The organism is Pseudoxanthomonas sp. GW835-FHT14C01, assembly GCF_058793715.1.
Window position 1 is genome coordinate 165,910 of sequence record NZ_JBXAGB010000003.1, and the last position, 55,825, is coordinate 221,734.

The 55,825-nt window shown below is 66.4% G+C and carries 54 protein-coding genes and 3 tRNA genes (2 of these 57 running past the window's edge); 38 read left to right on the top strand and 19 right to left on the bottom strand.

The features are described 5' to 3' along the window. Positions 1–970, top strand: partial view of a DUF819 family protein gene (locus AC1Q5B_RS14100; RefSeq protein ID WP_492632237.1) — the 3' portion only. 290 nt of this gene lie to the left of the window's left edge; 970 of the gene's 1,260 nt are visible here — the last part of the coding sequence; its start codon lies beyond the left edge, outside the window; it ends in the stop codon at positions 968–970. Between the two features lie 142 nt (positions 971–1,112). Here AC1Q5B_RS14100 and AC1Q5B_RS14105 read toward each other — a convergent pair whose 3' ends face one another. The 10 genes from AC1Q5B_RS14105 to AC1Q5B_RS14150 form a co-directional block, all read right to left on the bottom strand. Beyond that, on the bottom strand, positions 1,113–1,337 hold the full coding sequence (locus AC1Q5B_RS14105) for a YbdD/YjiX family protein (RefSeq protein ID WP_492632238.1): 225 nt from the start codon (positions 1,335–1,337) through the stop codon (positions 1,113–1,115). A 3-nt stretch (positions 1,338–1,340) separates the two neighbouring features. Continuing rightward, positions 1,341–3,428, bottom strand: a complete 2,088-nt coding sequence (locus AC1Q5B_RS14110) for a carbon starvation CstA family protein (RefSeq protein WP_492632239.1) — start codon at positions 3,426–3,428, stop codon at positions 1,341–1,343. Between the two features lie 112 nt (positions 3,429–3,540). Continuing rightward, a complete protein-coding gene (gene corA / locus AC1Q5B_RS14115; protein WP_492632240.1) occupies positions 3,541–4,554 on the bottom strand; it encodes a magnesium/cobalt transporter CorA in 1,014 nt (337 codons plus the stop codon). A gap of 220 nt (positions 4,555–4,774) precedes the next feature. Then, complete coding sequence (locus tag AC1Q5B_RS14120; RefSeq protein WP_492632241.1) at positions 4,775–6,811, bottom strand: glycoside hydrolase family 97 protein; 2,037 nt, start codon at positions 6,809–6,811, stop codon at positions 4,775–4,777. 45 nt (positions 6,812–6,856) lie between these two features. Next, a complete protein-coding gene (locus tag AC1Q5B_RS14125) occupies positions 6,857–8,035 on the bottom strand; it encodes a lipoprotein N-acyltransferase Lnb domain-containing protein (RefSeq protein WP_492632242.1) in 1,179 nt (392 codons plus the stop codon). After that, positions 8,028–8,903, bottom strand: a complete 876-nt coding sequence (locus tag AC1Q5B_RS14130; RefSeq protein ID WP_192270016.1) for a CorC family transporter — start codon at positions 8,901–8,903, stop codon at positions 8,028–8,030. The genes AC1Q5B_RS14125 and AC1Q5B_RS14130 overlap by 8 nt, the downstream gene beginning before the upstream one ends. A 39-nt stretch (positions 8,904–8,942) precedes the next feature. After that, a complete protein-coding gene (locus tag AC1Q5B_RS14135; RefSeq protein WP_492632243.1) occupies positions 8,943–9,527 on the bottom strand; it encodes a hypothetical protein in 585 nt (194 codons plus the stop codon). 4 nt (positions 9,528–9,531) lie between these two features. Continuing rightward, complete coding sequence (gene ybeY, locus AC1Q5B_RS14140) at positions 9,532–10,020, bottom strand: rRNA maturation RNase YbeY (protein ID WP_492632244.1); 489 nt, start codon at positions 10,018–10,020, stop codon at positions 9,532–9,534. A 90-nt stretch (positions 10,021–10,110) separates the two neighbouring features. Beyond that, a complete protein-coding gene (locus tag AC1Q5B_RS14145) occupies positions 10,111–11,097 on the bottom strand; it encodes a PhoH family protein (RefSeq protein WP_492632245.1) in 987 nt (328 codons plus the stop codon). Positions 11,098–11,128: 31 nt separating this feature from the next. Continuing rightward, the gene (locus tag AC1Q5B_RS14150) at positions 11,129–11,473 is read right to left on the bottom strand and encodes a hypothetical protein (protein ID WP_492632246.1); all 345 of its coding nucleotides are present in this window, start codon (positions 11,471–11,473) and stop codon (positions 11,129–11,131) included. 144 nt (positions 11,474–11,617) lie between these two features. Between AC1Q5B_RS14150 and AC1Q5B_RS14155 the strand changes: the two genes are divergently transcribed. The 5 genes from AC1Q5B_RS14155 to AC1Q5B_RS14175 are packed head-to-tail and all read left to right on the top strand — an operon-like array spanning position 11,618 to position 15,716. Further along, a complete protein-coding gene (locus tag AC1Q5B_RS14155) occupies positions 11,618–12,280 on the top strand; it encodes a TetR/AcrR family transcriptional regulator (protein ID WP_492632247.1) in 663 nt (220 codons plus the stop codon). After that, positions 12,270–13,229 (top strand): HlyD family secretion protein, encoded by a 960-nt coding sequence (locus tag AC1Q5B_RS14160; protein ID WP_492632248.1) that lies wholly within the window; start codon positions 12,270–12,272, stop codon positions 13,227–13,229. Before AC1Q5B_RS14155 ends, AC1Q5B_RS14160 begins: the two co-directional genes overlap by 11 nt. 13 nt (positions 13,230–13,242) lie before the next feature. Beyond that, positions 13,243–14,169, top strand: coding sequence for an ABC transporter ATP-binding protein (locus AC1Q5B_RS14165; protein WP_492632801.1), 927 nt, complete (start codon positions 13,243–13,245; stop codon positions 14,167–14,169). Next, positions 14,166–15,251 carry an ABC transporter permease gene (locus AC1Q5B_RS14170; RefSeq protein WP_492632249.1) on the top strand — a complete coding sequence of 362 codons (1,086 nt, stop codon included), beginning with the start codon at positions 14,166–14,168 and terminating at the stop codon, positions 15,249–15,251. Before AC1Q5B_RS14165 ends, AC1Q5B_RS14170 begins: the two co-directional genes overlap by 4 nt. A 33-nt stretch (positions 15,252–15,284) precedes the next feature. Continuing rightward, positions 15,285–15,716, top strand: coding sequence for a hypothetical protein (locus AC1Q5B_RS14175; RefSeq protein WP_492632250.1), 432 nt, complete (start codon positions 15,285–15,287; stop codon positions 15,714–15,716). A gap of 6 nt (positions 15,717–15,722) precedes the next feature. Here the strand turns inward: AC1Q5B_RS14175 and miaB are convergent, their stop codons facing one another. Beyond that, on the bottom strand, positions 15,723–17,159 hold the full coding sequence (gene miaB / locus AC1Q5B_RS14180; protein ID WP_492632251.1) for a tRNA (N6-isopentenyl adenosine(37)-C2)-methylthiotransferase MiaB: 1,437 nt from the start codon (positions 17,157–17,159) through the stop codon (positions 15,723–15,725). Between the two features lie 220 nt (positions 17,160–17,379). Here miaB and AC1Q5B_RS14185 point away from each other — a divergent pair, with 220 nt between their 5' ends. The 6 genes from AC1Q5B_RS14185 to AC1Q5B_RS14210 all read left to right on the top strand — a co-directional run bounded on the left by AC1Q5B_RS14185 (position 17,380) and on the right by AC1Q5B_RS14210 (position 22,393). Beyond that, complete coding sequence (locus AC1Q5B_RS14185) at positions 17,380–18,276, top strand: lytic transglycosylase domain-containing protein (protein WP_492632252.1); 897 nt, start codon at positions 17,380–17,382, stop codon at positions 18,274–18,276. Between the two features lie 165 nt (positions 18,277–18,441). Then, positions 18,442–19,053 (top strand): ubiquinol-cytochrome c reductase iron-sulfur subunit, encoded by a 612-nt coding sequence (gene petA / locus AC1Q5B_RS14190; protein ID WP_162339299.1) that lies wholly within the window; start codon positions 18,442–18,444, stop codon positions 19,051–19,053. A 3-nt stretch (positions 19,054–19,056) separates the two neighbouring features. After that, positions 19,057–20,316 (top strand): cytochrome b, encoded by a 1,260-nt coding sequence (locus tag AC1Q5B_RS14195; protein WP_492632253.1) that lies wholly within the window; start codon positions 19,057–19,059, stop codon positions 20,314–20,316. Next, on the top strand, positions 20,309–21,055 hold the full coding sequence (locus AC1Q5B_RS14200; protein WP_492632254.1) for a cytochrome c1: 747 nt from the start codon (positions 20,309–20,311) through the stop codon (positions 21,053–21,055). The genes AC1Q5B_RS14195 and AC1Q5B_RS14200 overlap by 8 nt, the downstream gene beginning before the upstream one ends. Before the next feature lie 181 nt (positions 21,056–21,236). After that, positions 21,237–21,872 carry a glutathione S-transferase N-terminal domain-containing protein gene (locus AC1Q5B_RS14205; protein ID WP_162339302.1) on the top strand — a complete coding sequence of 212 codons (636 nt, stop codon included), beginning with the start codon at positions 21,237–21,239 and terminating at the stop codon, positions 21,870–21,872. A gap of 65 nt (positions 21,873–21,937) precedes the next feature. Beyond that, entirely contained in the window at positions 21,938–22,393 is a 456-nt protein-coding gene (locus tag AC1Q5B_RS14210) for a ClpXP protease specificity-enhancing factor (RefSeq protein ID WP_492632255.1), read from the top strand. 53 nt (positions 22,394–22,446) lie between these two features. On the opposite strand, the gene AC1Q5B_RS14215 is transcribed toward AC1Q5B_RS14210, so the two are convergent. From AC1Q5B_RS14215 to AC1Q5B_RS14225, 3 genes are read right to left on the bottom strand one after another with little or no spacing between them, the layout of a single operon-like run. After that, on the bottom strand, positions 22,447–22,782 hold the full coding sequence (locus AC1Q5B_RS14215; protein WP_492632256.1) for a DUF3301 domain-containing protein: 336 nt from the start codon (positions 22,780–22,782) through the stop codon (positions 22,447–22,449). Between the two features lie 7 nt (positions 22,783–22,789). Next, positions 22,790–23,656 carry a carboxylating nicotinate-nucleotide diphosphorylase gene (gene nadC / locus AC1Q5B_RS14220; protein WP_492632257.1) on the bottom strand — a complete coding sequence of 289 codons (867 nt, stop codon included), beginning with the start codon at positions 23,654–23,656 and terminating at the stop codon, positions 22,790–22,792. Further along, the gene (locus AC1Q5B_RS14225) at positions 23,653–23,922 is read right to left on the bottom strand and encodes a Trm112 family protein (RefSeq protein WP_492632258.1); all 270 of its coding nucleotides are present in this window, start codon (positions 23,920–23,922) and stop codon (positions 23,653–23,655) included. The genes nadC and AC1Q5B_RS14225 overlap by 4 nt, the downstream gene beginning before the upstream one ends. 63 nt (positions 23,923–23,985) lie before the next feature. Here AC1Q5B_RS14225 and purE point away from each other — a divergent pair, with 63 nt between their 5' ends. After that, positions 23,986–24,495 carry a 5-(carboxyamino)imidazole ribonucleotide mutase gene (gene purE / locus AC1Q5B_RS14230; protein WP_492632259.1) on the top strand — a complete coding sequence of 170 codons (510 nt, stop codon included), beginning with the start codon at positions 23,986–23,988 and terminating at the stop codon, positions 24,493–24,495. Continuing rightward, a complete protein-coding gene (locus AC1Q5B_RS14235; RefSeq protein WP_492632260.1) occupies positions 24,492–25,634 on the top strand; it encodes a 5-(carboxyamino)imidazole ribonucleotide synthase in 1,143 nt (380 codons plus the stop codon). The genes purE and AC1Q5B_RS14235 overlap by 4 nt, the downstream gene beginning before the upstream one ends. Positions 25,635–25,709: 75 nt before the next feature. Here AC1Q5B_RS14235 and AC1Q5B_RS14240 read toward each other — a convergent pair whose 3' ends face one another. Beyond that, complete coding sequence (locus AC1Q5B_RS14240; protein WP_492632261.1) at positions 25,710–26,288, bottom strand: superoxide dismutase; 579 nt, start codon at positions 26,286–26,288, stop codon at positions 25,710–25,712. A gap of 156 nt (positions 26,289–26,444) precedes the next feature. On the opposite strand from AC1Q5B_RS14240, the gene grxD reads away from it, so the two are divergent. The 5 genes from grxD (at position 26,445) to ppnN (ending at position 33,303) form a co-directional block, all read left to right on the top strand. Beyond that, entirely contained in the window at positions 26,445–26,765 is a 321-nt protein-coding gene (gene grxD, locus AC1Q5B_RS14245) for a Grx4 family monothiol glutaredoxin (RefSeq protein WP_327483512.1), read from the top strand. Beyond that, the gene (locus tag AC1Q5B_RS14250; RefSeq protein WP_492632262.1) at positions 26,762–27,508 is read left to right on the top strand and encodes an SDR family NAD(P)-dependent oxidoreductase; all 747 of its coding nucleotides are present in this window, start codon (positions 26,762–26,764) and stop codon (positions 27,506–27,508) included. Before grxD ends, AC1Q5B_RS14250 begins: the two co-directional genes overlap by 4 nt. Further along, complete coding sequence (locus tag AC1Q5B_RS14255; protein WP_492632263.1) at positions 27,505–28,107, top strand: YhgN family NAAT transporter; 603 nt, start codon at positions 27,505–27,507, stop codon at positions 28,105–28,107. The genes AC1Q5B_RS14250 and AC1Q5B_RS14255 overlap by 4 nt, the downstream gene beginning before the upstream one ends. Before the next feature lie 263 nt (positions 28,108–28,370). Then, a complete protein-coding gene (locus AC1Q5B_RS14260) occupies positions 28,371–31,790 on the top strand; it encodes a TonB-dependent receptor (RefSeq protein WP_492632264.1) in 3,420 nt (1,139 codons plus the stop codon). A 124-nt stretch (positions 31,791–31,914) separates the two neighbouring features. Then, positions 31,915–33,303 carry a nucleotide 5'-monophosphate nucleosidase PpnN gene (gene ppnN, locus AC1Q5B_RS14265; protein ID WP_492632802.1) on the top strand — a complete coding sequence of 463 codons (1,389 nt, stop codon included), beginning with the start codon at positions 31,915–31,917 and terminating at the stop codon, positions 33,301–33,303. A 9-nt stretch (positions 33,304–33,312) separates the two neighbouring features. On the opposite strand, the gene AC1Q5B_RS14270 is transcribed toward ppnN, so the two are convergent. Continuing rightward, the gene (locus AC1Q5B_RS14270) at positions 33,313–34,344 is read right to left on the bottom strand and encodes a sensor histidine kinase (protein ID WP_492632265.1); all 1,032 of its coding nucleotides are present in this window, start codon (positions 34,342–34,344) and stop codon (positions 33,313–33,315) included. Between the two features lie 162 nt (positions 34,345–34,506). On the opposite strand from AC1Q5B_RS14270, the gene AC1Q5B_RS14275 reads away from it, so the two are divergent. Genes AC1Q5B_RS14275 through AC1Q5B_RS14300 form a run of 6 tightly spaced genes read left to right on the top strand, consistent with a single transcriptional unit; the run spans position 34,507 to position 40,946 of the window. After that, complete coding sequence (locus tag AC1Q5B_RS14275; protein WP_492632266.1) at positions 34,507–35,064, top strand: GspH/FimT family pseudopilin; 558 nt, start codon at positions 34,507–34,509, stop codon at positions 35,062–35,064. Beyond that, positions 35,061–35,546, top strand: a complete 486-nt coding sequence (locus tag AC1Q5B_RS14280; RefSeq protein WP_492632267.1) for a type IV pilus modification PilV family protein — start codon at positions 35,061–35,063, stop codon at positions 35,544–35,546. Before AC1Q5B_RS14275 ends, AC1Q5B_RS14280 begins: the two co-directional genes overlap by 4 nt. Next, entirely contained in the window at positions 35,543–36,370 is an 828-nt protein-coding gene (locus AC1Q5B_RS14285; protein ID WP_492632268.1) for a PilW family protein, read from the top strand. Before AC1Q5B_RS14280 ends, AC1Q5B_RS14285 begins: the two co-directional genes overlap by 4 nt. After that, a complete protein-coding gene (locus AC1Q5B_RS14290; protein ID WP_492632269.1) occupies positions 36,367–36,906 on the top strand; it encodes a pilus assembly PilX family protein in 540 nt (179 codons plus the stop codon). Before AC1Q5B_RS14285 ends, AC1Q5B_RS14290 begins: the two co-directional genes overlap by 4 nt. Next, positions 36,903–40,511, top strand: coding sequence for a PilC/PilY family type IV pilus protein (locus tag AC1Q5B_RS14295; protein ID WP_492632270.1), 3,609 nt, complete (start codon positions 36,903–36,905; stop codon positions 40,509–40,511). The genes AC1Q5B_RS14290 and AC1Q5B_RS14295 overlap by 4 nt, the downstream gene beginning before the upstream one ends. 3 nt (positions 40,512–40,514) lie before the next feature. Beyond that, complete coding sequence (locus AC1Q5B_RS14300) at positions 40,515–40,946, top strand: type IV pilin protein (RefSeq protein ID WP_492632271.1); 432 nt, start codon at positions 40,515–40,517, stop codon at positions 40,944–40,946. 158 nt (positions 40,947–41,104) lie between these two features. Here AC1Q5B_RS14300 and AC1Q5B_RS14305 read toward each other — a convergent pair. Next, a tRNA-Asn gene (locus AC1Q5B_RS14305) sits at positions 41,105–41,181 on the bottom strand. Between the two features lie 97 nt (positions 41,182–41,278). Further along, positions 41,279–41,845 carry a GspH/FimT family pseudopilin gene (locus tag AC1Q5B_RS14310; RefSeq protein ID WP_492632272.1) on the bottom strand — a complete coding sequence of 189 codons (567 nt, stop codon included), beginning with the start codon at positions 41,843–41,845 and terminating at the stop codon, positions 41,279–41,281. 151 nt (positions 41,846–41,996) lie between these two features. Here AC1Q5B_RS14310 and uvrB point away from each other — a divergent pair, with 151 nt between their 5' ends. The 13 genes from uvrB to AC1Q5B_RS14375 all read left to right on the top strand — a co-directional run bounded on the left by uvrB (position 41,997) and on the right by AC1Q5B_RS14375 (position 54,019). After that, on the top strand, positions 41,997–44,018 hold the full coding sequence (gene uvrB, locus AC1Q5B_RS14315; protein ID WP_492632273.1) for an excinuclease ABC subunit UvrB: 2,022 nt from the start codon (positions 41,997–41,999) through the stop codon (positions 44,016–44,018). Between the two features lie 75 nt (positions 44,019–44,093). Continuing rightward, positions 44,094–44,168 (top strand) — tRNA-Val (locus AC1Q5B_RS14320). A 268-nt stretch (positions 44,169–44,436) separates the two neighbouring features. Then, the gene (thrS, locus tag AC1Q5B_RS14325; RefSeq protein ID WP_492632274.1) at positions 44,437–46,344 is read left to right on the top strand and encodes a threonine--tRNA ligase; all 1,908 of its coding nucleotides are present in this window, start codon (positions 44,437–44,439) and stop codon (positions 46,342–46,344) included. 48 nt (positions 46,345–46,392) lie between these two features. Then, positions 46,393–46,917 carry a translation initiation factor IF-3 gene (gene infC, locus AC1Q5B_RS14330; RefSeq protein ID WP_299343815.1) on the top strand — a complete coding sequence of 175 codons (525 nt, stop codon included), beginning with the start codon at positions 46,393–46,395 and terminating at the stop codon, positions 46,915–46,917. A gap of 357 nt (positions 46,918–47,274) precedes the next feature. Further along, on the top strand, positions 47,275–47,472 hold the full coding sequence (rpmI, locus tag AC1Q5B_RS14335; protein WP_162110557.1) for a 50S ribosomal protein L35: 198 nt from the start codon (positions 47,275–47,277) through the stop codon (positions 47,470–47,472). A 10-nt stretch (positions 47,473–47,482) separates the two neighbouring features. Next, positions 47,483–47,842: a 50S ribosomal protein L20 gene (gene rplT / locus AC1Q5B_RS14340; protein WP_162339116.1), complete on the top strand. Its 360-nt coding sequence runs from the start codon at positions 47,483–47,485 to the stop codon at positions 47,840–47,842. A 139-nt stretch (positions 47,843–47,981) separates the two neighbouring features. After that, entirely contained in the window at positions 47,982–48,977 is a 996-nt protein-coding gene (gene pheS, locus AC1Q5B_RS14345; RefSeq protein ID WP_492632275.1) for a phenylalanine--tRNA ligase subunit alpha, read from the top strand. Positions 48,978–49,065: 88 nt separating this feature from the next. Then, on the top strand, positions 49,066–51,459 hold the full coding sequence (gene pheT, locus AC1Q5B_RS14350; protein WP_492632276.1) for a phenylalanine--tRNA ligase subunit beta: 2,394 nt from the start codon (positions 49,066–49,068) through the stop codon (positions 51,457–51,459). Between the two features lie 56 nt (positions 51,460–51,515). Further along, the gene (locus AC1Q5B_RS14355) at positions 51,516–51,815 is read left to right on the top strand and encodes an integration host factor subunit alpha (RefSeq protein WP_055936063.1); all 300 of its coding nucleotides are present in this window, start codon (positions 51,516–51,518) and stop codon (positions 51,813–51,815) included. Then, a complete protein-coding gene (locus AC1Q5B_RS14360) occupies positions 51,796–52,152 on the top strand; it encodes a MerR family transcriptional regulator (RefSeq protein ID WP_055936060.1) in 357 nt (118 codons plus the stop codon). Before AC1Q5B_RS14355 ends, AC1Q5B_RS14360 begins: the two co-directional genes overlap by 20 nt. Positions 52,153–52,238: 86 nt before the next feature. After that, positions 52,239–52,315 (top strand) — tRNA-Pro (locus tag AC1Q5B_RS14365). A 108-nt stretch (positions 52,316–52,423) separates the two neighbouring features. Further along, positions 52,424–52,894: a cupin domain-containing protein gene (locus AC1Q5B_RS14370; RefSeq protein WP_492632277.1), complete on the top strand. Its 471-nt coding sequence runs from the start codon at positions 52,424–52,426 to the stop codon at positions 52,892–52,894. A gap of 87 nt (positions 52,895–52,981) precedes the next feature. Continuing rightward, positions 52,982–54,019: a TraB/GumN family protein gene (locus tag AC1Q5B_RS14375; RefSeq protein WP_492632278.1), complete on the top strand. Its 1,038-nt coding sequence runs from the start codon at positions 52,982–52,984 to the stop codon at positions 54,017–54,019. Between the two features lie 21 nt (positions 54,020–54,040). Here the strand turns inward: AC1Q5B_RS14375 and dxs are convergent, their stop codons facing one another. Next, positions 54,041–55,825, bottom strand: partial view of a 1-deoxy-D-xylulose-5-phosphate synthase gene (gene dxs, locus AC1Q5B_RS14380; protein ID WP_492632279.1) — the 3' portion only. Its footprint extends 123 nt past the window's final position; the window shows 1,785 of its 1,908 coding nt (coding positions 124–1,908); its start codon lies off the right edge, out of view — the gene reads right to left on this strand; its stop codon occupies positions 54,041–54,043.

Below are 55,825 nucleotides of genomic sequence, written 5' to 3' on the forward strand. Positions count from 1 at the left end.
GGGCGTATTGAAACTGGGGCCGAAGCTGCTGGCGATGTATGCCGGGGCCTCGATCAGCATCATGGTCGGTGCATGGGTAGCCTTCTGGCTGATGGGATTCATCCATCCGGAAACCGTGGCCGGCGACACGTGGGGCGGCATGGCGGCACTGGCGGGCAGCTGGATCGGCGGCGGCGCCAACATGCTGGCGATGAAGGAGGTGTTCGCGGTCGACGAAACCACGTTCGGGCAGTTCGTCGTCGTCGATGTCAGTGTGGGTTACGTATGGATGGCCGTGCTGATCTTCCTGGCCAACCGCGCGCAGGCGATCGATGCGCGCAGCGGCGCGGATACGCGTGCGATCGAGGAGCTGAAGGAGCGCCTCGCCAGTTACCAGAAGCAGCACGAGCGGGTAACGACGCTACCCGACCTGATGGTCATCCTCGGCATCGCGTTCGGCTCGGTCGGCCTGTCGCATGCCATTGCCGGGCCCGCGTCGTCGTGGTTCGCACAGAACGTGTCGTGGGCGAAGCAAGTCAGCCTGCACGAACCCTTCGTCTGGGTCGTCGTGCTGTCGACGTTCGTCGGCCTCGGCCTGAGCCTGACCCGCGCGCGCACGCTGGATGGCGCCGGTGCGTCGAAGATCGGCGCCCTGTTCCTGTACATCCTGATCGCCTGCATCGGCATGCAGATGGACATCGGTTCGCTGGCCGACAAGCCCTGGCTGCTGGCGCTGGGCCTGATCTGGATCCTCGTCCACATCGTGCTGCTGGCCTTGCTGGCGAAACTGCTCAAGGTGCCGTTCTTCTATTTCGCGATGGGCTCGCAGAGCAACATCGGTGGCCCGGCCTCGGCGCCGGTGGTGGCCACGGTGTTCCACCCCTCGTTGGCACCGGTGGGCGCACTGCTCGGGGCGCTGGGATACGCGACGGGCACCGTCGCCGCCTACGTGGTCGGCGTGGTGCTGCGAGGGATGGCAGGGCAGGGCTGACGAAGGAAACCCTGTAGGAGCGACGTAAGTCGCGACCGGAAACATCAACGTCGCGACTCACGTCGCTCCTGCAGGAAAGCCGGAACGAAAAAGGGCGAAGCCACCGGCTTCGCCCTTCTTGTTTCTCCCGGGGCCCGCGGCCTCAGCAGCAGCGGAACCCGCTCTTGCCGCCGAACCGGGCCTCCTGCCGCTCGCGGAAGAAGGTCTTGTAGTCCATCGGTTCGCGGTCGGGATGCTTCTCCAGCACGTGCCGGACGTAGTTGTCGTAGTCCGGCACGCCGCAGCACAGCCGCGCCGTCTGCACCAGCCTCCGCCACACACGCTTGTGCGTGGCGAAGTGCGAGAGCGGAACGAGTTCGGTGCCCATGGCTTACAGCCACACCTTCTGCTGCTCTTCCGTCAGCGCGACATACGGCGACTCCCGATCGGTGCGCTCGCTGCTGGCGCGGGCCTTCAGGATCGCCTTGACCGCGTACAGCAGCACGCTGAACACCACGAACAGGAACAGCACGGTCAGTGCGGTGTTGACGTAGCTGTTGATCACCACCTGGTGCATCTGGCTCATGCTCTTGGCGGCACCGAGCAACTGGCCGTCGGCGATGGAGGCCTGGTACTTCTTGGCCTGGGCGACGAAACCGACCGCCGGGTTGCTGTCGAAGATCTTGATCAGGCCTGCGTACGTCGTGCAGATCAGCAGCCACACCGCCGGCACGATGGTCACCCAGGCGTAGCGGTCGCGCTTCATCTTGAACAGCACCACAGTGCACAGCATCAACGCGATGCCGGCGAGCATCTGGTTGGCGATGCCGAACAGCGGCCACAGGGTGTTGATGCCACCCAGCGGATCCACCACGCCCTGATACAAGAAGTAACCCCACAGGGCGACGCAGCCGGCGGTGCCGATGACGTTCGCGCCCCAGGAATCCGTCCTGCGCAGCGGCGGGATGAAGTTGCCGAGCAGGTCCTGCAGCATGAAGCGGCCGGCACGCGTGCCCGCGTCCACGGCGGTCAGGATGAACAGCGCCTCGAACAGGATGGCGAAGTGGTACCAGAACGCCATCATCGCGTCGCCGCCAGGCAGCGCGTCGTGCAGGATCACCGCGATGCCGACGGCCAGCGTCGGAGCGCCACCGGCGCGCGAGATGATGGTGCTCTCGCCGATGTTGTGCGCCGTCTGCTCCAGCATTTCCGGCGTCACCACGAAACCCCAGCTGCTGACCTTGGCGGCCACGTCGACCGCGGTGGTGCCGATCGCGGCGGCGGGGCTGTTCATGGCGAAGTACACGCCCGGCTCGATGATCGAGGCCGCGACCAGCGCCATGATGGCGACGAAGGATTCCATCAGCATGCCGCCGTAGCCGATGTAGCGGGTGTGGGTCTCGTTGGCCAGCAGCTTGGGCGAGGTGCCCGAGCTGATCAGCGCGTGGAAGCCCGACACCGCGCCGCAGGCGATGGTGATGAACAGGAACGGGAACAGGCCACCCTTCCAGACCGGGCCGTCGCCGGTGCTGGCGAACTGCGTCAGCGCCGGCATCTTCAGCGAGGTCACTTCCGGGCTGGCGATGACGATGCCGATGGCCAGCGCGACGATCACGCCGATCTTCAGGAAGGTCGACAGGTAGTCGCGCGGGGCCAGCAGCAGCCACACCGGCAGCACGGCGGCGACGAAACCGTAGCCGATCAGCATCCAGGTGATCTGGGTGCCGGTGAAGGTGAACGCCGGACCCCAGGTGGGATGCGCGCCGACCTTGCCGCCGAACCAGATGGCCAGCAACAGCAGGATGATGCCGACCACCGAGATCTCGCCGATCTTGCCGGGGCGGATGTAGCGCATGTAGATGCCCATGAAGATCGCGATGGGCATCGTGGCGATCACCGTGAACATGCCCCACGGGCTTTCCGCCAGCGCCTTCACCACGATCATCGCCAGCACCGCCAGGATGATGATCATGATCAGGAAGGCACCGAACAGCGCGATCGTGCCGGCCACCTGGCCCATTTCCTCACGGACGAGGTCACCCAGCGAGCGGCCGTTGCGGCGGCTGGAGATGAACAGGACCATGAAGTCCTGCACCGCACCCGCCAGCACGACGCCGGCGATCAGCCACAGCATGCCGGGCAGGTAACCCATTTGCGCGGCCAGCACGGGGCCGACCAGCGGACCGGCGCCCGCGATCGCGGCGAAGTGGTGGCCGAACAGCACGTGCTTGTTGGTGGGCACGTAGTCCAGGCCATCGTTGTTGATGTGCGCCGGCGTGGCCCGGGTCGGGTCCAGCTGCATCACGTTCTTGGCGATGTACAGGCTGTAGTAGCGGTAGGCGACCAGGTAGATGGAGACCGCCGCCACGACGATCCACAGCGCACTGATCTGTTCGCCCTGGCGCAGCGCCACCACGCCCAGACACACCGCGCCGAGCAGCGCGAGCGCCGCCCAGCCGATCTTGGAAAAACCATTCATTCGGGAACCCTCCTGCGAGTCCGCACAAGGGTCACCCCATGCGGGAAACCGGTCAATCCGTAATGTCCGATTCAGGCTTCGACTTTGGTCGCAGTCCGCCGGCGTAGGGGCATCAGAGCCAGCGCGAGCGCTTGAACAGGCGGTACAGGCCGTAGCAGGTCAGCGCCACGCCGGCGATCAGCAGGGGGTAGGCGAAGCGGCCACCCAGTTCGGGCATGTGCTTGAAGTTCATGCCGTACCAGCTGGTGATCAGCGTGGGCGCGGCGAGCAGCGCCGCCCAGGCGCCGAGCCGCTTGACGATCTCGCCCTGCGCCAGCGTCACCAGCGACAGGTTGACGCTGAGCGCGGTGGTCAGCATCTCGCGCTGCGTGTCGGTGTACTCGTTGACCCGCAGCACGTGGTCCTGCACGTCGCGGAAGTACAGCCGCACTTCCTCGGGGATCAGCGCGCTCTGCGAGCGCGTCAGCTGCGCCAGCACGTCCTGCAGCGGCGCCACCGCCAGCCGCATCTGGGTCAGTTCGCGCTTCAGCTCGTACAGTTTCACCACCGTCACCCGGCGATAGGTGTCGGCGAAGATGTCCTTCTCCAGCGCGTCCAGTGTCCGCTTGAACTGGTCGATGATCGGCCGGTAGTTGTCGACGATGTAGTCCAGCACCGCATACAGCCCGTACGATGGACCGAGCGCGAGCAGCTCCGGTTCGCGCTGCACGCGCTCGCGCACCGGCGCGTACGACAGCGACGCGCCATGGCGCACCGTCACCAGGTAGCGCGGGCCGAGGAAGGCATGGGTCTCGCCGAACTTGATGCGGTCGTCCACCACCTGTGCGGTATGCACCGCGACGAACAGTGAATTGCCGTAGGCCTCGAGCTTCGGACGCTGGTGCGCGTTCTGCGCGTCCTCCACCGCGAGGTCGTGCAGGCAGAACTCCTCCTGCAGCTTCTCGAGGATCGTGTCGGCCGGTTCGTACAGGCCCACCCAGATGAAACTGCCGTCGTCGACGGCCAGCACGTCGCTGATCTCGTCCAGGCCGATGTCGCGCCGCTTGCCGCCCTTGTCGTAGACCACGCAGTTGATCACGCACTGGGGGAGGGCGGGTTTGGATTCGATGTGGGCGACGTCATTCATGGCGTGAATCGTGCGCCACGCCGCCGCTTCCGACAAGCCTGAGTGCCCCTGTAGGAGCGACGTGAGTCGCGACCGCGGCAATGAAGGTCCTTGGAATTGCCATGCACGGATCCAGCGGAAGGCGTGTCAATGCCTCCGCAGGATCCGTGTACCGTCCGCGTCCTCGGACGCCGCGCCTCCGCGGTCGCGACTCGCGTCACTCCTACAGAAAGCTACATCGCTACTGCGCCACGAAGCGGATCGCCTGCCCGCCACCCGGTGCGAGCTTCAGCGTCAGCGTGTCGCCACGCGTCACGCTGCGTTCCTCGATCACGATGTCCTGCGGCGCGGTCTTCCAGTTCGCCTGGTCGCCGTCGCGGTAGATCTGCGCGGTGTAACGGCGGCCGTCGTCGAGGAAGGAGAGCGGCACGGTCAGCGTGCGACCATCTTCGTCGGTCAGCGAGCCCAGGTACCAGTTGTCGCCGCCGCGCTCCTTGCGCGCGATGGTGACGTAGTCGCCCACTTCGCCGTTCAGCACGCGGGTGTCGTCCCAGTCCACCGGCACGTCCTTGATGAACTGGAACGGCGCCGGGTTCTTCTCGTAGTTCTCCAGCAGGTCGGCCGCCATCTGCAACGGGCTGTAGATCACCACGTACAGCGACAGCTGCTTGGCCCAGGTGGTCGCGATGCCATCGGTGGAGCGGGTCTTCATGCCGAAGATGCCCGGCGTGTAGTCCATCGGCCCGGCCAGCAGGCGGGTGAACACCAGGTTGGCCTCGTGTTCCGGCGGATTGCCGGGCTGGCCCCACGCGCTGAACTCCATGCCACGCGCGCCCTCGCGGGTGATCCAGTTCGGATAGGTGCGGCGCAGGCCGCTGTCCTTGATCGGTTCGTGCGGATTGACGGCGATATGGCGCTTGGCGGCTTCGGTCACGACCTTCAGGTGGTGGCGCGCCATGTCCTGCCCTTCATGCCACGCGTAGTGGCGCTTGCCGTCGGTGCCGGTGACCTTGGCCTGGCTGGCGTCGGCCACGTAGCCGGTCTTCACGGCCGGCACGCCGACACGCTGATACAGGTCGAAGGCGTCGCTCATCTGCTCTTCGTAGTGCGCGGCGTTGCCGGAGGTTTCGTGGTGGCCGATCAGCACCACGTTCTTCGAACGCGCATACGCGCTCAGCGCTTCCAGGTCGAAGTCCGGATACGACCGGGTGAAGCTGAAGTCTTCGCCGTTGCCGAACCAGTCCCCATCCCAACCCACGTTCCAGCCTTCCACCAGCACGCCGCCGAAGCCGTGCCTGGCGGCGAAGTCGATGTGCTTGCGGACGTTCTCGTTGGTAGCGCCGTGTTTCGGTCCGGACGCCCAGCTCTTCAGCTCCAGGTGCATTTCCCACCACACACCGACGTACTTCATCGGCTTCACCCACGACACGTCGCCGAGCGCGTTGGGCTCGTTGAGGTTGAGGGTCAGGCTGGACATCGCCAGGCCGGCTGCATCATCGCTCAGCAGCAGCGTGCGCCAGGGCGTGTCGAACGGTGCCGCGCGAACCACCTTGCCTTCGCCGATGCCCGGCGTCAGGTCGGCCTTCAGGCGGCGGTCTTCGACGCGGGTGAGGTTCATGCCGCTGTAGTCGACCAGCGCGGCCTCGTGGATCGACAGATGGGTACCGTCGTCGAACTTGAAGGTGATCGGCGTCTGCGCGTCGCCGACCTGCTGCACCGGCGTGCGGTGGTACAGGTACTCCTCGCGGTTCCATTCCCCGGCCGGGATCCACCACGCCGTCGCGTCGCGGGCCAGCGAGAACTCGGTCAGTTCCTCGCCGATCTTCACCTGCTCCAGTCCGGCCTGCTTCGGGAACCGGTAGCGGAAGCCGACGCCATCGTCGAACACGCGGAACACCACGTCGAAGCGGCGGAAGGGCTTCGCCTTCTCCTTCAGCGTGACCGTCAATTCGTTGTAATGGTTGCGGATGAAGCGGCGCTCGCCCCAGGGCTGTTCCCAGGTCTCGTCGAAGCTGCGCGTGCGCGGCTGCACGATCTCGATGTTGCGCTCGAACTTGGGCGCATCGAGCAACAGGAAGCCCAGGCGCGACGGCGTGATGACCGGTTGGCCCTTGCGCGAGACCGCGTACGCCGGACGGCCGTCGTTGTCGGTGGACAACTCGACGACGATGGAGCCGTCGGGCGAGGCGATGCGTGGGCCGGGTCCGGCGTGCGCGGAGGCAGCGACGGCGAACAAGACTGTCAGGGGCACGACAAGCGTGGAGAGGAAACGGGGCATGCGACCCTCGCGATAGGCAGAGGGCCGCATCGTGCGTGGCGTGGCTCAGTGCGACAAGCGTCGGGGCATGAATACGTATGCAAGCGCCAGGTGCACGGGCAGCAGCAGGGCGATCCAGGTCTGGTTGTATTGCAGCCGCAACGGCAGCCAGTGCAGGAACCACGCGACCAGCGCACCCATCGCGATGGCGGTCGCCAGCCAGCCGAACCACACCGGCGGCGTGCGGCGGCGCAACACGGCGATTGCGCCGGGCACCAGCAGCACGCACAGCGGATTCAGCAGCAGCAGATTGCGGTTGGCCCATGCCGCCCAGTGCTCGGTGAAGCCCCACAGATAGACCAGCAGGGCGCCGCCGATGAAACACAGCAGCCAGAACGGCACCGCGATGCCGGCCACGGCACGCGGCCAGCGCCGGCCGGCGACGGCGAGAACGATCGCGATCAGCACGCCCGCGCCCAGCCACGGCAGCCAGCGGCGCGGCGTTTCCGCGGGTTCGGCGGCGATGCGGTGCGGCAGCAACTGCATTTCGGACTGCACCAGCGGGCGTCCGGCCGCATTCTTCGCTTCGCGCAGGCTATCGGCCAGGCGCATCGGCACGTAGGCCTCTTCCCAGCGCGACATCGGCTTGTCGGCATTCGGGCCAAGGCCCAGGTCGAAGCCCAGCCACATCCACGTCGCCGGCGAGGCCAGGCGCACCGCCTCGCTGCGGAAGGTGTTGCCGCGCGAGCGGCCCGCCAGCTGCGACTTCAGCCTGCCGCCGAGCGCGGCATCCAGCGCGTCGCGCACCTGCGTCGAACAGTTGGAGGTGAAGTAGTCGTAGCGGTAGCGCGCGTTCTCGGGCCTGGCCCGCTCGGCCAACGCGTCCGCGAGGGCCTGTGCCTGTGCCGGCTCGATGTCCAGCCACTGCAGCGACACGCCACGCCCGCTGGCGCGGTACTGCATCAGGTCCTGTTCGAACGGCAGCGCGACCAGGTAATACATCATATGGCCACGGGCGAAGTTACCGACGAAGTCGGCTTCGCCCGGATCGAAGAAGCCGAAGTTGTACGAGATCGCATCGCCGCTGGCGGGGTCGACCACCACGATGGCGTTGTGGCCGAAGCGCTCGAAGAACACCTCGCCCGGCGCCATCGTCGCCACGCCGATCCGCGGCGCCGCCCAGGCGGCGGACGCCAGCAGCCACAGCACGCCCAGCAGCGCCAGGCGCGCGGCTGCGTTACGCATCGGCCAGCACTCCGACGTGGAAGGCATGCACGCGGCGGGCATCGGCGCGGGCCACGCGGAACATGAAGCGTCCCAGCGTCAGTTCCTCGCCGGTCTCCGGCAGGTGGCCGATGGCCGCGGTGATCAGGCCGCCGACGGTGTCGTACTCGTCGTCTAGGAAGTCGGCGCCGAAGCGCTCGTTGAAGTCGGCGATCGGTGTCAGCGCATCGACCACGAACTGGCCATCGGCCTGCGCCGCGATCAGCGCCGCGCCGTCCTCGGCTTCGTCGTGCTCGTCGTCGATCTCGCCGACGATCTGCTCCAGCACGTCCTCGATGGTGACCAGGCCGGCTACACCGCCGTACTCGTCCACGACGATCGCCATGTGGTTGCGCGACAGCCGGAATTCCTTCAGCAGCAGGTTGAGCTTCTTCGATTCCGGTATCAGCACCGCCGGCCGCAGCAGTTCGCGCACGCTGCCCGGCCCGTTGTCGGCCACGACGCCGCGCAGCAGGTCCTTGGCCAGCAAGATGCCGAGGATCTCGTCCTTGTTCTCGCCGTGCACCGGAAAGCGGGAGTGGCCGGATTCCACCACGTCCTTCATCAGGTCGAGGAAGCGCGCTTCCACCGGCAGCGAGACCATTTGCGCGCGCGGCACCATGACGTCGCCCACGGTGAGGTCGGCGACCGCGATGGCGCCTTCCATCATCTTGAGGGTGTCGCCTGCGATCAGGCCGTCGGACTGCGCGTCGCGCAGGATGGCCACCAGGTCGTCTCGTGTGCTCGGTTCGCCGGAGAACGCCGAACTGAGGCGGTCCAGCCAAGTGCGCCGTTTCTCCGACGGCTTGTCGGAGCCTTCCGGCGCGAGGGTACTGTCGTCTTCTGACATCTCGGGGGAATATGCGCCCCACGGGGCGTGGCGGCCAGTCTAACCCGGTTGGATGGCCGGCGCAGGCGGCGATGCCCCGTCCCCGCCGTCTTCTTCGGCGTCGTCCTCGGGCAGGTCCATGCTGTAGCTGCAGCCGGCCAGCGTCTTGCCCGGGTGCGAGGACACGTTGCTGACGTTCAGTACGGCGGAGTCGATCCACACCTTGCCCGTCGCCGGATCGCGGACTTCCTCGCTGCGGACCTCCTTGCCGAACATGGCCTTGGCAGGGGTGTCGATGGCGGTTTCCAGCGCCAGTTGACGGGCAAGCGGGCGCGGATCGGGCAGATCGAGCACGGCGATGATGCCGCTGCCGGAAAAGGCGACGTGGTCCGTGTCGTGCCCGAAGACGCGCACCGCGTTGAGCAGGCGATACTCGCTCATGAACATGTTCGCCTGCGGCAACGGCTCCCAACCCATCGCGACCGCCTTGAGCGGATCCTCGAGCAGGGGCGCCAGCGCGCCGAGCTGGCCCAGGTCGCCGCGGCACTCGATCAGGGCGGCGAGGTCGGGCCTCTCGGCCTGCGCGGCGGCGGACGGCGGAAGGCAGAGCGCCAGCAGCGGCGCGAGCATCAGGCGTCGCGTCATGCGCTCAGTCTTCCGCATACGGATCGGCGATGCCGAGTTCGGCCAGGATCTCGCGCTCGAGCTGTTCCATGCATTCGGCTTCCTTGTCGTCCTCGTGGTCCCAGCCCAGCAGGTGCAGGGTGCCGTGCACGGTCATGTGCGCGTAGTGGGACGCCAGTGGCTTCTTCTGTTCCTTCGCCTCGCGCGCGACCACCGGCGCGCAGATCACCAGGTCGCCGAGCAACGGCATCTTCACGCCCTTCGGTAGCTTGACGCCCTCGGCCATTTCGGCCGGGAAGCTGAGCACGTTGGTCGCGTAGTCCCGGCCCCGGTAATGCCGGTTGAGCGCGCGGCCTTCCTTGCTGTCGACGATACGGATGGCCAGGTCGGCCTCGCGGATGCGGCCCTTCAACGCGGCTGCCACCCACTTGCGGAAGCTCACGGCGGACGGGATACCCGCGCGCGGCAACGCGTAGTTGACGGAGACTTCGAGGCGGACGGGGCCTTGGGTCATGGGTATGCCTTTGTAGCGTCGAGCGTGCTCGACGGCCTTTTGCCGGATGCCGATCTCATGAGCGGTCGAGCAAGCTCGACGCTACGGGAATCAGGCGGCGGGACCCGTTTCGGAATCCTTGCCATCCCGCGCATCGTAAGCCCGCACGATCTTCGCCACCAGCGGATGCCGCACGACGTCGCGGCTGGTGAAGAAGTTGAACGAAATGCCGTCCACGCCGCGCAGTACGTCCAGGGCGTCCTTCAAACCGGATTTCTGGTGTTTGGGCAGGTCGATCTGGGTCAGGTCGCCCGTGACGACGGCGGTGCTGCCGTAGCCGATGCGCGTCAGGAACATCTTCATCTGCTCGATGGTGGTGTTCTGCGCCTCGTCGAGGATGACGAACGCGTCGTTGAGCGTGCGGCCGCGCATGTAGGCCAGCGGTGCGATCTCGATGACGTTCTTCTCCAGCAGCTTGACCACCTTCTCCACGCCGAGCATCTCGTAGAGCGCGTCGTACAGCGGTCGCAGGTAGGGATCGACCTTCTGGGTCAGGTCGCCGGGCAGGAAGCCGAGCTTCTCGCCGGCCTCGACCGCCGGACGCACCAGGATCAGCCGCTGCACGCGCGATTCGTTCAATGCCTCGACCGCACTGGCCACGGCCAGGAAGGTCTTGCCGGTACCGGCCGGGCCGATGCCGAAATTGATGTCGTGGGTGGCGATGGCGTGCAGGTACCTGGCCTGGTTGGCGCCGCGACCGCGCACGGTGCCGCGCTTGACCTTGATGGCCACGTCCTGCGGGGCGTAGTCGGCCTCGGCGACACGGTCGACATTGGCTGCATTCAGGCGCAGGTGGATGGCCTCGCTGTCGAAGGTCTCGCTGGCGGTCTCGTCGTACAGCGCGTGCAGCAGCTTCTCGGCGGCGGCGGCGGACTTCTCCGGCCCGGTGACGCGGAAGATGGCGCCGCGGTTGGCGATCTCCACACCCAGGCGCAGTTCGATCTGGCGCAGGTGCGCGTCGAACGGCCCGGCCAGGTTGGCGAGGCGCTCGACGTTCTCGGGCTGCAGGGTGAATTCGTGTTGGCTGGGAGCAGTCATGGGGCGGGAGCAGGGATCTCGTGGCGTGGAATCAGTGGCGGGTCTGGTCGTCCGCGTCGTCGACCGGCCACTGGTGGAAAACGTAGACCTCATCATCGACGAGGGCCTGGTCGAAATGGTCGCCTTCGGGTGCCTCGTGGCGCGCGATCTGCAGCGGCTCGTCCTCCACCGCGATCACTTCCCACCCCTGCGCACGGACGAATTCGATCGCGCGATGCATGGGGTCCGGGACGAAGCCGGGTCGGAGGTAGCAGGTGATGAAGGCGCCACCGGCCTCGGCGAAATCGGGGCTGTCGTGCAGCGGACGGGCTTCCAGGGTGAATACCCACAGGCGCGGGCTGTCGGGGGAAATGGCGGCGATTCCTGGCGATTGCAAGACGGGCCGGCAGGGTAACCCGCAGCCCGGGAAAGCCGCATCAACGCCGTCCGTCAGACGGGGGTTGAGATTTAATTAAATTGAAAATTAAATAAAGCCATGAAGACATCCCCACCGCCAGCCCCTCCGTGCGCATCGCGCCCCGTGCCGGATCCCGTTCCCCGCAAGCGCGCACGCGGGCGCCGTCCCACGGCCGAGTCGGCCGACCTGCGCGCGACGCTGCTCGACGCCGCGCTGGCCTGTTTCGCCAGGAAGGGCATTGCCGCCAGCTCGCTGCGCGACATCGCCAGCGAGGCCAATGTGACCCCGGCACTGGTGCACTACTACTTCGGCGACAAGGCGCAACTGCAGCAGGCCGTGGTGGCGGAGCGGCTGTTGCCGGTGGTGGCGCAGATGCGCGCTCCGGTGATGCAGGCCGGCGATGGCGATGTGGCGGCGCTGGTCGCCGGCTTCGTGCACGGCATCGCCGGTGTGGTGCAGCAGCATCCGTGGCTGCCGACGCTGTGGGTACGCGAAATCCTCTGCGAGGGCGGCGCGTTGCGCGACATGATGATCCACCAGGTCGGTCCACTGCTGCCGAAGATGATGGCGGGCCGCTTCGCCGCCGCCCAGCAGGCGGGGCAACTCAATCCCGACCTCGACCCGCGCCTGCTGATGGTGTCGCTGATCGGGCTGACCATGTTCCCGATGGCGAGCGCACCGATCTGGCGCCAGCTGTTCGGCGCCGACGACATCGACTTCGACGACCTGCGCCGGCACACGCTGGTACTGCTGGATCGCGGACTGGAGCTGGACCATGCGAAATGAACCCATCCGCGCCGCACTGGCGACCGCGCTGATCGTGCTGGCGGGCTGCAAGGCGGACGCACCCCAGGCGCTGGGCACGCTGGAATGGGACCGGGTGACGCTGCCGTCGCCGGTGGCCGAGAAGATCGTGCGCATCGATGTACGTGAAGGCCAGCAGGTCGCCGCCGGCGCGCCCTTGCTGCAACTCGAGCTCACGCGCACGCGGTCGCAACTGGCCGCCGCGCAGGCGCAGGCGGCGCAGAGCCGCGAAGCCCTGGCGGAACTGCGCGCCGGTCCGCGCCCCGAGGACATCGCGCAGGCGCGCGCCAGCCTCGCCGCCGCCCAGGCACAGGCACGCGATGCCGATGCCTACTACGCACGCCTGCAGCCGCTCGGGCGACAGCAACTGGTGGCCGCGTCCGAGGTGGACCGCGCGCGCGCGGCGTCGCAGAGCGCGCAGGCGCAGGTACGGCTGGCCCACGCGGCGTTGCTGGAACTGGAGCGCGGCACGCGCAGCGAGCAGGTCGCGCAGGGCGCGGCGGCCGTCGCGTCCGCCGAGGCGCAGGCCAGCGTGCAGGCGGTGACGCTGGACAAGCTCAACGTCGTCGCGCCGCGTGCCGGCCGCATCGACAGCCTGCCGTACAAGCTGGGCGACCAGGCACCGGTGGGCGCTCCGCTCGCGGTACTGCTGGTCGGCGAGGCGCCGCATGCGCGCGTCTACCTGCCGCAGGCGCTGCGCAACCGGCTCAAGATCGGCGATACGGTGCAGGTCCGGCTCGATGGACAGGAAAAAGCCTACCTGGGCCGGGTGCGGATGATCCGGAGCGAACCCAGCTTCACCCCGTACTTCGCGCTGACCGGCCAGGACGCGGCGCGGCTCAGCTATCTGGCCGAGATCAGCCTTGGCAAGGAGGCGGCCGACCTGCCGGTCGGCGCGCCGCTGCAGGTGGTGTCCGATGGCGGCCCGTGACGACAGCCTGGCGATCCGCGTGCGTGGGCTGACCAAGCGCTTCGGCGCGCTGGTCGCTGTCGACGACGTCGACCTCGATGTTCCCAAGCGAAACGTCTACGGCTTCCTCGGCCCGAACGGCTCCGGCAAGTCCACGACCATCCGCATGCTGTGCGGCCTGCTGACGCCGACGGCGGGCGAGATCGATGTGCTGGGTCTGCCCATACCCGAGCAGGCCGAGCAGCTGCGTGCGCGCATCGGCTACATGACGCAGAAGTTCTCGTTGTTCGAAGACCTCACCGCGCGCGAGAACCTGGAGTTCCTCGCCGCCGTACAGGACATTCCGCGCGCCAAGGCAACGCGGCGCATCGACGACCTGGTCGAGCAGTACCACTTCAAGGACCGTCAGAAGCAACTGGCCGGCACCATGAGCGGCGGCCAGAAGCAGCGGCTCGCCCTGGCCGGCGCGGTCATCCATGCACCGGAACTGCTGTTGCTCGACGAGCCGACCAGCGCGGTCGATCCGGAATCGCGCCGCGACTTCTGGGAGAAACTGTTCGAACTCGCCGATGCCGGCACTACGCTGCTGGTCTCCACGCACTACATGGACGAGGCCGAGCGCTGCCATCGCATCGCGATCCTCGACCGTGGGGTGCTGGTGGCGGACGGAACTCCCGCCGCACTGACCGGCGAGCTGGCAGGGCGCACGCTGGTCGTCGAGGCCGCACAACCGCGTCGGGCGCAGAAGGTGCTGGTGGGCCTGCCCGGCGTGCTCAGCGTGGCGCAGATCGGCAATGTGCTGCGCGTGCTGCTGGCCGAAAACGGCGATGCCGCCGCGCGCATCGCCCAGGGCCTGCGGGGCGCAGGCATCGAAGCGGGCGTGTCGGCATCGCAGGCCAATCTCGAAGATGTCTTCGTCTCCGCCACGCGCGGCCAACCGGCACGCGAGGAGGCCGCATGAACCTGCGCCGCCTGATGGCCGTGATGGTCAAGGAACTGCGGCAGATGCGCCGCGACCGCATCACGCTGGCGATGATCGTCGGTATCCCGGTGATGCAGCTGCTGCTGTTCGGCTACGCGATCAACACCAATCTGCGCGACCTGTCGGCCGGCATTGCCGATCAGGCACGCACATCGGCGTCGCGCGCGCTGGTGATGGACATCGTCGCGACCGGCGTGGTCAGGCCGGAACGGGAAGCGGCGACGCCGCAGGAGCTGGTCGAGGCAATGCGGCGGGGCGAGATCAGCATCGGGATCGTGATCCCGCCCGATTACGAACGCCGCCGCGCGGAAGGTCGCGAGGCCGTGCAGATCTTCGTCGACGGCAGCGACAACGCGGTGCAGAGCGCCGCCGCACAGCTGGCGCAGATGCCGCTGGACGGCAGCAGCAGCCCGCTGGCGACCCGGACCATCAGCGTGGTCGGCTTCTACAATCCGCAACGCCGCTCGGCGGTGAACATCGTGCCGGGCCTGATCGGCGTGATCCTGACGATGACGATGGTGCTGTTCACCGGCGTGGCCATCGTGCGCGAACGCGAGCGCGGCAACATGGAGCTGCTGATCGCCACGCCGGTCAGCAGCGCCGAACTGATGATCGGCAAGGTCCTGCCTTACGTGGCCATCGGCCTGGTGCAGACGACGGTGGTACTGGCGCTGGGCATGTGGCTGTTCCAGGTGCCGCTGGGCGGCAGCCTGCTGCATGCCTATATCGCCGCGTGCCTGCTGATCGTGGCCAACCTGACGCTGGGCCTGCTGATCTCCACGCGCGCGCAGTCCCAGTTCCAGGCCATGCAGATGACGTTCTTCATCTTCCTGCCGTCGATCCTGCTGTCCGGCTTCATGTTCCCGTTCGCCGGCATGCCCAGGGTCGTGCAGTGGATCGCCGAGGCGCTGCCGCTGACGCATTTCCTGCGCCTGATCCGGGGTGTGATGCTGCGTGGCGCCAGCCTCTGGGAACTGTGGGCCGATGTGCTGGCATTGCTGGGCTTCACCGCGGTGATGATGTCGGCGGCGATCCTGCGCTTCCGCAAGCGGCTGGACTGATAGGCTGGCGATTCATCCGGAGTGGAGTCGGCAATGGACGAGGCGGAGATCGGCACGGTGGTGGACGCGATGTACGCGATGATCTCGGGTCGGGCCGGTCCGCGCGACTGGTCCACGCAGGACGTGGTCTTCCATGCGGATTGCCGGCAGATCCGCACCGGGGTGGATGCGCAAGGCAAGCCGTGGCGCTTGTCGTTCTCACTGACGGAGTACCGCGCAAACGCGGACGAACTGCTGGCGAACGTCGACTTCTTCGAAGTCGAGACCGGGCGCGAGATCCGCGTGTTCGGCAACATCGCCCACGTCTGGAGCGCGTACGAAGCGCGCCATGCGCCGGACGATGCCGTGCCGGAGCGGCGGGGCATCAACAGCATCCAGCTCTACAAGGGCGAGGACGGCTGGAAGATCATCCACATGATCTGGGACAACGAGCGCGACGGCGTGCCTTTGCCCGCCGTCGGCTAGGGATCCTCAATCTGCCCCGACGATCCGGCCGCGCAACGAGTTAGACAGGGCTTCGGTGATCGTCACGTCGACGAACTGCCCGATCAGGCGCGGATGCGCGGGGAAGTTCACCGAGCGCATGTTCTCGGTCTTGCCGGTCAGCTCGTTCGGATTCTTCTTCGAAGGGCCTTCCACCAGCACCGACTGCACCGTGCCGACCATGCGCTGCGAGATGCCGGCCGCATGGGCGTTGATGTGCTGCTGCAGGCGCTCCAGGCGCGCATGCTTCACCGCGTCCGGCGTGTCGTCTTCGAGGTCGGCGGCCGGTGTTCCGGGGCGGCGCGAGTAGATGAAGCTGAAGCTCTGGTCGAAGCCGACGTCCTCGATCAGCTTCATCGTCTTCTCGAAATCGGCATCGGTCTCGCCGGGGAAGCCGACGATGAAGTCCGAGCTGATCGAGATGTCGGGGCGAACGGCGCGCAGCTTGCGGATCTTCTGCTTGAACTCCAGCGCCGTGTAGCCGCGCTTCATCGCCGATAGCACGCGGTCGCTGCCCGCCTGTACCGGCAGGTGCAGGAAGTTCGCGAGCTGCGGCACGTCGCGGTAGGCGTCGACCAGCGAATCGCTGAATTCCAGCGGGTGCGACGTGGTGAAGCGGATGCGGCCGACACCGTCGATCTCGGCGATGGTGCGGATCAGCAGGCCGAGGTCAGCGACTTCGCCGTCGCCGTAAGGGCCGCGATAGGCATTGACGTTCTGGCCGAGCAGGTTGATCTCGCGCACGCCCTGGGCGGCCAGCTGCGCCACTTCCACCAGCACGTCCTCGAACGGTCGGCTGACCTCGGTGCCGCGGGTGTAGGGCACCACGCAGAACGAGCAGTACTTGGAGCAGCCTTCCATGATCGACACGAACGCCGATGGGCCCTCGGCCCGCGGCTCGGGCAGGCGGTCGAACTTCTCGATCTCGGGGAAGCTGATGTCGACCTGCGGCCTGTTCTGCTCGCGGCGCGCACGGATCAGCTCCGGCAGGCGATGCAGGGTCTGCGGACCGAACACCAGGTCCACGTACGGCGCGCGCTTGACGATGGCTTCGCCTTCCTGCGAGGCCACGCAGCCGCCCACGCCGATGATGACGTCGCGGCCGCCGTTCTTCAGCGCCTTCCAGCGGCCGAGCTGACTGAACACCTTCTCCTGCGCCTTCTCGCGGATGGAGCAGGTATTGACCAGCACCACATCGGCTTCTTCCGGGTTGTCGGTCAGCTCCAGCCCATCCGAGGCGGCGAGCACGTCGGCCATCTTGGCCGAGTCGTACTCGTTCATCTGGCACCCGTGGGTCTTGATGTAGAGCTTGCCGCGCACCTGGTCGGGCACGCGGGGACGCCCGACGGGCAGGGGGACGAGGGCGGGGTCGGTCACGGCAGGGCCGGCCGTGGTCGGCAGGTCGGGGGCTTGCGTCCCGGTCATGGCGCTTAATCCAGTCGGGTGGGCGGGCGGGGTCGCGTAGTTTACGCGCCCGTCGCGGCGGCCGGTAACCGGACCGGATGGCGTTGATAGCGGGTATCAGGCCTCGACCGGGGCTGCCGTGCCACCGATGCGTCGAACTCCGACCCGCCGCACAGATTGGAGGAAACCTTTGTTGGACAAGGACTTGGCAATCACCCGGGAATTCGGGACACTGCGCGGCATGAGGGGGACTCTGACGCTTCTGGCCGTGCTGGCCGCGTTGACCGCACTGCCGGCCAGCGCGGGCACGCTGTACAAGTGCACCGGCGCGGACGGTGTGCCGGCCTATGTCAGCAAGCGCGTCAGCGGCGCCAGCTGCGAGATCGTCAGCCGTTACACCCCGGACCGTAGCCGCCCGGCCCAGGTCGCGTCCGTGTCCCGTCCCGCCGAAGCGACGCCCGCCCTCGGGGCAGCCACCACGCCCGCCCTGTCGGATTCCGCCAGCGCCATCGTTCCCGCGGCCGCCCCGGCGACTCCGCCGGCAGCCGCTGGTCCGCGCCGCGTGGTCAGCGGTCAGGTCTATTCCTATATCAAGGACGGCGTGCGGCACTACACCAGCGCTCGTCCGCAGGGCGGCACCCAGGTCGCCAGCCTGCGCACCATCAAGTACAGCTATATCGAGACCTGCTTTGCCTGCGGCAATCCGGGTGTCGACTTCGGCCGGCTGCGCCTCAACACCTCCGCCTACCAGGCCGAGATCGCGGCAGCGTCGCGCGAGTTCGGTGTCGAGGAGTCGATCCTGCGCGCGATCATGCATGCCGAGTCGTCCTACAACCCGCTGGCGCTGTCGCATGCCGGCGCGCAGGGGCTGATGCAGCTGATGCCGGCCACCGCGCGCCGCTTCGGCGTGACCGATTCCTACAACGCCGGCCAGAACATCCGAGGCGGCGCACAGTACCTAGCGTGGCTGCTGAAGCGCTTCAACGGCAACCTGACCCTGGCCGCCGCCGGTTACAACGCCGGCGAAGGCGCGGTGGATCGCCATGGTGGCGTGCCGCCCTACAAGGAAACCCAGCGCTACGTCGAACGCGTCGCCGTGCTGGCCGACCGCTACCGCCAGGCCGTCGCCGCGCGCTGAGCCGCGACGGCACCTCCGGGCGCCTGCAAGCCATTGATTCCACGGCAGCCGTTGTCGGCTCATTAAGCCATCCGTTACACTTTGCCGTCTTTTGCGGCCCGCACCGGTGACTGGGGTGTGGCCTTGGCAGCCTTTTTAGCTACCTATTGTTTTGCGGAGTGCCGGATGGCCATCGATGGGGTCAATGGGCCTGTGAATACAGGCCGACGCCGGTTCCTGACTGCGACCACCGCTGTGGTGGGTGCAGTGGGTGCCGGTATTGCAGCAGTACCTTTTATCAAGTCGTGGAATCCGAGCGCACGGGCCAAGCTGGCCGGTGCTCCGGTGACCGCCGACCTCACCGGCCTGCAGGAAGGCCAGCGCCTGATCCTGGAGTGGCGCGGCCAACCGATCTGGATCGTCAAGCGCTCCAAGGCGATTCTGGACGCACTGCCGACCCTGGACGCGAACCTGCGCGATCCGCAGTCGGCCAACAAGGACCAGCAGCCGTCCTACATCACCGGTGAAACGCGCTCGCTGAAGCCGGAGATCTCCGTGCTGGTGGGCCTGTGCACCCATCTGGGCTGCTCGCCGGAAATGGCCGCCGAAATCAAGCCGGAGCCGTACGATCCGAACTGGAAGGGCGGCTACTTCTGCCCCTGCCACAAGTCGCGCTTCGACATGGCCGGCCGCGTGTTCCAGGGCGTGCCCGCGCCGACCAACCTGGTGGTGCCGCCGCATTTCTACCAGGACGACAACACCATCGTGGTCGGCCTCGATCCGCAAGGGGGCGCGTAAACCATGGCGAACATCATTACCCGTACCGCCGATGGCGTGATGGACTGGTTCAACGCGCGCGCGCCGGGCTTCATGCCCGTGTACCGCAAGCACATGAGCGAGTACTACGCGCCCAAGAACTTCAACATCTGGTACATCTTCGGCGTGCTGTCGATCGTGGTGCTGGTCAACCAGATCCTGACCGGCATCTTCCTGACGATGCACTTCAAGCCGAGCGCGGCGGAAGCCTTCGCCTCGGTCGAATACATCATGCGCGACGTGGAGTGGGGCTGGCTGATCCGCTACATGCACAGCACCGGCGCCTCGCTGTTCTTCATCGTCGTCTACATCCACATGTTCCGCGGCCTGATGTACGGCTCGTACCAGAAGCCGCGCGAGCTGGTGTGGATCCTCGGCATGCTCATCTACCTGGTGCTGATGGCCGAAGCCTTCCTGGGCTACGTGCTGCCGTGGGGCCAGATGTCGTTCTGGGGCGCCAAGGTCATCATCTCGCTGTTCGGCGCCATCCCGGTGATCGGCAACGGCCTGACCGAGTGGATCATGGGCGACTACCTGCCCAGCGACGCCACGCTCAACCGCTTCTTCGCCCTGCACGTCATCGCGCTGCCGCTGGTGCTGCTGCTGCTGGTCGTGCTGCACATCTTCGCGCTGCATGAAGTCGGTTCGAACAACCCCGACGGCGTCGAGATCAAGAAGGGCCCGAAGGGCAACCGCTGGTCGCCGACCGCGCCGGCGGACGGCGTGCCGTTCCATCCGTACTACACCGTCAAGGATGGCTTCTACGTCGGCGGCTTCCTGATCATCGCGGCGTTCATCGTGTTCTTCGCCCCGGCGATGGGCGGCTGGTTCCTGGAACACGACAATTTCTCCGAAGCCAACCGCCTGGTCACGCCGGAGCACATCAAGCCGGTGTGGTACTACACGCCCTACTACGCGATGTTGCGCGTGGTGCCCAACAAGCTGGGCGGCGTGCTGGTGATGTTCGGCGCCATCGCGATCCTGTTCCTGGTGCCGTGGCTGGACCGCGCCAAGGTGAAGTCCTACCGCTACCGCGGCGTGCTGTCCAAGGTGCTGCTGGGCGTGTTCGCCATCTGCTTCGTCTGGCTGGGCAAGATCGGTGCCGGCCCGGGTACGGATCCGGTGGAAACCATCGTCGGCCGCTTCCTGACCGCGTTCTACTTCCTGTTCTTCCTGACCATGCCGATCTGGACCAAGATCGACAAGACCAAGCCAGTGCCCGAGCGGGTGACGACGCATGACTAAGACTTTCGCCTCTCGCCTAGCTGTCTTCGCCAGCGGGTTGCTGATCTCGTTTTCCGCGTTCGCCGCCGGCGGCGGCGCCACGCTCCAGGCCGGCAACGACCTGGGCGACCGCGCCTCGCTGCAGCGCGGCGCGCAGCTGTACATGAACTACTGTTCCGGCTGCCATTCGCTGAAGTACATGCGCTACTCGCGCATGGCCGAGGACCTGGGCCTGACCGAAGACGAGGTGATGAAGAACCTCAACTTCACCGGCGCTAAGTTCGGCGAGCAGATCCAGGTGTCGATGCCGCACGATCCCGCCGCCAAGTGGTTCGGCAAGATGCCGCCGGATCTGAGCGTGATCTCGCGCGTGCGTGGCAGCGACTGGATCTACACCTACCTCAAGTCGTTCTACCTCGACGAGTCGCGTCCGCTGGGCTGGAACAACAAGCTGTTCCCCAACGCGTCCATGCCCAACCCGCTGTGGGAGCTGCAGGGCCTGCAGCACGCCGAGTTCGGGCAGCCCGATCCGGCCACCGGCGAGCGCCACGTGGAAAGCCTGAAGGTCACGCAGGCCGGCCGTCAGGATGCGCGGGCGTTCGACCAGACCGCGCGCGACATCACCAACTTCCTGGAGTATGTCGGCGAGCCGGCGGCCCTGAAGCGTCAGAGCATCGGCGTGTGGGTGATCCTGTTCCTGTCGGCGCTGACGTTCCTGGCCTACCTGCTGAAGCAGGAGTACTGGAAGGACGTCCACTAAAAGGCGTCGCGTCCGACGCCACGGAGGCGGGCCGGAAGGCCTGTCCCGGCAAGGGAAAAGCCTGGCGGGGTTGCTTGGCTTTTTCCGGCGGGGATTGCACACTCAGGGACCGTGGCGACCGTCAGCAAGGGGCTGGCGGCGTCGGTGCGATCGGCGGATTCCGATCGTCGGAGAGCCGTGAATGGCTGCGAGTCCACGTATGCGCAATACACTGACGTTGTTTTCCTCCACCGATGACGTGCTCTGCCACCGCGTGCGGCTGGTGCTCGCCGCGAAGGGCGTGAGCTACGACCTGGTGCCGGTGGATCCGCAGAATCCGCCCGAAGACCTCATCGACCTGAATCCGTACCACTCGGTGCCCACGCTGGTGGAACGCGACCTGGTGCTGTATGCCGCCTCGGTGGTCAGCGAGTACCTCGACGAGCGCTACCCGCATCCGCCGCTGATGCCGGTCGACCCGCTCTCGCGCGCCCGCCTGCGCCTGGCCATGCTGCGCATCGAGCACGACTGGGTGCCGCAGGTGCAGGCCATCCAGCTGGGCAACAAGCAGCAGGCCGAAGCCGGCCGCAAGCGACTGAAGGAACTGCTGACCGCCTCGGTGCCGCTGTTCAAGGCCAGCAAGTTCTTCCTCAATCCCGAAATGAGCCTGGCCGACTGCGCGATGGCCCCGATCATCTGGCGCCTCCCGTCGCTGGACGTGCCGCTGCCCAAGGACGGCAAGGCGATCGAGGATTACGGCAACCGCATCTTCCGGCATCCCGGTTTCCTGCGCAGCCTCACCGACGCGGAGAAGAAGCTGCGCGAGATCCCGGTCTGACCGACCGCCGTGCATGACCCCGGCCAGGCGCGATTCCGCATCGCGTCGGACCGCCGAGAAGCGAAATGACCGACGTCTCCTCCCGCATGACCAGCCACCGTCCGTACCTGTTGCGGGCGTTGAACGAGTGGATCGCCGACAACGGCATGACCCCGCACCTGCTGGTGGACGCGACGATGGCGGGCGTGCAGGTGCCCGCCAGCGCGGTGAAGGAAGGCAAGGTGGTGCTGAACATCGCCGAGCGCGCCGTCGTGCGGCTGATGATCGACAACGAGGCGGTCAGCTTCACCGCGCGTTTCGGCGGCGTCAGCCATGCGGTGCACGTGCCGATCGGCGCGGTGCTGGCGATCTATTCGCGCGAGACGGGGCAGGGCATGGCGCTGCCGGACGACGTGCCGCACGACACCGACGCTGCGGGCGACGGCGATGCGGTGACGTCGCAGGACGCGCCGTCCGACGACGACACGCCGCCCGCCGGCGGGGGAGGCAAGCGTCCTCCATTCCTGCGTGTCGTGAAGTAGAAGCGACCCCGTTACGGCGTGTCGCCTGCCAGGTAACCGAGCCGCGTAGCGGCTCAGTGCGGATCGATCGGCGTCACCGAGGGGGCGACCGGTCCGACGAACGACACCAGCTTCCCTTTGCGCAGCACCAGGCGACCGACATGGCGGTCGACGCCGTCATGCGAGTACTCGAAGCGGAAGCTGCGCTCGAACCCCAGCCAGCCATCCTCGCCGCGGCACAGGCGCAGCCCGTTGGCGTGCACGCTCTGGTCCAGCCAGATGACGCCGGCGGCCTTGCAGGCGTTGCGGCCCAGTACGCCGGCCCGTTCTGCGGCGGCGCGCGCGGCGTTCCAGTAGGCGAACGCGGCACCACCGGCGATCAGCCACAGCAGGGCGCTCAACGGCGACATGCAGGCCTCACGGCGCGGGGCCCAGCTTCAGCGACAGGTCAATGGCCCGCATGTGCTTGGTCAGGCCGCCGATCGAAACGAAGTCCACGCCATCCTCCGCGATGCCGCGAAGCGTGGCCAGGTCGACGCTGCCGGACACTTCGAGCGGGATGCGGCCGTTGTAGGGCGCCGCCTTCGCGCGACGCACGGCCTCGCGCCGTGCATCGGCCTCGAAGTCGTCGATCAGGATGCGCTCGCAACCTTCCGCGAGCGCTTCGTCGAGCTGCACGAGGGTTTCCACTTCCACGATCAGCGGCAGCGAGGGCTGCGCGCTGCGGGCGGCACGGATGGCGCCCTTCAGTGAGCCGGCGGCGCGCACGTGGTTCTCCTTCAGCATCACCGCGTCGTACAGGCCGATGCGGTGGTTCTGCCCGCCGCCGCAGCGGACAGCGTACTTCTGCGCCAGCCGCAGGCCCGGCAAGGTCTTGCGCGTGTCCAGAATGGTGCAGCCGGTGCCGTGGACGGCATCGACGTGGTTGGCGGTCGTGGTGGCGGTACCGGAAAGCGTCTGCAGGAAGTTCAGCGACGAGCGCTCGGCGGTGACCAGCGCGCGTGCGCGGCCGGCCAGGGTGGCCAGCACAGTGCCGGCGGGAACGCGGTCGCCGTCCCGCACGCGCCAGTCGATCCGGACCTCGGGATCGAGCGCGCGATGGCAGGCATCGAACCATGCGCCGCCGGCGATGACGGCGTCTTCCTTGCACAGCAGGTAGGCGATGTCGGCCGCGTCGGGCAGCAGCGCGGCGGTGACATCGCCGCTGCCGATGTCCTCGGCCAGCGCACGGGCGACGTCCGCAGCCACGACGTCCGCGGGCGGTGGCGTCGGGCGCTGGCTCATCGCGCGGGGAAGTCGGCGAGCTGCGCGGTGGCGATCGCTTCCTCGGCGAGCAGCACGGGGATGCCGTCCTCGACGCGGTAGACGGTCTTGCGGTCGTGCGTGACCAGCGCCTCGCGCAGCGCGTCGGCCTGCGCGGTATCGTCGGCGCGCTTCACCTGCCCCTCGCCAATGGCGCGGTTCAGCACTTCCAGCCCGCGCGCATCGAGCACGGACAGCGGCTGGCGGGTAGTGGGGCAGCAGAGGAGGTCGAGCAGTTTGCGGTCCATGTGGGGACTCGATCAGCGGTTCGGTCAGGAGGGTAGAATACGTCTTTGCGACCGAGGACGGCCATGACCGCCAGCGTTTCCAGCCCCGTGGTGGGCATCGTGATGGGTTCCCGCTCCGACTGGGAGACCATGCAGCATGCCGCGCAGAAACTGGATGCGCTGGGTGTTCCGTACGAGGTGAAGGTCGTCTCCGCGCACCGCACGCCGGACGTGCTGTTCTCGTACGCGGACGAAGCCGCCTCGCGCGGACTGCGCGCGATCATCGCCGGCGCCGGCGGCGCGGCGCACCTGCCTGGCATGCTCGCCGCGAAGACGGCGGTACCGGTGCTCGGCGTGCCGGTGCAGTCGAAGGCGCTCAACGGCATGGACTCGCTGCTGTCCATCGTGCAGATGCCTGCGGGTATCCCCGTGGCGACGTTCGCCATCGGCAACGCGGGCGCGGCCAACGCGGGACTGTTCGCTGCGGCGCTGCTGGCGTCGGAATATCCGGCGATCGGTGCCGCACTGGATGCTTTCCGCACGCGCCAGACCGACGATGTGATGGCGCACGACGATCCGCGCCGGCCGCTATGACCACCGTCGGAATCCTGGGGGGCGGACAGCTCGCCCGCATGCTCGCGCTCTCCGGTGCGCCGCTCGGCCTGCGCTTCCTGGTGATGGATACCGCGTCGGATGCCTGTGCCGGCCAGTTCGCACCGTTGCTGGTGGGCGACTACCGCGATGAGACGGCATTGGCCGAGTTCGCGTCGAAGGTGGACGTCGCCACGTTCGACTTCGAGAACGTTCCCGCGGAAAGTGCGGAGTGGCTCGCCGATCGCGTGCCGGTGTTTCCCAATCCGCGTGCGCTGGCCGTGGCGCAGGATCGCCTGGTCGAGAAGACCCTGTTCCAGGAACTCTGCATCCCGGTCGGCGCATTCGCCGACGTGGACAGCCTCGATGTGCTGCGCGCCGAAGTCGAGCGGCTTGGCGGTGCGTGCATCCTCAAGACGCGTCGCCTGGGCTACGACGGCAAGGGCCAGTTCCGCATCAAGTCGCCGGCCGATGTCGATGCGGCGTGGAAGGCGTTGGGGGCACAGGCGGCGACGGTCGGGCTGATCGTCGAGGCCTTCATTCCGTTCGAGCGCGAGCTGTCGGTCGTGGCCGTGCGCGGTCGCGATGGCGAGTTCCGTACCTGGCCGCTGACCGAGAACTGGCATGTCGATGGCGTGCTGTCGGCGAGCCTCGCGCCTGCGCGCGTCGATGCAGCGCTGGCGGATACGGCATGCGCGCATGCGCGCAGGTTGGCGGAAGCGCTGGACTACGTCGGCGTGTTCGCGCTGGAGCTGTTCTATCGGGAAGGAGGATTGCTCGCCAACGAGATGGCGCCGCGCGTGCACAACTCCGGGCACTGGACGATCGAAGGCGCCGAGACGTCGCAGTTCCAGAACCATCTGCGCGCGGTGCTCGGCCTGCCGTTGGGCGATACGCGCGTGCTCGGGCATGCGTGCATGCTCAACTGGATCGGCGAGATGCCGGATGCGCGCGCCGTGCTGCAGGAAGCCGGCGGCCACTGGCACGACTACGGCAAGGAGCCGCGCACGGGTCGCAAGGTAGGCCATGCCACGCTGCGCGCGGACAATGCGTCGTCGTTGGCCCAGGCACTGGCACGCGTGGGTGCGGGGCTCGGACACAAGGCCCAGGTGGCCCCGGTCGTGGCGCGATTGTCCGTCTAGCAGTCTTCGTCTTCTGATGCAAAAGAAAACGGCCGGGATTCCCCGGCCGTTTTCATGTGGATCGGTGCTCCGCGCTCAGCGCAGGTTGCCGGCCACGAAGTCCCAGTTCACCAGCGCCCAGAACGATTCCACGTACTTCGGACGCGCATTGCGGTAGTCGATGTAATAGGCGTGTTCCCACACGTCGATGGTCAGCAGCGGCTTGTCCTCGCCGGTCAGCGGCGTGGCGGCGTTGGAGGTGCTGGCCAGCGCCAGCGAGCCGTCCGGACGCTGCACCAGCCAGCCCCAGCCGGAGCCGAAGGTGCCGATCGCGGTCTTGGTGAACTCTTCCTTGAACTTGGCGAAGTCGCCGAACGCCTTGTTGATCAGCTCGCCCAGCTTGCCGGTCGGTTCGCCGCCGCCGTTGGGTTTCAGGCAGTTCCAGTAGAAGGTGTGGTTCCAGACCTGGGCCGCGTTGTTGAACATGCCGCCCTGCGACTTGCGCACGATGTCCTCGAGCGTGGCGTCGGCGAACTCGGTTCCCTCGATCAGCTTGTTGAGGTTGTCGACGTAGGTCTTGTGATGCTTGCCGTAATGGAAGTCGATGGTCTCGCCGGAGATGTGCGGCTCCAGCGCGGTGCGGTCGTAGGGCAGGGGGGGCAGTTCGATGGCCATGGCTTGGTTCCTTACGCTAGGCAGGTCGGAGGGGCGTGCCCGCATCGGCGGGCGATGCAAAGGCTTACACTATGCAATCCGTCGGCGAGGCCGGCGGAACGGACCGAAAGTGTACCCGACGGTGGTTGCCAAACCGTCAAGGAAGGAGAAATCAGCATGCCGGTGATGGAACGCATCCAGGCCGAAGTGGATGGCCACCCGATCGTCCTTTTCATGAAGGGCACGCCGCAGTTCCCCATGTGCGGTTTCTCCAGCCGGGCCGTGCATGCGCTGCGCGAAGCGGGCGCGGAACAGCTCCACGTGATCAACGTGCTGGAAGAGCCCGAGATCCGGGCCAACCTGCCGCGCTTCTCCAACTGGCCGACGTTCCCGCAGCTCTTCATCAACGGCGAACTGATCGGTGGTTGCGACATCACCTTGGAACTGCACGAGTCGGGCGAACTGCAGCGGATCGTGACCGAGGCGTACGCGCCGTGAGTCTGGTCGGCCTGCCGACGCGCGCACCGCGCGCGCTGGACCAGCGTGTCGTGCTGGTCAGCGGCGCGCATGGCGGGCTCGGCAGCGCGGCGGCCGTCGCGTGTGCGGAGGCGGGCGCGACGGTGGTCTTGCTGGGGCGCAAGGTGCCTAAGTTGAACCGCGTCTACGACGCGGTGGCGCAGGTCGGCGCGGAGCCCTTGCTGTATCCGCTCGACCTGGAGGGCGCGACGCCCGACGACTACGCCGAACTCGCCGACCGGTTGCACGCCGGACTGGGTCGGCTGGACGGCGTGCTCCATTGCGCAGCCGAGTTCAAGGGACTGACGCCGCTCGAGCACACCGATCCGGCCGCCTTCGCGCGCGTCGTGCACGTCAACCTCACCGCCCCGTGGTGGCTGTCGCAGGCTTGCCTGCCGTTGCTCAAGCAGTCGGACGATGCGGCACTGGTCTTCAGCGTCGACGATCTGGGGCGTGTCGGACAAGCCTATTGGGGCGCTTATGGCGTGGCGCAGCACGGACTGACCTCGCTGGTCGGCATGCTGCACGCCGAACTGGCCAACAGCGCCGTGCGGGTTTCCGCGCTGCAGCCCGGCCCGATGCGGACCGGATTGCGGTCGCGCGCGTACGCCGACGATACCGACACGCAGGCGCGCGACGCCGGCGATTACGCGTCGGCCTGTGTCACCCTGCTGTCATCTGCAGGCGCCACGTACAGGGGGCAGATATGGAAGGTGCGGGCATGACTGTCCTGTCGGCGGCCCTCCTGCTGTTCCTGATCCTGGACCCGCTGGGCAACATCCCGGTGTTCCTCAGCGTGCTCAAGCCGCTGACGCCGCGCCGGCAGCGCATCGTGGTGGTGCGCGAGCTGCTGATCGCGCTGGTCGTGCTGATGCTGTTCCTGTGGGGCGGCAAGTACGCCCTGGAGCTGATGCACCTGCGTCAGGAGTCGGTTGCCATCGCGGGCGGCATCGTGCTGTTCCTGATCGGCGTGCGGATGATCTTCCCCCGGCCGGAAGGCCTGATGGGGGAACTGCCGGGCGGTGAGCCCTTCATCGTGCCCCTGGCCATTCCGCTCGTCGCCGGTCCGTCCGGCATGGCGGCCGTCATGCTGATGGGCAGCAACGATCCGTCCCGGCTGGGCGACTGGAGCCTCGCCCTGCTGCTGGCCTGGGGGGCCACGGCGGTCATCCTGTTCTCGGCGACGGTCCTCTACAAGTGGCTGGGCCGACGCGTACTGACCGCGATCGAGCGGCTAATGGGCATGCTTCTGGTCGCCATTTCCGTCCAGATGGTGCTGGATGGCATCGGCACGTACCTGAAGTTGACACCCCCCAACATCTGACGGAACAGGCCGGCCGCGGGGTGGCCGGATCGTCGGATCAAGGCACCCGCGATGGCGAGTTGCCGGCCGTGCTGCACTGCGGAAAATTTGTCATGCCGCGGTCACAAAATGGTCCTATCGTGTTAACCTGTTATTAACCTCCGCGAACGTCGCGTGGGCCATGGGAACCCCTAGCACGCCTTTCGAAACGACCTTACGGGTCGCTTCCGCGCACGTCCGTCAGCCAGCTTCGCCACATCACTCCCGTACCTGAGGTTTATCCGATGAACCAATCCCGTCGTCTTCGCCTGTCCAAGCTCAGCCTTGGCCTCGTCGTCGCGCTCGCCGCCGCGCCTGCCTTCGCGCAGAGCACCTCGTCCGGCCTGGGCGGCCTGGTTACCGACAACGGCGGCCAGCCCGTCGCCGGTGCCGAGGTGACCATCACCCACGTCGAATCCGGCACGGTCAGCCGCGCCACCACCGATGCCAGCGGCCGTTACACCGCGCGCGGCCTGCGTGTGGGCGGTCCGTACCAGGTGACGATCACCAAGTCGGGTTCGGGCACCAAGACCGAAGACAACATCTTCCTGCAGCTCAACCAGACCAGCACCGTCAACGCCGCACTGACCGGCGACCTGACCACGCTGGAGACGGTCACGGCCGTGGGCTTCTCGGGTGGCTCGGAAGTGTTCAGCGCCACCAAGATGGGTTCGGGTACCAGCGTCGACCGCGTCACCATCGAGGCGTTGCCCTCGATGAACGGCAACATCCAGGACTTCATGCGCCTCGATCCGCGCGTGACCTTCAGCGATCGCGCCTCGGGCAGCATCACCGCCGGCGGCCAGAATCCGCGCTTCAACAAGATCACCATCGACGGCGTGTCGGCCAGCGATACCTTCGGCCTGGAAGGCAACAACATGCCGACCCAGCGCCAGCCGGTGTCGATGGAAGCCATCGAAGCCATCGACGTCAACCTGTCCAACTACGACGTGACGATGGCCGGCGCCGCCGGCGCCAACGTCAACGCCGTGACCAAGTCGGGCACCAACGAATTCCACGGCTCCGTGTATGGCACCTACCGCGACGGCGACTGGTTCGGCGACTATCCGTCGCGCATCGCCGGCAGCTCGCTGAACGTCACCGGCCTGCCGTTCGACGAATACGACGACGAGACCACCTGGGGTGTCACCCTGGGCGGCCCGATCGTGAAGGACAAGCTGTTCTTCTTCGCCAACTACGAAAAGTTCAAGCAGACCAACATCGGTCCGGCGGGCAAGAGCCAGGGCACGAATCCTCTGGCCGCAGGCACCGCCGACTTCAGCGCGGCTGACCTGGCGGAAGTGCAGAACATCGCGCGCACGCTGTGGGGTTTCGAGCCGGGCGACCTGACCGGCGCCGGCGATACCGAACTGGAAGAGTACGCGCTGAAGCTGGACTGGAACATTAGCGACGCCCATCGCGCCAGCCTGCGCTACAGCAAGCTCGAGCAGAACCGCGTACGTCCGGAAGCGTCGACGGCCAGCATCCTGTCGCTCAGCTCCAACTGGTACAACCACGTCAAGACCGTGGAAAGCTACGTCGGCCAGCTGTTCAGCGACTGGTCCGACACGTTCTCGACCGAGTTCAAGGTGTCCTACCGCGACTATTCGGCCGTGCGCGTCAGCCCGACCACCGCGCCGACCATCCAGGTCTATTTCGACGACGGCGTCGCCGGCAACGGCAACGACAACCCGATCGGCACCAGCAACAACAGCTTCGCCGGCCTGGATGCGATCCGACTGGGTACCGAGCGCAGCTCGCCCGGCAACGCCCTGCTGACCGAGACCTGGAACTACTTCGGTTCGGCCACCTGGACCGTCGGCGACCACGACATCAAGTTCGGTGCCGAATACAGCGAAAACGAGATCTACAACTTCTTCCTGCAGGACTACTGGGGCAACTACAGCTTCTACGTCCCGCGTCCGCTGGTGGGTGGCGTTCGCGTCTCCGATTTCAGCAACCTGCGTAACGGTCGCTACTTCGACTACGACCTGCAGACCAACCCCACTGATCCGAGCTTGATCGCCGCGCGCTACAAGAACAAGGGCCTCGGCTTCTTCGTGCAGGACACCTGGTACGTCACGCCGAACCTGACCCTGACGCTCGGCGTGCGCGCCGACAAGCCCAGCGCCAGCCCGGCCGCACCGTTCAACGAGTGCTTCGCCGCAGCGCCCGGCACGACCAACCCGGCTTGCACCGGCGGTACGTACACCGGCGGCTTCGGCATCGCCAACAACAACACCTACAACGGCGACTACGTCATCCAGCCGCGCTTCGGCTTCAACTACACGTTCGACTGGGAACGTCCGGCCCAGCTGCGTGGCGGTATCGGCCTGTTCCAGGGCGATGCGCCGCAGGTGTGGGTGGGCAATGCCTACAGCAACACGGGCATGAACTACATCTCCTATCAGAACAACACCAATCCGGCGCTGGTTCCGTTCAGCCCGGATGGCCTGAACCAGAACGTGCCGGCCGGCGGCACCGGCGTGCGCAACGTCAACGCCATCAGCGACGACTTCGAGCTGCCGTCGGTGTGGAAGGCCAACCTGGCCATGGACGTCGAAACTCCGTGGAACGGCATCGTGGCGTCGGCCGAACTGCTGTTGACGGACGTCAAGAACGGCCTGTTCTACCGCAGCCTCAACGTCGGCCCGGGTTTCGTGGGTCCGGACGGTCGCGTGCTGTACTGGAACCCGAACAGCGCGCGTCCGTTCGGCAACACCAGCGCCGGTACCGGCGCATTGGCGCCCAACGGCGCGCGTACCGGCCGCAACGCCTACTTCGGTGACGTCTTCCTGCTGGAGAACACCAACAAGGGCAAGGGCCAGCAGCTGACGGTCTCGCTGTCCAAGCCGGCCTCGAGCGAAAGCGACTGGTCGTGGACCCTGGGCTACACGCGTACCAACGCCGAAGAAGTCTCGGCGCTGACCAGCTCCACTGCGGGCTCGGGCTACGGTTCGCAGCTGGGCGTCAACATCAACGAGCCGACCAGCAGCACCGCGCGTTACGAGATCAAGGACCGCTTCAGCGGTTCGCTGAACTGGTCGCACAAGTTCTTCGGTGACTACGCCACCCAGGTGGGCCTGTTCTACGAGGGCCGCAGCGGCCGTCCGTACAGCTACATCTTCTCGGGCGACGCCAACGGCGACAACCGCACCTTCAACGACCTGTTCTACGTGCCCAACGGCACCGGCAACGACGTCAAGTTCGGCAGCCTGAGCGCCACCGGCGTGTTCACTCCGAACGCGGCGATGGAGCAGGCGTTCTGGGCATGGCTGGAAACGCAGGAAGGCCTGAGCCGCTACAAGGGGACGTACGCGCCCGAGAACGGCTTCACCTCGGGTTGGGTCAACACCTTCGACATCCGCATCAGCCAGGAGCTGCCGGGCTTCATGAAGGGCCACAAGTCCAAGCTGTGGGTCGACATCCAGAACGTCGGCAACCTGATCAACAAGGACTGGGGCCACGTCATCGACTACGGCTTCAACGCCAACAACGCGGTGGCGACCCTGCAGGGCATCCACAACGGCCAGTACGTGTACGGCTACCGCAGCGGCACGGAGTTCGGCCAGTCGACCGCGCTGGGCATCCCGACCAACGCCGACAGCCAGACCAACGGCATTTCGCAGTGGTCGCTGCAGGTGGGCTTCAAGTACGAGTTCTGATCCGCGGCTCGCCAACGGAATGCACCACGAACGGCCGGGGCAACCCGGCCGTTTTCTTTTGGGCGGGCTCCTCTTGCCCCCATGACTGCGCTAAAGTCCCGCCTCTGACGAACGGATGACAGGAATTCCCATGAGTGAAACGGCATCGAGGGCGTTGCCGGTGCAGGACGCGCGGATCTACCCGCGCGGCGGCCTGGACGTACTTTCCCGCGCCGAAGTGGCGCGCCTGCGCGACGCGTCCAGCGGCGGCATGCACGAACTGCTTCGCCGTTGCGCGCTGGCCGTGCTGACCAGCGGCAGCGCGTCCGACGATCCGCGCGCGGCGCGCGACCTCTATCCGGATTTCGACATCCAGGTCCTGCAGCAGGACCGCGGCGTGCGCATCGACCTGATCAACGCGCCGGCGATGGCGTTCGTGGACGGCGAGATCATCCGTGGCATCGCCGAGCTGCTGTTCGCGGTGGTGCGCGACCTGGCGTACACCGCCATCGAACTCGGCCCGGAATACGCGGCCGACCTGGAATCCTCGGCCGGCATCACCAACGCGGTGTTCGGACTGCTGCGCAATGCGCGCATCCTCAAGCCGAGCGATCCCAACCTGGTCGTCTGCTGGGGCGGACACTCGATCTCGCGCGACGAATACCTGTACACCAAGCAGGTCGGCTACGAGCTGGGCCTGCGTGGCCTGGATATCTGCACCGGCTGCGGCCCGGGGGCGATGAAAGGGCCGATGAAGGGCGCGACCATCGCGCACGCCAAGCAGCGCCGCGCCAAGACGCGCTACATCGGCGTGACCGAACCCGGCATCATTGCGGCCGAATCGCCGAATCCGATCGTCAACCACCTGGTGATCATGCCGGACATCGAGAAGCGCCTGGAGGCCTTCGTCCGCATCGGCCACGGCATCCTGGTGTTCCCCGGCGGCGTCGGCACGGCGGAAGAGATCCTCTACTTGCTCGGCATCCTGCTGCACCCGGACAACGCGCATCTGCCGTTCCCGCTGATCCTCACCGGCCCGACGATCGCCGCGCCGTACTTCGAGCAGATCGATCGCTTCATCCGCCTGACGCTGGGCGACGCGGCGGCCGAGCGTTACGAGATCATCATCGGTGACCCCGTCGCCGTGGCGAAGAAGATGGTCGCCGGCATCCGCAAGGTGCGCGAGTACCGCATCGAGCACAAGGATTCGTTCTTCTTCAACTGGGCTGTGCAGATTCCCGAGGACTACCAGCAGCCCTTCATCCCGTCGCACGAGGCGATGGCGGCGTTGCAGTTGCGTCCCGGCCGTGCCGTGCACGATCTGGCTGCCGACCTGCGGCGTGCGTTCTCCGGCATCGTCGCCGGCAACGTCAAGGAAGACGGCATGCGCCGGATCGAGGAGTTCGGCCCGTTCGAGATCCATGGCGATGCCGCGATGATGCAGGCACTGGATGCGCTGCTGCGCGCCTTCGTCGAACAGCGGCGCATGAAGATCGCGGGCGAGTACAAGCCCTGCTACCGCGTGGTGACCTGACGTCCGACGCTAGCCCGGCGCGTCGAGCGGCAGCTGGACGGTGGCGGAGTAGCGGCCGTCGGCGATCCGGGTATCGACGCGACCGCGGCCCTGGGTCGCGGCGTGGATGCGGGCGCGCACCGAGCTGAGCCCGACCTGGTGGCCCGGGGAGGCCTGCGCCGATGCCGGCGGCATGGTGTTGGCGACGGTGACCTGCAGATGGCCGTCGATCAGCCCGACCCGGATGCTGACTTCGCCGCCCGCCGTCGCCGGCTCGATGCCATGGCGGATCGCGTTCTCGGCCAGCGGCTGGATCGACAGCGTCGGCACCTGCAGCGCCGGCAGCAGGTCGGGGACGTCCCAGTGCAGCTGAAGGCGTTCCCCAAGGCGCAGCTGCTCGATCTCGAGGTACCGACGCGCCAGCGAGAGATCCTCTTCCAGACTCAGGGAAGCGCGTTGCGACAGCGCCGCCCGGAACAGGTCCGACAGGTCCAGCAGCAACTGCTCCGCCAGGTCCGGCTTCGCATGCAGCAGGGAGATGCCGGTGTTGAGCGTGTTGAACAGGAAGTGCGGCTGGATGCGCGCCTGCAAGGCCTGGAGCTTGGCGTGTTCTGCCGCCACTGCCAGTTGGCGCGCGCGCCATTGGGCCTGGAAGGCGCCCAACCCGAGCAGGCCCATGATCAGTGCAATGGCGGTGATGCGTAGTGAAAGGGTCAGCCAGCCACCGTCCGGCACCGGCATGAGGTTCCGTAGCGCCAGCCAGCCGGCCAACAGCACGATCCAGGTACTCGCCAGCAGTGCGCCAAGTCCGACCTGTGCAATGAACGGTGGGCTGGTCCGGGAAAGTGGCCGGCGCAGCAGATACAGCAAGCCCAGCGCAGTCAGCACGATCCACTGTATTGCGAGCGACGCCACACCGAAATAGGTGAGGCGATCGCCTTCCCGGCCCGGCGTGATCGCCAGGATCGCAGCCAGCGACTCGCCAGCCAACAGCACCCACACGAGGGTCCTGGCCTGCCAGAGGGTGTCGAGCGGGCTCAACACGGACGGGGGAGTAGCCATGGGGCGGGCGAAGAGGGGACAGGAAAGGGGTGAGGGTGGGGTTTAGAAGGGTTTTGCCGGCCCCGATTCGCCATTGAGGCGGCGAATCGCGCCGTTCATTCGGGAAGAACTGGTCGGTGCCGGAGGTTGAGGCTAGGGTAAGCCGTCAACAAGGGGAAGAGTATGTCCGTCTCACACCCGAGCGATGCCGGACGCGGCCGCGCCTTTGGTAGTCATCGGCAGCGCCAGCGGGGCTTCACGCTCATCGAACTGATGGTGACCATCGCGGTGATCGCCATCCTCTCGGCCATCGCTGCGCCGTCGATGGTTGCGTTGATGAATTCCAACCGTCTTTCCAGTACGGCGGGCGAGTTGACCGCCGCCGCCCAGCTGGCGCGTGTGGAGGCCATCCGGCGGAATGCGCCGGTCCGTCTGTGTCGCAGCACCGATGGCACGACCTGCTCGGACGGTGCCGAGTGGGGGGGGTGGGCCGTCGTCGGAAACAACAACCTCGCTGCTGGAGAAGACGTCGTGCGCGGCGGACTGTTCCCCGGCAATGTGCAGCTCGCTGGACCGGAAGCCGGCATCACGTTCAATTCCGCAGGCCTCATTCCTGCTGCCGAGGTGTTGACCGTCTGCATTCCGACCACCCGTCCCGCCGACAACCAGCGGGTGATCACGATCAGTGTGGCCGGACACATCGTCACCGAACGGGCCAATGGTGGAGGAGCCTGCTCATGAATCATCGTCATCGCAATCGTGCAGGCGCTCTTTCGGGCTCGCCACGTGGCCCGCGCTCGGTGCGCGGCATCAGCCTGATCGAGGTGCTGGTGGCCGTGGTGGTGCTGAGCATTGGCCTCCTCGGCGTGGCCGCCATGCAATCCGTCGCCCTGCGTGGCGGGCAGAGTTCGCTGGAAACCAGCCAGGCGGTCATGCAGACCAACGCCATCCTCGAAGCCATGCGCGCCAACGGTGCCAACGCGGAGGCCTACAACACTGGCGGCATGGTGTGTACGGCGGTGGCGGGTGCCGGCGTGGCCGGGAGCGACCTGCAGACCTGGATCACCGATCTGAAGAACAACATCACCAATGACGACACTGATGCCACCACTTGCGGGCAGATCACCGGTTGCCCGGAAGCCTGCGTGATTACCGTCCAGTGGGACGACTCGCGTGCGGGAGGTGGCAACACGCGGACTGTAGTGACGAGGACGACGATATGACGTCCCGCCGTCTTGCCACCGGATTCAGCCTCATCGAACTTATGGTTGCGCTGGTGCTTGGCTTGCTGGTCACAGGTGCCGCTTTCGCGATCCTGCAGTCCAACCAGGCGACCTATCGCTCGAACGAAGGTCTGAACCGGATCCAGGAAAACGCCCGCATCGCGTTCGAGTTGATGTCCCGCGACATCCGGGCCGCCGGTGGCAGCGCCTGTTCGCGGTACTCGGAAATCGTGGGCACCAATGCAGAGGCCACCCAGTTCAGCGGTTCGCCCATCCAGGGTGATGCCACGTCGTTGCGGGTGTTCTCCGGCGACGATACCGCCTACCGCGTGGAGAGTACGACGTCCAGCTCCGTCACGCTGGATGACGAGGACCTCGACGCGGCCTCCGATGCGTTCACCGTCGGCAACCTCATCATGCTGTGCAACAGCAGCCGTACCCACGTGGTGGCCGCTACCGGGGTGACGGGAATGACGGTCAGTTTCGATGGGCTGCCGGACTATCCTGTGACTGATGCCGCACTGCTGCCGTCGGTGGTGCTGGCCCGCTTCCGTGACGTGGCGTGGTTCGTGCAGGACAACGGTCGCGGTGGCAGATCTCTTTACATGTCGCGGATGGGCGGCGATCGGGAGGAAGTGATCGACGGCGTTCAGGACATCGCATTCGGCTATCGCCAGCGTGATGAAGCCGTCTACAACAACACGCCTGGCGACGATGTGGTCGCCGTCCGGATCAACATGACCCTACAGGGCGCGGACGTCGATGGTCGCGACCTGAGGCGCCGAGTCTCCAACGTCGTCAGCCTGCGGGGACGTACGCTATGAAATCCTCTCGTATCCGCCCTGTCGCGGCGGGCGGTGATCAGCAGGGTATTGCCCTGATCGTGGTGCTGGTCCTGCTGGTGGTGACGGCTATCTTGGGTCTGGCCATCATGCGCAGCTCCGCGATGCAGGAGCGCATGGCCGCCAACCTGCGCGACCGCAGCGTCGCTTTCCAGGCCGCAGAGGGCGCGCTTCGTTTCGCGCAGGATCAGGTGCTTGGTGCGGGGAACTGGGACAGCCGGATCCCGACGGCGGGTGACTGCGCGTCCGACAGTATCTGTCCCAGCGGTTCCGCGCCCGTGTGGCGTGAAGTGCCCGATGACAGCTACGACAACGCGATGATTCCGGAGAATCCCGAATACTGGATCGAGTATGTCGGTACAGGGCCGGGCCAGCCCGGTGGTTGCGATACCACCTCCGGCTCCACCCTCAACTGCGCCAACCCCTTGTACCGCGTGACCGCACGCAGTCGTTCCGCAGGCCGCGCCGACGTGCTCGTGCAAGCCACCGTCATCAGCCGTATCCCGGATGAGCCATGAACACTCCTTCTTCTCCCCTGCATCCGACTCGTCAGCGTGCCGGCCACCGCCCTTGGTGGAGTGCACCGATGGCCTTTCTGGCGACCCTGCTGGCGCTCCCGGTCAATGCCGGCGTCACGATTCCGCCCGATCCGATGACCACCGGCGCGCGGATACCGCCGAACATCCTGATGGTGCTGGACAACTCCGGCTCGATGCAGTGGGACTACATGCCGGACGCGGTGCCGAGCGTGTCCGGTCTCAACATAGCCAGGCAGACCTACGCGCGTAACACGATCTACTACAACCCCTTCAAGGATTACCGGCCTTGGGTGAACCCCGACGGTTCGGAGATGACGGGCGGTACGTCGTACACCGCCGCCTATTCGCATGTTGCGCTGGTGCCTCCCTTCGATACGGGCACCATCAATCTGTCGGGGTCTACACAGACCTACTATGTGCCCAAGAATACCGGCGATTCCACCACGTTCGGCAATGTCGCCAACTACTGGCGTTATCAGATTCTGACCAATGGCACGGTGGAACGCTCTGAATGGTCGGGGGGGTATCCGGTGCTTGGCTATCCCAGGACCGGCCTCATCGGAGGAGTAGGCCAGACCTTGGTGACGGGCTACCCGACGTTCACGGTTCCGGCCAATACGGTAAATGTCACGATCACGGTGACAGGCTCGGACGCCGAGCTTTATTACCGTTATGGAGCTCAGCCCACCACGACAAACTATGAAAACCGGAACACGGGTTCTGCTGCGACCAAAACAAGGTCGATCAACAACCCGGCTGCAGGAACGGTGATCTACTTAGGCTTGAGGGGTAGGGTAGCTACGGGTTTCATCGGCGCCAGCCTGACGATCACCTATTACACCAGTAACGAGGATGGATGCGTCGGCACACGTTGGACGAACTGCACCGCTGCGACGCCCACCAGCGCAGCGAGACCTGCCGGCCGCTCGGCGGCTGACGAGCGCACCAACTTCGCTACCTGGTATTCCTATCACCGTACCCGTTTCAAGGTTGCCAAGTCGGGTGCTGGACGCGCATTCTCGCAGATCGGCTCGAATTACCGTGTCGGCTACCGCAATATCTGGAACGACATGTCGCAGAGCAACACGGTCATTCCTGGCGGTGGTGTGTGGCCGACCGGGGGCAGGTGGAATACCCACCCGCTATCGCGCGCCAAACCCATTCCGGTCACGCGCAACCAGGGCCTGTTCGACGATCCCAACGGCACCACCGGCGCCGACAACAATCGTACTGCGTGGTTCCAGCGGCTATATTCCGAAAACGGTTCGGGCTCCACGCCGTTGCGCTCCGCAATATGGAATGCGGGCAATTACTTCGCCACTGACCATACGACCACGGGGCCGTGGGGTCCCGGTACACCGGTGGAGCAATTCAGCTGCCGTCAGAGCTACATGATCCTGACCACCGATGGTTATCGCAACGATTCAAACGGCGACGATCCGACATACGATTACACGGGCGTAGGCCAGAAGGTCGGCGAGCAGGATGGTTCCTTCCCCTTGCCGTACAAGGGCGATAATCAAGCGGACACGCTGGCCGATATCGCGATGTACTACTGGAAGAACGACCTGCGTCCGGACATGGTGAACAACGTGCCGGCGTCGATCGACGACCCGGCCAGCCACCAGCATATGGTGACTTTCTCCGTATCGCTGGGTGCGGCCGGCAGCTTGGATCCGGAAACCGATCTGCCGGCCATCACCGCGGGCACCAAGAGCTGGCCCATCTCCGTCAACAATACCGCCAGCAGCATTGATGATCTGTGGCATGCGGCAGTGAATGGGCGTGGCCGATACGTGCTGGCCAACGATTCGGACAGGTTCACCAAGGCGTTGCAAGATGCCTTGAGCGAGATCGAACGGCGCAGCAGCTCCTATTCCAACGTCGTGTCCACCTCCGTATCGCCGGAGGCCAGCACGCTGGTGTTCAACGCCAGCTACGAGCAGGGCAGTTGGAAGGGCGGCCTGCGAGCCAGCAGGGCGTCGGACGGTGCCGAAATGTGGAATGCGAGCATCGGCGACTGGAGCACCCGCAAGGTCTTCACCTCCGAAGGTGGCATCGGACGGACGTTCCCCACCACCACCCAGACGACAGCGCTGGCGCGAACCGGTGACACGTTCAACTATCCGGTGACCGGCGCGAAGAATGCCGACTACATCAAGGGCGACACGAGCCTGGAAGGCACCGAAGCACCCCGCCTGCGCAGGCGTGCCAGCGTGTTGGGCGATATCATCAATTCCTCACCCGCTTACGTCGCCGATACGAATACGCTCTACGTCGGCGCCAACGACGGCATGCTGCATGCCTTCAACGCGAGCAGCGGCGAGGAACTCTTCGCCTACATCCCCAGCATCGTCAATTTGGGCCTGCTGTCCACGTTGAGCCGTGGCGACTACGCACACCGGTATTTCGTGGATGGCCCCATCGCGGTCAGTCCGCGTACCCTGACCTCCGCCAGTACCAACATCCTGGTGGGAAGCCTGGGGCGTGGCGGCAAGGGACTGTATGCGCTGGATGTCACCGATCCCGCAGCGATGGCGGCGACCAACTTCAAGTGGGAGCGTGCGGACACGCCTGCCGGCAACATGGGTCTTGTCCTCAGCAAACCGTTGTTGGCCAACGTGAATACCGGCACGCGCAGGGCGGCCGCGGTGGTTGCCAATGGGCCCAACAGCACCAACGAACGCGCGGTGCTTATCGTCCTGGACATGAACACAGGCGCCGTGATCCGTGAAATCGATACCGGCGTTGGCAGCACGCTTGTGCCCAACGGTCTGACTTCGGCGACGGGCGTTTACGGCCCCGACGGCAGGACACTGGCCTATGTCTACGCCGGCGATATGCAAGGCAATGTGTGGAAGTTCGACCTGACCTCGGTGACGCCGGGATCCTGGACCGCCACGCGCCTGTTCACCGCACAGGACGCTGATGGCAAGGCGCAGCCCATCACGGGCGGTGTGGCGGTGGGTGTCCATCCGCTGACCCGGAAGCGCTGGGTCTTCTTCGGCACCGGTCGCTACCTGACCGCCGAAGATGCGCAGCCCGGAAGCACCGACGTGCAGAGCATGTACGGGTTCATCGACGAAAATGCGACCCGCACGCGTGACGATCTGACCGAGCGCGTTGTACAGGTGACGGAAGGCAATGTGCGCGCCTTCGAGCCGCGCACAGCGCTGCCTCCCGCGTCGAAGGGGTGGTACGTCGATTTGCCGGTCGGTGGTGAGCGGATCGTCCAGGATGCGCAGTTGGCGGGCCGTTTCCTGCTTACCGCCAGCATCATCCCCTCGGGCGGCGCCTGCAGTTCCAGCGGCACCGGCTATATCAATGCACTGGATGCTTTCACCGGTACCAGTGGCAGCATTTCATATTTCGACCTCAACGGTGATGGGGTTACCGAGGACACGGCGGTGACCGGCAACCTGCCGGTGGGCTCTGTGAACCTGGGCAATGGTATGCCGACCCTGCCGAACCTGTTGCGTGGTCTGCTGGGGGTCGGTGGCAGCGGCGGCGCTGGATTGAACACCGTGCGCACGGCCGCACCGCGCTGGGATCGCGCTTCGTGGCGCGAGATCCGGAGGGACTGATTCATGGAGACCGGACAGATGATGTTTCCCGCCAAGGCCGCGCCCCGTGCGCTCGCTGGTTTCACCTTGATCGAACTGATGGTGGTGGTGGCGATCATCGGCATCCTCGCCTCGATCGCCCTGCCCAGCTACCTCGAGCATGTGCGCAAGGGTCGGCGCGCAGGTGGCACCGCCTGCCTCTTGCAGGCGGCGCAGCAGATGGAGCGCTTCTACACTACTGCACTGGCTTACAACGCTGACGGCACTCCGGAGGCCTTTACCTGCGATGCGGACGTGAGCAGGTTCTACAGGGTCGAACCCGTTACGGACCGCCTGGAGGCCAGGGCCTTTTTGCTAACCGCGACGCCGCAGGGCAGCCAGGTGGATGACCGCTGCGGCACCCTGTCGATCGACCAGGCCGGCAATCGCTTGCCTACCACGAATGGCTGTTGGTGAGGTGTCCGGCGTGCTTGAGCATGTGTTGCTGCGATAGGCATGCGCGCCACTGACCACAGTGTCGAGAATCTCTGCAGAAGGAAAAGCCTCTTCCCGGCGAAGTGACGGGAAAGGGAATAAAAAAAGCCGCATCTTTCGATGCGGCTTTTTCTTTGACTTGGCGCCCGAAGTTGGACTCGAACCAACGACCCCCTGATTAACAGTCAAGTGCTCTAACCGGCTGAGCTATTCGGGCGGGGCGCGTATTGTAGCCAGCGATTCCGGCGGGGACAAGCCTCGGTGGAGTCAAGGCTACGCGAGGCACGCGGGCCTCCGGGCTTGCGGCGACGGAATCAGCATGGCGTCTTCAGGTCGCCCCGCACGGTGCGTGCGCGACCGGTGTTGTTCAGTATGACGCTGCTGGCGACGCGGCCGTCGAGGCAGATCCGGATGGTCAGGTTGGTGCCGTAGCTCATGCCGGTGGGCTGGTATCGGACGTGCTGGCGTCCCCGGCTGGACACCACGCGGATGCTCGGGCTGCCTGGCACGGTGTCGTTCCGGTAGATGTCGTTGCCGTCGTCCGGCTCGCGATTTCCGTCCGGATCGCGGAAGGACAGCCAATGGCCTCCCCAGTCGGTGCCCTGCCGGCAAATGCCGGCGCCGTCGCTGGGGCAGACCATGACCGGGACGTTGTGGCTGATGGCGGTCATCCGCGCCGAGGCGAAGTGGGACGTCAGCAGATTCGCTACCGCGCTGGCCTGCTGGCGGCCCCTGAATTCCCGCATCGACGGCAGGCCGATGGCGACCAGGAGCGCCAGCACGGACAGGGTGACCGCGGTTTCCACCAGCGTGAAACCTCGCGCGGGTGGTGTGCGACGTACATGACTCCCCTGGCGGGGAGGCGAGGGCATCCTTGCCATCGACAGCTCCTTGTGGATCGTGCGGAATCAGGTTCGCGGCGGGACGCACTCCCGGCCATCAGGTCTGGACCTGTCCGCATGTAGGATTTCGCCGCGGCCCCTGTCACACGCCCATCGCTATACTCGCTCGCTTGTCTCCGGGTTGCGCGCCATGACCGACCGTTTCCAGCTTGTTTCCCCTTATTCCCCGGCCGGCGACCAGCCGCAGGCGATCCAGAAACTCGTCGGGAATTTCGAAGCCGGCCTGGCGAAGCAGACGCTGCTCGGCGTGACGGGCTCGGGCAAGACCTACACCATCGCCAACGTGGTGCAGCAGGTGCAGAAGCCGACCCTGATCATGGCGCCCAACAAGACGCTGGCCGCGCAGCTGTATGGCGAGTTCAAGGCGTTCTTTCCGCACAACGCGGTCGAGTACTTCGTCAGCTACTACGACTATTACCAGCCCGAGGCTTACGTGCCGTCGAGCGACACCTTCATCGAGAAGGACAGCTCGATCAACGAACACATCGAGCAGATGCGGCTGGCGGCGACCAAGACGCTGCTGTCGCGCCCCGACGCGCTGGTGGTGGCCACCGTCTCCGCCATCTACGGCCTGGGCGCGCCCGAGGACTACCTGTCCCTGCGGCTGATCCTGTCGCTCGGCGAGCGCATCGACCAGCGCGAGTTGATCCGCCACCTGACCCAGCTGCAGTACACCCGCAACGAATACGAACTGCAGCGCGGCACGTTCCGCGTGCGCGGCGAGATCATCGACGTGCACCCGGCGGAGAGCGATGCCGAAGCCGTGCGCATCGAGCTGTTCGATGGCGAGGTCGAGGGGCTCAGCCTGTTCGATCCGTTGACCGGCGAGTCGCTGCGCAAGCTGCAGCGCTACACCGTCTATCCCAAGACCCACTACGCCACCACCCGCGAGCGCGTGCTGGCGGCGATCGACACCATCAAGGTCGAGCTGAGGGATCGGCTGGAGCAGCTGTACGCGCAGAACAAGCTGGTCGAAGCGCAGCGGCTCGCGCAGCGCACCCAGTTCGACGTGGAAATGATGGCGGAAGTCGGGTTCTGTTCCGGCATCGAGAACTACTCCCGCCACCTGACCGGCAAGGCGCCGGGCGAGCCGCCGCCGACGCTGTTCGACTACCTGCCCGCCGACGCGTTGCTGGTGATCGACGAATCGCACGTGACCATTCCGCAGATCGGCGCGATGTACAAGGGCGACCGCTCGCGCAAGGAGACGCTGGTGGAATTCGGTTTCCGCCTGCCGTCGGCGCTGGACAACCGGCCGCTGCGCTTCGAGGAATGGGAGGCACGTTCGCCCCGCAGCATCTACGTGTCGGCGACGCCCGGGCCGTACGAGCTGCGCGAGTCCGCCGGCGAGATCGTCGAGCTGGTCGTGCGCCCCACCGGGCTGATCGATCCGGAGGTCGAGATCCGCCCCGTCGGCACGCAGGTGGACGACCTGCTGTCCGAGATCAACCTGCGCGTCTCGTGGGGCGACCGCGTGCTGGTCACCACGCTGACCAAGCGCATGGCGGAGAACCTGACCGAATATCTGGGCGAGCACGGCATCAAGGTGCGCTACCTGCACTCCGACGTGGATACCGTGGAGCGCGTGGAGATCATCCGCGACCTGCGGCTGGGCAAGTTCGACGTGCTGGTCGGCATCAACCTGCTGCGCGAAGGCCTGGACATGCCGGAGGTGTCGCTGGTGGCGATCCTCGACGCCGACAAGGAGGGCTTCCTGCGCTCGACCGGCTCGCTGATCCAGACCATCGGCCGCGCCGCCCGCAACCTGCGCGGCAAGGCGATCCTGTATGCGGACAGGATGACCCGGTCGATGCAGGCGGCGATCGACGAGACCAGCCGGCGCCGCGAGAAGCAGGTGGAATACAACCTGGAGCACGGCATCACGCCGAAATCCGTGGCCCGCCCCATCGTGGACATCCTGGAGGGCGCGCGCAGCGAAGCCGCCAGCGAGGGCAGGGGCGGGCGTGGCAAGTCCCGTCGCGTGGCCGAGGAGCCGGCCGAGTACGGCGTCATGGATCCGGCGAAGGCGGTAGCCAAGATCAAGGCGCTGGAGCAGCAGATGTACCAGCACGCACGCGACCTGGAATTCGAGGACGCCGCGCGCCTGCGCGACCAGATCCAGCGGCTGAAGGAAGCCAGCCTGGGCGGCTGATCGCCGGATGCGCGCCACCGGTTGTCGGCGACCCTGCTTCCGGGCTAGAATTCGCGCCCCTGCAAAGGGCAGACCGGGCGGTTAGCTCAGCGGTAGAGCACTACCTTGACATGGTAGGGGTCACAGGTTCGAACCCTGTACCGCCCACCACGCTTCCACAGCGTGGATTCCGGACTTTCGGAGCCGGCCCGATGCGCCATCCGTATTCACGAGGTGGCCCGCGGCAACGCCGGCCGAGCGTGCGACATGAGCACTACCATCGCCTGAACCTGGTACTCCCCGAGGCACTGCATCCCGTAGGCGCCTTCGTGGCGCTTTTTTCATGTCCTTCGTTCGTCCCTGAACAAGAGCCCGGCCATTCGTGGCCGGACTTTCCAATGCCAACGTCCTGTTCGCAGGCAACTGGATAGCCCAACCGATGATCACGATCACGCTCCCCGACGGCAGCCGCCGCGAGTTCGAGAACCCCGTTTCCGTCATGCAGGTGGCGCAGTCCATCGGCGCAGGGCTGGCCAAGGCCACCGTCGCCGGTGCGGTCGATGGCGTGCTGGTCGATGCCAGTGACGTCATCGACCACGACGCCGCGCTGCGCATCATCACGCCCAAGGACGAGGAGGGCGTGGAGATCATCCGCCATTCCTGCGCCCATCTGGTCGGCCATGCGGTGAAGCAGCTGTATCCGGACGTGAAGATGGTCATCGGGCCCGTCATCGCCGAAGGCTTCTACTACGACATCTACAGCGAGCGCCCGTTCACGCCCGAGGATCTCGCGGCGATCGAGCAGCGCATGCAGGAACTGATCGCGCAGGACTACGACGTCATCAAGAAGATGACGCCGCGCGCCGAGGTCGTCGAGGTGTTCAAGGCACGCGGCGAGGACTACAAGCTGCGCCTGATCGACGACATGGGGCCCGAGGTCACGGCGATGGGCCTGTACTACCACCAGGAATACGTCGACATGTGCCGCGGCCCGCACGTGCCGAACACGCGGTTCCTGAAGGCGTTCAAGCTGACCCGCATCTCCGGCGCCTACTGGCGCGGCGACGCCAAGAACGAGCAGCTGCAGCGCATCTACGGCACGGCGTGGGCCGACAAGAAGCAGTTGGAGGCGTACATCCAGCGCATCGAGGAAGCCGAGAAGCGCGACCACCGCAAGATCGGCAAGCAGCAGGAACTGTTCCACCTGCAGGAAGAGGCGCCCGGACTGGTGTTCTGGCATCCGAAGGGCTGGGCCATCTGGCAGGTGGTCGAGCAGTACATGCGCAAGGTCTATCGCGACAGCGGTTACCAGGAAGTGCGCTGTCCGCAGATCCTCGACGTCGCCCTGTGGAAGAAGTCCGGCCACTGGGACAACTACAAGGAAAACATGTTCTTCAGCGAGTCGGAGAACCGCACCTACGCGGTCAAGCCGATGAACTGCCCGGGCCACGTCCAGGTCTTCAACCAGGGCCTGCACAGCTACCGCGACCTGCCGATCCGCTACGGCGAGTTCGGCGCCTGCCACCGCAACGAGCCGTCGGGCGCGCTGCACGGCATCCTGCGCGTGCGCGGCTTCACCCAGGACGACGGCCATATCTTCTGCACGGAAGACCAGATCGAGGCCGAGGTCACCGCGTTCCACCAGCAGGCGCTGAAGGTGTACTCGGACTTCGGTTTCGAGGACATCCAGATCAAGATCGCCCTGCGCCCCGAATCGCGCCTGGGCGACGATGCCACCTGGGACAAGGCCGAGGTCGCCCTGCGCGCCGCGCTGCGCAGCTGCGGAGTGGAATGGCAGGAGCTGCCGGGCGAAGGTGCCTTCTACGGCCCCAAGATCGAGTACCACCTGAAGGACGCCATCGGCCGGACCTGGCAGCTGGGCACGATGCAGGTCGATTTCATGATGCCCGGCCGCCTGGGCGCCGAGTACGTGGACGAGAACAGCCAGCGCCAGCATCCTGTGATGCTGCACCGGGCCATCGTGGGCTCGATGGAGCGCTTCATCGGCATCCTGATCGAGCACCATGCTGGTGCATTCCCGTCTTGGCTGGCGCCCCAGCAGGCCGTGGTGATGAATATCACCGACGCCCAGGCCGATTATGTGGCCGAGGTCCGGAAAACCCTTGCAAATCAAGGCTTCCGGGTGGCGGCCGATTTGCGGAACGAGAAGATCGGCTATAAGATTCGCGAGCACACGCTGCAGCGGGTGCCTTACCTGCTGGTGGTCGGCGACCGCGAGAAGGAAAATGGCGCCATCGCCGTGCGTACGCGTTCCGGTGAAGACCTGGGCAGCATGTCCGTTGCCGCCTTCGCCGAACGTTTGCGTAGCGAGCACGCCGCGCAATAAGGTTCCGGTCCGTCATGGACCGGTGCACCCCTCCCTGGAGACTGCAACATCAGCACCCCTGACAACAAGCAAAACCGCAAGAACCACGAGATCCGCGTACCGCGCGTGCGCGTGATCGGTTCGGACGGCGAAATGATCGGCGTGCTTTCGCGCGACGAGGCCTTGGCGAAAGCGGAAGACGAAGGCCTGGATCTGGTCGAGATCCAGCCCAACGCCGAGCCGCCCGTCTGCAAGATCATGGACTTCGGCAAGTTCAAGTTCGAAATGCAGAAGAAGGCCAACGAGGCCAAGAAGAAGACCAAGCAGGTCGAGATCAAGGAACTGAAGTTCCGTCCCGTCACCGACGAGGGCGACTACCAGATCAAGATGCGCAACATCCGCCGCTTCCTGGAAGAGGGCGACAAGGTCAAGGTCAACATCCGCTTCCGCGGGCGCGAGATGAGCCACCAGGAACTGGGCCGCGAGATGGCCGCCCGCATCGAGGCCGAGTTGGGCGACGAGATCGTCATCGAGTCCCGCCCGCGCCTGGAAGGCCGCCAGATGGTCATGATGATCGCGCCGAAGAAGAAGTGATGCCGGTAGCGTAGCTGCCGACGCCATCCGTTCCCCTCGCCCCGCGTGCGGGGAGAAGGCTAAAGGTGAGAGGAGGGCGCCGTCAGGCGCCCTTTCTGTTCGTGGCAAGCACGCGTCCCCGCGCTAAGTGGCCGGATTTGCAAGAGAAAACGGCAGCGGGCATAATACGCGGCCCGGTCCGCCGGGAGGCTGCTCGCAGCCGATGGACCCGTCGCAGGTTCCGCTCCGGAATCAACGACTTACAAGCCGATATGGGCATGGATGGAAAGAGTGGCCTTTCGATCGTCGCGGCAAAGCCGCAAAGCATCGAAAGGGCGCCGCCCGGATCAGTGACATAAACCCGTCAAGGACATAGCAATGCCCAAGATCAAGACCCACCGGGCGGCGGCCAAGCGTTTCCGCAAGACCGCCTCCGGCAAGTTCAAGGCTGGCCACGCCAACCGTAGCCACATCCTCACCAAGAAAGCGACCAAGCGTAAGCGCGGCCTGCGTGCGACGAACATCGTTCGTGCCGAGGACAGCGGCCGTCTGAACCGCATGCTTCCCTACCTCTGAGGACTGAGACATGGCACGAGTTAAGCGTGGCGTGATGGCGCGTCGCCGTCACAAGAAGATCCTCACCCTGGCCAAGGGCTACTACAACGCCCGCCGCAAGGTGTTCCGTGTCGCCAAGCAGGCGGTCATCAAGGCGCAGCAGTACGCCTACATCGGCCGCAAGCAGAAGAAGCGCAATTTCCGTTCGCTGTGGATCACGCGCATCAACGCGGCGGCCCGCATCAACGGCCTGAGCTACAGCCGTTTCATGAACGGCCTGCTGAAGGCTGGCATCACCCTGGACCGCAAGGTGCTGGCGGACATCGCCGTGCACGATGCGGCCGGTTTTGCGGCCCTGGCTGAAAAGGCGAAGGGCGCACTCGCGGCGTAAGCCGCGTCTCCACCGTAAAGCACTCCGGCAGTCCATCGCCGGGAACACGTGGGGAAGGGCGCGAGTCCTTCCCCATTGTTTTTTGTGGTTCCTGTTTTTGCGTCGCTCCCACAAGAGCGCACACCCTCATGGACATCCAATGAGCGAAATCGAAACCCTGTCCTCGCAAGCGCTGGCCGACATCGCCGCCGCGCAGTCGCCCGAGGTGGTGGAGCAACTGCGCGTCGCCCTGCTCGGCAAGAGCGGCAGCATCACCACGCAGTTGAAGCAGCTGGGCGCGTTGCCTCCCGACCAGCGCAAGGCGGCGGGCGAAGCCATCAACCGCGCCCGTGATGCGATCGGCGAGGCGCTGTCGGTGCGCAAGTCCATGCTTGAAGACGCCGCGCTCGACGCGCGCCTGGCCGGCGAAACCATCGACGTGACGCTGCCGGGCCGCAACGGCACGCGTGGTGGCCTGCATCCGATCAGCCGCACGCTCGAGCGCATCGCCGACATTTTCGGGCGCTTGGGTTACGAGCTCGCGGACGGTCCGGAAATCGAGGACGACCAGCACAACTTCGAGGCGTTGAACTTCCCGCCGCACCATCCGGCGCGCGCCATGCACGACACGTTCTACTTCGGCGATGGTCGCCTGCTGCGCACGCATACGTCGGGCGTGCAGGTCCGTTACATGGACAGTCATCAGCCGCCGCTGCGCATGATCGCCGCCGGCAAGGTCTACCGGAGCGACAGCGACCAGACCCATTCGCCGATGTTCCACCAGGTCGAGGGTCTGCTGGTGGACGAGCACTCCACCTTCGCCGACCTCAAGGGCACGCTGGCCGAGTTCGTGCGTGCGTTCTTCGAGCGCGATTTCGAGATGCGCTTCCGCCCCAGCTACTTCCCGTTCGTGGAACCAGGCGCGGAAGTCGACATCGCCTGGCAGCAGCCGGACGGCAGCACGCGCTGGCTGGAGGTGCTGGGCTGCGGGATGGTGCATCCGAACGTGCTGCGCAACTGCGGCATCGATCCGGAGCGCTATACCGGCTTCGCCTTCGGCCTCGGCGTGGAGCGCTTCGCGATGCTGCGCTACGGCGTCAACGACCTGCGCGCGTTCTTCGAGAACGACGTGCGGTTCCTGCGGCAGTTTGCGTAAGCGCGGCCCGAGCCCAACGCAATTCCGGCATCTCGATACCTGATACATGGCAATGGCGGGCCCGGGCCCGCCCTACGGATCACGAACGATGAAGTTCTCTGAAAACTGGTTGCGCAGCCACGTCCCCACTCTGGCCACCCGCGACGAACTGTCCTCGACGCTCACCGCTATCGGTCTGGAGGTCGAGGACGTCACGGCGCTGGGCGATGGCCTGGAGAACGTGGTGGTGGCGCGCATCGTCGAATGCGCCAAGCATCCCGAAGCCGACCGGCTGCAGGTCTGCCAGGTGGACGCCGGGCAGGGTGGCCTGCTGCAGATCGTGTGCGGTGCGCCGAACGCGCGCCCGGGGCTGCTGGCGCCGCTCGCGAGGGTGGGCGCCAACGTCGGCGGCATCGCCATCAAGGCGGCCAGGCTGCGCGGCGTCGAGTCCAACGGCATGCTGTGCTCGGCCAAGGAACTCGGCATCGACGCCGATGCGTCCGGGCTGCTGGAGCTCCCCGCCAACGCGCCCGTCGGCTCGCTCATCGCCGACTACCTGCAGCTTCCCGATGCCAGCATCGAGATCAAGCTGACGCCGAACCGCGCCGACTGCTTCAGCGTGCGCGGCATCGCCTACGACGTTGCGGCGTCGCTGGGCAGCGAGGTGAAGCCCTTCGATGCCGCGCCGGTGCCGGCGCAGAGCCAGTCCGAACTCAGCGTGGAACTGGAAGCGGGCGCGCGCGTGCCGCGCTTCGTAGGCCGCGTGATCGAAGGCGTCGACGCCACCGCGCCGTCGCCCGTGTGGATGGCCGAGCGCCTGCGGCGCAGCGGCGTGCGCCCGATCAGCTTCCTGGTCGACGTGACCCAGTATGTGATGCTGGAACTCGGCCAGCCGATGCACGCCTTCGACAAGGACACGCTGGAAGGCGTCATCGTCGTGCGCCCTGCGCGCAAGGACGAGACGGTCGCGTTGCTGGATGGCCGTACCGTGACGCTCGACGACGACTTCCTGGTCGTTGCCGACGGCCGTGGCGGTCGCGCTGCACGTGCCGTCGCGCTGGGCGGCATCATGGGCGGACGGGACACCCGCGTCACCGATACCACCCGCAACGTACTCCTGGAAGCCGCGCACTGGATTCCGTCGGCGATCATCGGCCGCAGCCGCAAACTCGGCCTGCACACCGACGCCGGCCACCGTTTCGAGCGTGGCGTGGACCCGGAACTGCCGCGCATCGCCGTGGAGTACGCCACCCGCCTGATCCTGGACGTCGCCGGCGGTGTGCCGGGTCCGACGACGGAGGCCGTGCTTGCCGAGCATCTGCCCAGGCCGACGGCCATCCTGCTGCGCCGCGCCCGCGTGGCGCGCGTCCTGGGCGTGGCGATTCCCGATGCCGAGATCGAACGCATCCTGCGCGCGCTGGGCCTGCAGGCGGCCGCGATCGCCGAGGGCTGGAGCGTGGTCGCGCCGAGCCGGCGCTTCGACATCGCCATCGAGGAAGACCTGATCGAGGAACTGGCGCGCATCCACGGTTACGACCGCGTACCCACCACCCTGCCGGGCGGCGCGACGCGGGTCGTCGCGCCGAGCGAAACGCGGGTCGAGGCCGGGCATGTCCGCCGTCAGCTGGTGGCGCGCGACTACTTCGAGACGGTCAACTTCGCCTTCGTCGATGCGCAGTGGCTCGCGCACTGGCATGCCGCGGACGGCGCCGTGCCGCTCGCCAATCCGCTCAGCGCCGAGCTCGCGATCATGCGTACGCAGCTGATGCCCGGCGTCGTCGCGGCCCTGCAGCGCAATGCCGCGCGCCAGGCCGGCCGCGTGCGCCTGTTCGAGATCGGCAATGTGTTCCGCGCGCCGTCGCGGCCTGGCGACGCGCCCGTCGAGTCGCTGCGCATCGCCGCGGCGATCACCGGCGATGCGGCGGCCGAACAATGGGGCGTACCCGCACGGAAGGCCGACTTCCACGACCTCAAGGGCGACCTGGAGAGCGTGGCCGCCCTGGCGGGTGCGACGCTTGAGTTCCGCCCGTCGCACGCGCCTCAGGGCCATCCCGGGCGCTCGGCCGACATCTACCGCGACGGCACCTGCATCGGCTGGATCGGGCAACTGCATCCGCGCCTGCAGCGCCTGCTGGACCTCGATGCCGACGTGGTCGCGTTCGAGCTGGACTTGGCGCCGTTGACCGAGCGCGCACTGCCGCGCGCGGCGGAGCTGTCCCGGTATCCGTCCGTCCGTCGGGACCTTGCGTTCGTCGTGCCGGAACACGTGTCCTGGGCCGCGCTGGCGGGCACGGTCAGGCAGGCCGCAGGCCCGCTGCTGCGCGATGTCCTGCTGTTCGACCGCTACATCGGGCAGGGGGTCGAATCCGGTCAAAAGAGTCTCGCTATGGGCTTGATTTTGCAGGACAACTCACGCACTCTCACCGAGAGCGACGTGGCGCAGGTAGTGGCGGCCGTCGTGGCCGCGATCGACGGAGCGCATGGCGCCAAGATCCGCGGATGAATGGTGTGAAGGCAGTGGCAGGGCCGGCGACGGCCGCAATGGGGATGCAGTAATCCATGGCATTGACGAAGGCGGAGATGGCCGAACGTCTGTTCGACGAGGTCGGCTTGAACAAGCGCGAGGCGAAGGAATTCGTCGACGCCTACTTCGACGTGCTGCGCGAGGCCCTGGAGCAGGGCCGTCAGGTGAAGCTGTCGGGGTTCGGCAACTTCGACCTGCGCCGCAAGAACCAGCGCCCGGGCCGCAATCCGAAGACCGGCGAGGAAATCCCGATCTCGGCACGGACGGTGGTGACCTTCCGGCCGGGGCAGAAACTCAAGGAGCGGGTGGAAACGTATGCTGGATCCGGGCAGTAACCGCGAGCTTCCGCCGATCCCGGCGAAGCGCTACTTCACCATCGGTGAGGTCAGTGAACTGTGCGATGTGAAGCCGCACGTGCTGCGGTACTGGGAGACCGAATTCCCCAGCCTGGAACCCGCCAAGCGCCGCGGCAACCGTCGCTACTACCAGCGGCACGACGTGCTGATGGTGCGCCAGATCCGTGGGCTGCTGTACGAACAGGGCTATACCATCGGCGGTGCGCGCCTGCGCTTGGAAGGCGAGGGCGCCAAGCAGGAATCCGCGATGAGCGCACAGATCGTGCGCCAGGTGCGGATGGAGCTGGAAGAAATCCTGCAGTTGCTGCGCCGGTGATGACCGACGGCGCTCCTGCTGGGAGTCGCCGAGGAATTCCGGCTATAATGCGCGGCCCGTCGCAAGGCGGGCCGATCCGCGAGATTCGGGGCGTAGCGCAGCCTGGTAGCGCATCTGCCTGGGGGGCAGAGGGTCGTCGGTTCAAATCCGGCCGTCCCGACCAATCGCGGTTCGACATCAAGCCTGCGCCGACGCGTGGGCTTTTTTGTGCCCGTCGTGCCGGCCTGTTCGCGAAGACGGATTCCAGCCACCGTGTGCAGCAGGATCCTCCATGCCTTCGATGACCGATACGCTGATCCGCGACCTGCAACTGGCCCCGCATCCGGAAGGCGGTTACTTCCGTCGTGTCTACGAATCGGCCAAGCGTACCGAGGTCAACGGGATCGAGCGGCCCGCGCTGACCGCGATCAAGTTCCTGTTGCCGGAGGGCGTCGTGACCCGCTGGCATCGCGTCGATGCGACCGAGGTCTGGGACTGGCACGACGGCAGTCCCCTGGAACTGTCGATGTTCGATCCCGACCAGCGCACGCTGACCCGGGTGCAGTTGGACACGTCCGCGCGTGGGGGGCAGTCCAACCAGGTGGTGCCGGCAGGCGTCTGGCAGAGCGCGCGTTCGCTGGGCGAGTTCACGCTGGTGGACTGCTCGGTCTCGCCGGGTTTCAGCTGGAAGGGGTTCGAACTAATGCAGAGCGGGAGCGACGTCGCGCACCGGCTGCGCGAAGCGGGCGGCAAGGTCGCCTGAACGGATCCCTCCTGGGGTGCGCCGAGCTGCGCACCGCATGGGTCTTGCGCGGGCACACTCGCGACTCTTCCGCATGGAGTCGCCGGGATGCGTTTGCCGTTCTACGGAATGCTGTGGCTGTCGTTGCTGGCCTGCGCGAGTACCGCGGCTGCGCAGGAGACGTCCGGGAGTGTGCAGGCGCCGGCACTGGGCGGCGATCGCGTGCTCGACATGGACGCCGTGATCGTCGCCGGCGTCCAGCCTGGCCCCGGGTTGTGGAAGGTGCGGCGCGGCGATCATCTCCTCTACATCCTGGGTACCCAGTCGCCTCTCCCGAAGAACATCACGTGGCGTTCGGACGAGGTCGATCAGGTGCTACAGCTTGCCGACGAGGTGCTCGCGTCCCCCGGCATCACTGTCGATGCGGATGTCGGATTCTTCCGCGGGCTGACCCTGCTGCCGTCGGCGCTGAAGGCATCGAAAAATCCTGACGGGCAGACGCTGCGGGACGTACTCCCGGCGGATCTCTACGCCCGCTGGAGCGTGCTGAAGCAGCGGTATGCGCGACGCGATGGAGGGATCGAGAAGAAGCGTCCCCTGATTGCCGCCTACCAGCTCTATACCGAAGCCCTGTCGGCTTCCGGCCTGCGCGAAGGGGGTGTCATTGATCCGGTGATCGACGCGGTGCTGAAGCAGCGCAAGATGAAACGCACGCCGACGCTCCTGAAGATCAAGCTGGAGGACCCACGCGCGGCCCTGGCGGATTTCCGCAAGGAAAGCCTCAAGCCCGAAGACCTCGTCTGCTTCAGCAAGACGCTCGATGTCATCGAGCGCGACCTGCCGCACGTCGCCGCGCGCGCCAACGCGTGGGCGGTCGGCGACTGGCCCGCGCTGCGATCCGGCGCGCGGCAGGACTGGCAACAGGCCTGCGCGTCGGCCTGGTTCAACACCGAGACCGCACGCAAGCGCGGCATATCCGACAACGTCGAGGCGCGCATGCAAGCGCGCTGGATGGAGGCGGCCGAAGGCGCATTGCAGAAGAACCGGATCACCTTCGCCACGCTGTCGGTGTGGCAACTGGTCAAGCCGGACGGCTATCTGGCGGCGCTGCGGGCCAAGGGCTACGAGGTGGAAGCGCCGGAGTGATCCGGCGGCTTCGCCGCAGCGTCAGCCCGCCGCAGTCAGGGGCGGCTGGGTGGCCGCCAGTGCAGGCCAGCGCTTCAGTAGGCTGGTCCGGATGCCGGCGGCATCGATGCCGGCTTCGGCCAGCAGGTCTTCGCGGCTGGCGTGGTGCTGGAATTCGTCGGGCAGTCCCAGGTGCAGCACCGGCAGCGACACGCCCTCGGCGTTGAGCAATTCGGCGACGCCCGATCCTGCACCGCCCATCACCACGTTGTCCTCGATGGTGACAAACCCCTGGTGGCTCTTTGCCAGTTCGAGGATCAGCTCGCGGTCCAGCGGCTTCACGAAGCGCATGTTCACCACGCTCAGGCCCAGCTCGCGGCCGGCCTGCTCGGCGGCGGCAACGGTCGAGCCGAAGGCGAGCAGCGCCACGCGATTGCCGCGCACGCGCAAGTCGGCCTTGCCGATCGGCAGCGTGTCCAGCGTGGACTGCAATGCCACGCCCGGACCGGTGCCGCGCGGGTAGCGCACGGCGGCCGGACCATCGAAGTGGTAGCCGGTGCTCAGCATCTGCCGGCACTCGTTCTCGTCGGCCGGGGCCATCACCACCATGTGCGGTACGCAGCGCAGGTAGCTGAGATCCAGGTTGCCGGCGTGGGTGGCGCCGTCCGGGCCGACCACACCACCACGATCGATGGCGAACAGCACGTCGAGCTTCTGGATGGCGACGTCGTGCACCAACTGGTCGTAGCCACGCTGCAGGAAGGTCGAGTAGATCGCGACCACCGGCTTGCTGCCTTCGCAGGCCATGCCCGCCGCCAGCGTCACCGCATGCTGCTCGGCGATGGCGACATCGAAGTAGCGGTCGGGGTACTCCTTGCTGAAGCGCACCAGCCCCGAGCCTTCGCGCATCGCCGGGGTGATGCCCAGCAACTTCGGCTCGGCCGCGGCCATGTCGCACAGCCAGTCGCTGAAGATGTCGGTGTAGGTCGGCTTCTTCGCGCCCGCCTTGCTGACCAGGCCTTTCTCTGGGTCGAACGGACCGACCGCGTGGTAACCGATCTGGTCGCCCTCGGCCAGCTCGTAGCCCTTGCCCTTGGTGGTCAGGATGTGGAGCAGTTGCGGACCCTTGAGGGTCTTCAGCGTCTTCAGCGCACCGACCAGCGCCTCGACATCGTGGCCGTCGATCGGACCGGTGTAGTGGAAGCCCATCTGCTCGAACAGCGTGGACGGTACGAACATGCCCTTCCAGTGCTCTTCCCAGCGGCGCATGAAGCGCGCCGGCGGTTTCTTCTTGTCGCCCAGCAGCTTCTTGCCGCCTTCGCGCAACGCGTTGAGCGTGCGGCTGCTGCTCAGCCGGCCGAGCATCTTGGTCAGGCCGCCGACGTTCTCGGAGATCGACATCTGGTTGTCGTTGAGGATCACCAGCAGGTTCGGCTCCGGTTCCATGCCGCCGGCGTGGTTCAGCGCTTCGAACGCCATGCCCGCAGTCATTGCGCCGTCGCCGATCACCGCGACCACCTTGCGGTCGTCGCCCTGCTGCTGCAGCGCGATGGCCATGCCGAGCGCGGCGGAGATCGACGTGGACGAATGGCCGACGCCGAACGTGTCGTACTCGCTTTCCTCGCGCTTCGGGAACGGGGCCACGCCGTCCTTCTGCTTCACCGTGTGGATGGTGTCGCGGCGACCGGTGAGGATCTTGTGCGGGTAGGTCTGGTGGCCGACGTCCCACACCAGCCGGTCGCGCGGGGTGTCGAACAGGTAGTGCAGGGCGACCGTCAGTTCGATCACGCCCAGGCCCGCGCCGAAGTGCCCGCCGCTCCTGCCGAC

Bases quoted from the DNA above. Each gene is read 5' to 3' on its own strand.
- AC1Q5B_RS14105 (WP_492632238.1), bottom strand. From the start codon at position 1,337: ATGGGCACCGAACTCGTTCCGCTCTCGCACTTCGCCACGCACAAGCGT.
- AC1Q5B_RS14110 (WP_492632239.1), bottom strand. From the start codon at position 3,428: ATGAATGGTTTTTCCAAGATCGGCTGGGCGGCGCTCGCGCTGCTCGGC.
- corA (WP_492632240.1), bottom strand. From the start codon at position 4,554: ATGAATGACGTCGCCCACATCGAATCCAAACCCGCCCTCCCCCAGTGC.
- AC1Q5B_RS14120 (WP_492632241.1), bottom strand. From the start codon at position 6,811: ATGCCCCGTTTCCTCTCCACGCTTGTCGTGCCCCTGACAGTCTTGTTC.
- AC1Q5B_RS14125 (WP_492632242.1), bottom strand. From the start codon at position 8,035: ATGCGTAACGCAGCCGCGCGCCTGGCGCTGCTGGGCGTGCTGTGGCTG.
- AC1Q5B_RS14130 (WP_192270016.1), bottom strand. From the start codon at position 8,903: ATGTCAGAAGACGACAGTACCCTCGCGCCGGAAGGCTCCGACAAGCCG.
- AC1Q5B_RS14135 (WP_492632243.1), bottom strand. From the start codon at position 9,527: ATGACGCGACGCCTGATGCTCGCGCCGCTGCTGGCGCTCTGCCTTCCG.
- ybeY (WP_492632244.1), bottom strand. From the start codon at position 10,020: ATGACCCAAGGCCCCGTCCGCCTCGAAGTCTCCGTCAACTACGCGTTG.
- AC1Q5B_RS14145 (WP_492632245.1), bottom strand. From the start codon at position 11,097: ATGACTGCTCCCAGCCAACACGAATTCACCCTGCAGCCCGAGAACGTC.
- AC1Q5B_RS14160 (WP_492632248.1), top strand. From the start codon at position 12,270: ATGCGAAATGAACCCATCCGCGCCGCACTGGCGACCGCGCTGATCGTG.
- AC1Q5B_RS14170 (WP_492632249.1), top strand. From the start codon at position 14,166: ATGAACCTGCGCCGCCTGATGGCCGTGATGGTCAAGGAACTGCGGCAG.
- AC1Q5B_RS14175 (WP_492632250.1), top strand. From the start codon at position 15,285: ATGGACGAGGCGGAGATCGGCACGGTGGTGGACGCGATGTACGCGATG.
- miaB (WP_492632251.1), bottom strand. From the start codon at position 17,159: ATGACCGGGACGCAAGCCCCCGACCTGCCGACCACGGCCGGCCCTGCC.
- AC1Q5B_RS14185 (WP_492632252.1), top strand. From the start codon at position 17,380: ATGAGGGGGACTCTGACGCTTCTGGCCGTGCTGGCCGCGTTGACCGCA.
- petA (WP_162339299.1), top strand. From the start codon at position 18,442: ATGGCCATCGATGGGGTCAATGGGCCTGTGAATACAGGCCGACGCCGG.
- AC1Q5B_RS14195 (WP_492632253.1), top strand. From the start codon at position 19,057: ATGGCGAACATCATTACCCGTACCGCCGATGGCGTGATGGACTGGTTC.
- AC1Q5B_RS14200 (WP_492632254.1), top strand. From the start codon at position 20,309: ATGACTAAGACTTTCGCCTCTCGCCTAGCTGTCTTCGCCAGCGGGTTG.
- AC1Q5B_RS14205 (WP_162339302.1), top strand. From the start codon at position 21,237: ATGGCTGCGAGTCCACGTATGCGCAATACACTGACGTTGTTTTCCTCC.
- AC1Q5B_RS14210 (WP_492632255.1), top strand. From the start codon at position 21,938: ATGACCGACGTCTCCTCCCGCATGACCAGCCACCGTCCGTACCTGTTG.
- AC1Q5B_RS14215 (WP_492632256.1), bottom strand. From the start codon at position 22,782: ATGTCGCCGTTGAGCGCCCTGCTGTGGCTGATCGCCGGTGGTGCCGCG.
- nadC (WP_492632257.1), bottom strand. From the start codon at position 23,656: ATGAGCCAGCGCCCGACGCCACCGCCCGCGGACGTCGTGGCTGCGGAC.
- AC1Q5B_RS14225 (WP_492632258.1), bottom strand. From the start codon at position 23,922: ATGGACCGCAAACTGCTCGACCTCCTCTGCTGCCCCACTACCCGCCAG.
- purE (WP_492632259.1), top strand. From the start codon at position 23,986: ATGACCGCCAGCGTTTCCAGCCCCGTGGTGGGCATCGTGATGGGTTCC.
- AC1Q5B_RS14235 (WP_492632260.1), top strand. From the start codon at position 24,492: ATGACCACCGTCGGAATCCTGGGGGGCGGACAGCTCGCCCGCATGCTC.
- AC1Q5B_RS14240 (WP_492632261.1), bottom strand. From the start codon at position 26,288: ATGGCCATCGAACTGCCCCCCCTGCCCTACGACCGCACCGCGCTGGAG.
- grxD (WP_327483512.1), top strand. From the start codon at position 26,445: ATGCCGGTGATGGAACGCATCCAGGCCGAAGTGGATGGCCACCCGATC.
- AC1Q5B_RS14255 (WP_492632263.1), top strand. From the start codon at position 27,505: ATGACTGTCCTGTCGGCGGCCCTCCTGCTGTTCCTGATCCTGGACCCG.
- AC1Q5B_RS14260 (WP_492632264.1), top strand. From the start codon at position 28,371: ATGAACCAATCCCGTCGTCTTCGCCTGTCCAAGCTCAGCCTTGGCCTC.
- AC1Q5B_RS14270 (WP_492632265.1), bottom strand. From the start codon at position 34,344: ATGGCTACTCCCCCGTCCGTGTTGAGCCCGCTCGACACCCTCTGGCAG.
- AC1Q5B_RS14275 (WP_492632266.1), top strand. From the start codon at position 34,507: ATGTCCGTCTCACACCCGAGCGATGCCGGACGCGGCCGCGCCTTTGGT.
- AC1Q5B_RS14280 (WP_492632267.1), top strand. From the start codon at position 35,061: ATGAATCATCGTCATCGCAATCGTGCAGGCGCTCTTTCGGGCTCGCCA.
- AC1Q5B_RS14285 (WP_492632268.1), top strand. From the start codon at position 35,543: ATGACGTCCCGCCGTCTTGCCACCGGATTCAGCCTCATCGAACTTATG.
- AC1Q5B_RS14290 (WP_492632269.1), top strand. From the start codon at position 36,367: ATGAAATCCTCTCGTATCCGCCCTGTCGCGGCGGGCGGTGATCAGCAG.
- AC1Q5B_RS14295 (WP_492632270.1), top strand. From the start codon at position 36,903: ATGAACACTCCTTCTTCTCCCCTGCATCCGACTCGTCAGCGTGCCGGC.
- AC1Q5B_RS14300 (WP_492632271.1), top strand. From the start codon at position 40,515: ATGGAGACCGGACAGATGATGTTTCCCGCCAAGGCCGCGCCCCGTGCG.
- AC1Q5B_RS14310 (WP_492632272.1), bottom strand. From the start codon at position 41,845: ATGGCAAGGATGCCCTCGCCTCCCCGCCAGGGGAGTCATGTACGTCGC.
- uvrB (WP_492632273.1), top strand. From the start codon at position 41,997: ATGACCGACCGTTTCCAGCTTGTTTCCCCTTATTCCCCGGCCGGCGAC.
- thrS (WP_492632274.1), top strand. From the start codon at position 44,437: ATGATCACGATCACGCTCCCCGACGGCAGCCGCCGCGAGTTCGAGAAC.
- rpmI (WP_162110557.1), top strand. From the start codon at position 47,275: ATGCCCAAGATCAAGACCCACCGGGCGGCGGCCAAGCGTTTCCGCAAG.
- rplT (WP_162339116.1), top strand. From the start codon at position 47,483: ATGGCACGAGTTAAGCGTGGCGTGATGGCGCGTCGCCGTCACAAGAAG.
- pheS (WP_492632275.1), top strand. From the start codon at position 47,982: ATGAGCGAAATCGAAACCCTGTCCTCGCAAGCGCTGGCCGACATCGCC.
- pheT (WP_492632276.1), top strand. From the start codon at position 49,066: ATGAAGTTCTCTGAAAACTGGTTGCGCAGCCACGTCCCCACTCTGGCC.
- AC1Q5B_RS14355 (WP_055936063.1), top strand. From the start codon at position 51,516: ATGGCATTGACGAAGGCGGAGATGGCCGAACGTCTGTTCGACGAGGTC.
- AC1Q5B_RS14360 (WP_055936060.1), top strand. From the start codon at position 51,796: ATGCTGGATCCGGGCAGTAACCGCGAGCTTCCGCCGATCCCGGCGAAG.
- AC1Q5B_RS14370 (WP_492632277.1), top strand. From the start codon at position 52,424: ATGCCTTCGATGACCGATACGCTGATCCGCGACCTGCAACTGGCCCCG.
- AC1Q5B_RS14375 (WP_492632278.1), top strand. From the start codon at position 52,982: ATGCGTTTGCCGTTCTACGGAATGCTGTGGCTGTCGTTGCTGGCCTGC.